Raw genomic sequence first — 57,671 nt, 5'->3', positions numbered from 1 at the left:
CAGCAAGGCCAGGTACAGGCGCCCCAGGCGCAGGCCGATTTGCTCAACACCCTGGGTAGCCAGTTGAACATTACCCCCGAACAGGCCGTCGGCGGGGCGGGGGCGATGTTGGGGTTGGCACGCAACAGTCTGAGCAGCGAGGACTATGGCCAGCTAACCAAGGCGGTACCGGGTCTGGACCTGTTGTCGGGTGCCAATGCCCTGGGCGGGCTAAGTGGCTTGGGGGATTTGCTGGGCAGCAACAAGGGTAGCCAGTCGGCCTTGGACAAGGCATTGGGTAACGACGTGCAGAACCGCAGCGACCTGGACAATGCCTTCAAGGCGCTGGGGATGGATATAGGGATGATCGGCCAATTTGCGCCGTTGATTCTGCAGTATCTGGGGCAGCAGGGGATTGCCGGGTCGTTGTTGCAGAATCTGGGGAGTTTGTGGACTGCACCGGCGCCGTTGGCCCATCCTTCGGTCTGATCGTTTTGTAGCGCCAGTGTCGGCCTATCGCCGGCAAGTCGGCTTCCCACTGGGATATCACTGGCTTCAGGCGTGGCGCTACACCTGCGGGAGCGGCCTTGCCGGGGCACCGAACCAATCGGAAAGGACCGCTTACTTACAGATAACTATGCAGCGTGTAGGATTTCATCAAGTCGACTTTCATTAGATTAATCCAATTCATTAGTAATGCATATAAGTTTTCAGCGCGTTATTAAGTCTTCGGATTCGATATTGTGCATCCTTCAGCCATACGGCGAGTTTGAGTTTTTCTATGTTGTAACGGTTTTCATCGAAACCTTGGCTTAGGGCGAAGTGCAATGTAGAAGGACCATTGAGTTCGTTGAGCATGCGCTTCTTTCGCTTAATGCGCTTGCGGAACGCTTCAATATAAATAGATAAAGACTGAATTTCTTTCTCGCGAAATTTTATGTCGGCGATTGGTTCTGCGGGGTATCTATGGGTCTGTGGCTGCAGATTAAAACTAACAGTCTTCTTTCTCGTCTTAAGGGCTAAGGCTGGGGCGCTGGCTTTCAACGGACGGTTTGCGATTGCCTGCACCGCAGGCTTGATTGTACGCGGCGCTACCTGCTGAATTGGCTGGCGTGACTGACTCTCCCAAAAATGCTGTAAACGAGCGAAGGTTCGATGTTGGCCTGTATCATCCCGGAAATTGAGAGGGTCACAGGCACAGTATGCGTAGGCGTTATAGCCGCCTTTCCCGAATGGGCTGAGATGATCGGGGCTATAGAAACGCATCGGGGCGGGGCTGTAATACCGGTAGCCTTGCCCCAATGCATAGGTGCCCGCGGGCGGATCGTACCAATTTCCATTGAAACCAATCAGGGCTGCTCGAGGTGTTTGTTCGCCGGTGTAGCCATAGGGGCTGTAGATAAAAGCTGACAATTTCAATGAAAGAACCTCGCTATGAGAAGTTGTGTAAGTGCTCGTCTTTGCAAGGCCAAGTACGACTGGTGAAATTATCTTAACAATGGCTTCAGATGAAGATCGGGTACGGGCAGTCTGCACCGTTGATTTGTGATACCTGGGGCAGTAGCGGATTGCTGGGTCACTGCTGCAGAGCTTGGGCAGCCTCGGACTTAACCGGCACCAGTGAATGCGCGATCGGTACGGTTTAACTGGACATGGGAGGAGTCAGGAATGGAACCAACTGGCCATCGCCCTGTTCACTCGGTCTTCTTGTTTTGGCACTTCACGACGGATTCTAGCGAGACTAGCAAGGTACTCCGAACGCATTTCCGGGTTATGCAGTTGCTTCAGATACTCTGGGGCACGCGCAAGTGCCAGATTCGCCTCGTGCAGCTCCCTGGCCAGAGTTACGACTTCACCCAATGTCACGCTTGGATTTCTCCGATCTTCAAACGGCATCCGACCACCGTTTGCCAATGGATTTCTATTGGCACGTGGCTGCTGATTGTTCGGTGTTGGCGGTGATGGATCGGTGTGCGAATTGTTTCCGGTCTGCAAGCGCTGCCTGTTGAGGGAGCGATTGAGGTGCTGGGCCGTTTGTGGGGGAGGAGCATCGGCTGTCAGTATTGTGGGATGGCGGCGTATTCGATTGAAACCGGCATGCCCGTCTGGATCTACGTTGTTTATGGAGTCTCCCGCGCAATAGCTATAGGCATTCACTCCCCCTTTGCCGAACGGGCTCCAGCTATCAGGTGCAAGAAATCGCCTCAGGCCTGGGCTGTAGGCGCGATAACCATTGCCTAGCAGGTAGTTGCCGGTAAGGCTGTCTTCTCGCTCGCCATTGAAGCCAAGCATGGACACCTTGCTTACTTGATTCCGGTGGTGCCCGTAAGGGCAATAAGCACGCAGAGCTGCTGACATAGAGCCTGGCCTTGCAAGACGGTGATCCCTAGTCTTGGTCTTTCCGAAGCCTGGCACAACTAGCAGAATTATCAGTACATACCGCTGGCAGCAATCTACTTTGAAGCGCCAGCACGCCTAACGTGCTCCGGTGCCGGTAGTACAATCACGAATGTGAAAATTTGGAGGGGTCAGTGCTGTTATCGCAGCCCTGAAGCTTGGTGCAGTACCTGTAGAAGCGCCCCAGCAAGGCCGCTCCTACACGAGATCGCGCAAGCCCGAGTAAGCGGAGTTAGGCTGTTTCTGTGAAGTCCACCAGGCGCACCGGGCGGCGGAAGCCGGCGGTCAGTACCGCCAGGTAAGCCAGGCCCAAGGCAAACCAGCACAGCCCGATCACCAACGTCAGTGCCGACAGGCTGGTCCACAGCCACAGGGTCAGCGCCAGGCCCACCAGCGGCACCAGACCGTAGCACAGCAGCCCCTTGAGGTTGCGCTGCGCCCCGTCATCCATCAGGTGGGTCTTCACCACCGCCAGGTTCACCGCCGAGAACGCCACCAGTGCCCCAAAGCTGATCAGCGAGGCCAGGGTAGCCAGGTCGATCACCAACGCCAGCAGCGAAAACGCCGACACCAGCAAAATGGCGAACACCGGGGTACCGAACCGTGGCGACAGGTAACCGAAGCTGCGCCGCGGCAGCACGTTGTCACGGCCCATGGTGAACAGGATGCGCGACACTGCCGCCTGCGAGGCCAGCGCCGAGCCCAGGCTGCCGGCAACAAAAGCTGCGGTGAAGAAGTTGGCCAGGAACTGCCCACCCGCCTTGAACATCACCTCGTGGGCCGCCGCATCGGCATTGGCGAAGGTGGTGCCCGGCATGACCAGCTGGCTGACATAGGCCAGTACGGTGAACAGTACGCCAGCGAACAGGGTGGTGAGGATGATCGCCCGTGGCACGTCGCGGCGGGCATCGCGGCATTCTTCAGCCAGGGTCGAAACGGCATCGAAGCCGAGGAACGACAGGCACAACACCGCCGCACCGGCCATCAGCGCGCCAAAGCCTGGTCGTGAGCCGTCACCCAGCAGCGGCGACAGCAGGTCGATCGGCTGGCCGGCCAGCGTTTGGCATGACAGCGCCACGAATACCATGATGAAGACGATCTGCGCGCCGACGATCAGGTTGCTGGTTTTGGCCACCGAATGGATGCCGACCACGTTGAGCACGGTGACCAGGGCGATCGAGGCCAGCGCGATGGACCACGCCGGGATGGCCGGGAAGGCGATATTGAGGAACAAGCCGATCAACAGGTAGTTGATCATCGGCAGGAACAGATAGTCGAGCAGCAACGACCAGCCCGCGAGAAAGCCGATGTTGGGGCCGAAAGCCATGTTGGTGTAGGAGTACGCCGAGCCTGCCACTGGGAAACGCTTGACCATGAAACTGTAGGACGCTGCGGTGAACAGCATGGCCACCAAGGTGACCATGTAGGCGCTGGCGGTGCGGCCGCCGGTCAGCTCTGTCACGATGCCATAGGTGGTGAAGATGGTCAGCGGGACCATGTACACCAGGCCGAAGAACACCAGGGCCGGAAGGCCGAGAACACGGCGAAGCTGAGCGGAGTTGGAGCTGGGTGGGTTGGCCATCGATCGATCCAGAGCGTTTTTTTAGTTGTGCTTTGGTCGATTTTTATCCACTTGCGTGGGGGATGACAAAAAAGTAATCCTTATGTTGATTATTAGCCTGGGTTTTAATCGGATTGTTGGGCTGCCTGAGCGGGCCGCGGGTGGCAGCCCAAGCCCGAAGATAGCACCACCCTGCGTAGGAGCGGGTTCACCCGCGAAGAGGCCCCACCAGGCGGTAAAGACCTCAGCCCATCTCCCCCCGCAGTTGCTCGATCCGCTGGTCCTTGTCCCACCACAACTGGTTCACCCAGGCCTGCACGGTCTGGCGGAATTCAGGATCGTTCTCGTAATCCCCCGCCCACAATCCAGGGTCCAGCTCACGCACCTGAATGTCGATAATCACCCGGCTAATGCTGCCATTGAGCAAATCCCAGAACCCCGGCGCCTTGTTGCCTGGGTACACGATGGTCACGTCCAGCAGCGCATCGAGCTGATCACCCAGCGCCGCCAGCACGAACGCCACGCCACCGGCCTTGGGCTTGAGCAGGTAACGGTATGGCGACTGTTGCGCCTGGCGCTTGGCGTCGCTGAAGCGCGTGCCTTCGAGGTAGTTGACCACGGTCACCGGCTGGCGCTTGAACAGCTCGCAGGCGGCCTTGGTGATCTCCAGGTCCTTGCCCTTCAGCTCGGGGTGCTTGGCCAGAAAGGCCTTGCTGTAGCGCTTCATGAACGGGTAATCCAGCCCCCACCAGGCCAGCCCCAGCAGCGGTACCCAGATCAGCTCTTTTTTCAGGAAGAACTTGAAGAACGGCGTGCGCCGGTTGAGGCTTTCGATCAGGGCCGGAATGTCCACCCAGGACTGGTGGTTGCTCACCGCCAGGTAGGAAGTGTCCTTGCGCAGGTTCTCGACGCCGCGGATATCCCACTGGGTGGGGATGCACAGGGCAAAGATGGCCTTGTCGATTTCCGACCAGGTTTCGGCCACCCACATCACCGCCCACGAGGCATAGTCACGGCCACGGCCCGGCAACACCAGTTTGAGCAGGGCGAAGACCAGCAGCGGGCAGATCAGCACCAAGGTGTTGAGCAGCAGCAGGGTGGTCGTAAGAATGCCGGTAAGCAGGCGACGCATAAGGAAACTCTTGTTGTATGAAGTTGGCAGGGCGCAATGATAAGCAGCGCCGTGGCCTACGCCAAATGTCCGATGCCCGGCGGCAGGAACAAATGTTTCACAACATGTTGGATAACCTTGTGACAACGAACCTATCCTGCCAGTGCAGTCTAAGCACTGACCTCTTTGAAGGAAGCCTGCCTGTGAAACCTTTGCTTGCCCTGTTGTCGTTGTTGTCACTGCCGGTAATGGCCGCCGACCCTACCCTCTACGGCCGCTACGAGAACATCGCCCTGCCCGAGCTGGGCGAAACGTTGAAAGCCAAGATGGATACCGGCGCCTTTACCGCGTCGCTGTCGGCCAAGGATATCGAGTTGTTCACCCGCGATGGCGATGAGTGGGTGCGCTTTCGCCTGGCGACCAAGGACGCCGATGGCAAAGTTTACGAGCACAAGGTCTCGCGTATCAGCAAGATCAAAGGGCGGGCCGATGAGGAAGACGAAGGGGATACGCCGGAAGTTTCCAAGCGCCCGGTGGTCGACCTGCAGTTGTGCCTGGGTGACGTGAAACGCACTGTCGAAGTGAACCTGGTGGACCGCAGCAACTTCAACTACCCGCTGTTGATTGGCTCCAAGGCGCTGCGCGAGTTCAAGGCGGCGGTCAACCCGGCGAAGAAATTTACTGCTGGCAAGCCAGACTGCTGATAGGTAGCTTGAGGGAGGGCAAACAGGTCGGGCGCTGATTGGATCAGGATTGGGCAGTTGTTTCCTGTGGGATTCCGGTGAGGCCTTCGCGGGCATGCCCGCTCCCACAGGTACTGCACAGCTCTCGAATACTGTGATGTCCCTGTGGGAGCGGGCGTGCCCGCGAAGAGGCCCTTCAGGCCTGCGGAGAAGTGGCGACCATCGACGGCCGCTTGCTCACCTCGGCATACCACGCGGCCAGCCCGGGCTGGTGCTCGCGCCAGCCGAACTCGGGCTGACGCAGGTCCAGATACCCCAGCGCACAGGCCACGCCTATCGCCGCCAGGTCGAACCCGGACATCAGCTCAGGCAAATGCTCCTGCTCCAGGTTGGCCAGGCTACGGCGAATCTTGTCGCCCTGCGCCTGCAGCCAACCGTCCCAGCGCTTGTCTTCAGGCCGCAGGAAGCTTTCATAACGGCACGATACCGCTGCATCCAGGACCGCATCGGCCTGCGACACCAGCGTCAGGCGCCGCCAGCGCGCCGAGCCTTCGCGTGGCAGCAGCGGCAGGCCGACGTGCTGCTGGTCCAGGTACTCACAGATCACCCGGCTGTCGTGCAGCACGGTGCCGTCTTCCAGGCGCAGCGCCGGGATCTTGCCGATCGGGTTGCCCTGGTTCAGCTGCGGGTCGCCGCTCACCGGGCTGATGTTGACCGGCTGCAGCTGCACCCGCTGCAACTGGCCGGTTTCGTGCAGCACAACCATCACTTTGCGCACGAACGGTGACAAGGGCGAGTGGAACAGCGTCATCGTGCTCATGCTTCAGTTACCTTGCAGGCTGGGTGGCAGGCACACGCCGGTACCGCCGATGCCGCAATAGCCGTCCGGGTTCTTGGCAAGGTACTGCTGGTGGTAGGCCTCGGCGAAATACACCGTCGGTGCCTGATCGATTTCGGTGGTGATTTCGCCGAACCCGGCCTTGCTCAGCTCGGCCTGGAAGGCGTCACGGCTGGCCTTGGCCTGTTCCAGCTGTTCCGGGCTGGTACAGTAGATGGCCGAGCGGTATTGGGTACCGACATCGTTACCCTGGCGCATGCCCTGGGTCGGGTTGTGCAGCTCCCAGAACATCGCCAGCAGTTCGCGGTAGCTGACCTTGTCCTTGTCGAACACCACCAGCACCACTTCGGTGTGGCCGGTCAGGCCCGAGCAGACCTCTTCGTAGGTTGGGTTCGGGGTAAAACCGCCGGCGTAGCCCACCACGGTGCTGACCACCCCTTCGCGCTGCCAGAAACGGCGCTCGGCACCCCAGAAGCAGCCCAGGCCGAAGATGGCGAAGTCGATGCTGCCTTCGAAGAACGGGCCGAGCAATGGGGTGTCCTTGAAGACGTAGTGGAACTCGGGCAGGCTCATTGGCGTTTCGCGGCCAGGCAGGGCCTGTTCCGCGGTAGGCATGACGTTTTTGTTCACCAGGATTTCCGAACGCAGGACCATGGCCGTTCCTCTGTGTTTAATCAGTTGGATAGGTTTTGGGGCTTTCGCGGGCATGCCCGCTCCCACAGGATGAACGTTGTGGGGAACCTGTGGGAGTGGGCGTGCCCGCGAAGAGGCCCGAATGGCTTCTATAGTGCCCGAGGTTTACGCCGCTGTCAGGCCACCGGTCCACGCGGATAGCGCTTCAACCGCTCGGCCAGCTCGCGCCCCGGGATCGGCCGGTCGAACAGGTAGCCCTGGCCCACATCACACCGGTGCCTGCGCAAGAATGCCAACTGCTCCGGGGTTTCGATGCCCTCGGCCACCACCTTCAGCTTCAGGTTGTGGGCCATGGCGATCACTGCCGAGGTGATTTCCATGTCGTCCTGGTTGTCGGGGATCTCGTTGATGAAGCTACGGTCGATCTTGAGGATGTCGATCGGAAACTTCTTGAGGTAGCTCAGCGACGAGTAGCCGGTGCCGAAGTCGTCCATGGCCAGGGTCAGCCCCAGGGCCTTGAGTTCCTCCAGCTGGCGGTGGGTGTCTTCGCTGGCTTCCAGCAGCAAGCCTTCGGTCAGCTCCAGCTCCAGCAGGTGCGGGGGCAGGGCTTCTTCCTTGAGGATGCTGCTGATCGACGCCACCAGGTCCGGGTCGGAAAACTGCTTGGGCGACAGGTTGATGGCCACATGCAGGTTACCCATGCCAGCGGCGCTCAATTCCTGGCTCATGCGGCAGGACTGGCGCACGACCCACTTGCCAATGGGGATGATCAGGCCAGTTTCCTCGGCCACGCTGATGAACTGGTCCGGGCGGATCATGCCGCGCTCGGGGTGGTTCCAGCGCAGCAGCGCCTCCAGGCCCAGCAGGCGACCGCTGCGCAGGCACAGCTTGGGCTGGTAGAACACCTCCAGCTCGTTCTGGGTCAGTGCGCGCCGCAGGTTGTTCTCGACGAACAGCTTGTAGCTGGCCTCGGCATTGAGCACTTCGGTGAACACCTGCACCTGGTGCTTGCCGTTGGCCTTGGCCTTGTGCAGCGCCAGGCCGGCGTTCTTCATCAGGCTGGCCGGGTCACTGCCGTGCAAGGGTGCATAGGCCAGGCCGACCGAGGCGGTAACGTTGATCAACTGGTTGTCGACGAACATCGGCTTGTCGAGGGTGCGCAGCAACTGCAAGGCCACGCCCTGGCCATCTTCCAGGATGGTGTTGTCCAGCAGCACGGCGAACTCGTTGCTGGCAAAGCGTGCCAGGATACCGCCGCTGTGCAGGCTGTTGCGCAGGCGCCGGGCCAGGCTGATGAGCAGCTTGTCGCCGGTCTGATGCCCAAGGCTGTCGTTGATGCGCTTGAAGTTGTCGATGTCTACCAGCAGCAGGCACATCGAGTGTTCGCCGTCGCGGGCAAAGCGCTCATCCAGGCTGCGAATGAACGCCGGGCGGTTGCCCAGGTTGGTCAGGTTGTCGGTGTACGCCAGGCGTTCGATGCGCTGCTGCGCCAGTTTGGTCTGGGTGATGTCTTCATAGATGCCGATGTAGTGGGTCAGCTCACGGTTGTCGCCGTACACCTTGGAAATCGACAGCTGCCCCCAGTAGGGCTCGAGGTTCTTGCGCCGGCTCTTGAATTCGCCTTGCCAGCTGTTGCCCATGGCCAGGCTCGACGGTGAGTCGAACAACAACTCATTGAGGTTTTCCAGCGCCGGCAGCTCGCCGAGGTGGTGGCCTTGTACTTCGTCGGTGCTGTACTGGGTAATGGCGGTAAAGCTTGGGTTGACGTACTCCACCCGGCCATCGCGGTTGACCAGCAGGAACGCGCTGGCGCTTTGTTCGACCGCACGCTGGAACAGGTGCAGGGCGTTGGCTGCAGCGCGGCGGTTATGGTTGGTGATGACCTGGGCGAACTGGTCGGCCAGTTCGCCGGCGAAGGCGATTTCATCCGACTGCCAGGCCCGCGGCTGGCCGGTCTGTTCCAGGCACAGCACACCCACCACCTGGCCGTCGACACGAATGCTGGCGTCGAGCATGGCCTTGTTTTCCGGGCACAGACTTCGTGCCAGCTCACGGGTGCGCGGGTCATGGCCGGCGTTATGGGCATCGATGGCGCGGCTGGCGTGCAGCGCGTCGAGGTAGTCCGGGAATCGGCTGGCGTCGATGGCTTCGGGGCGGCGGTGTTCCTGGGTGTCGCGTTTCCACGCGGTGATCGGCTCCAGGCGCTGGTCTTCCAGGTGCCAGATGCTGGCGCTGTCGACGTTGTAGATTTCGCAAGCGCTCTGGGTGATCAGCTGGGCGGCTTCCAGCAGCGAGTTTTCGGCACTGTAACGTTGGCGGGCCAGGCGCAGGATCAGGTCTTGCTGGCCGCGCACGCGCTCCAGGTGCTCGAGTTGCTCCTGCTGGGCGCGCTGGTTCAGTTGCAGGGCCAGCTGCAGGCGGTTGTTGCGCGACTCCAGGTCGTTGGCATCCTGCTCGGCGGCGTCGTGCGGCTGGTCGTCGAGTACGCTCAGGTAGCCACGCAGCAGCAGGCGGTTGTGCTGCTTGTAGGCTTCACCCGCCTCCAGCAGGCGCAGTGCGGTATTGGGCGTATGCAGGGTATAGCGCACCCGGTAGTAACCGCGCTGGGCCAGTTGCTGCTGGATCTCGTCGTGCAGGCGGTAGCGTGCCTCGGGCTCCATCAGGCTGGCGTAGGGCGCATCGAACTGTGCGCACAAGGTGCCGGCATGCAGGCCGAACTGCCGCTCGCAGGCTGGGTCCAGGTAAAGCATGGCCCAGCTGGCTTCGTTGAGCCGTTCGAAACGCAGCATGCCCAGCCGCGAGGGCACGGGTAACGGCGTGACGACCTCGGCCGCCACACGGCTGGCGGCATCGGGTTGGCTTTTCATCGAAGACTCGCTTGAAGAGGGAATGCTGCGTAGGGCCGCTGCGGGTCTGGCAAGGTTGCATCATGTGCCGAGGGCTGGCAAGCAGCCATGTGTGATGCTGTGTAGGGGTTATCGGCGGCCTGGCCGGAATCTGTAGTTTGGCCTGGTTTTCCGGCGGGCAAAAAAAGCCCCGCCAATCGACGGGGTTGAGGTACGAGCGTGGCAGCTCGAAAAAGGAACTGCCCCTGCATGCAGGGGCAGTGGGCCGCCTTACAGCAGCATGGTGCGGATGTCGCCCAGCACGTCGCCCAGGCGCTTGGTGAAGCGCGCGGCGGCAGCGCCGTTGATCACACGGTGATCGTAGGACAGCGACAGTGGCAGCATCAGCTTGGGCTGGAAGGCCTTGCCATCCCAGACCGGCTGCATGGTTGCCTTGGACACGCCAAGGATCGCCACTTCCGGCGCGTTGACGATCGGCGTGAAGCCGGTGCCGCCAATGTGGCCGAGGCTGGAGATGGTGAAGCAGGCACCTTGCATCTCGTCCGCCGAGAGCTTCTTGGTACGGGCTTTTTCAGCCAGCGCCGCAGCTTCGGCAGCCAGTTGCAGCAGGCTCTTCTGGTCGACGTTCTTGATCACAGGGACCAGCAGGCCGTCCGGGGTGTCCACGGCGAAGCCGATGTGCACGTACTTCTTGCGGATGATGGCCTTGCCGCTTGGCGCCAGCGAGCTGTTGAAGTCTGGCAGTTCCTTGAGCAGGAATGCGCAGGCCTTGAGCAGCAGTGGCAGCACGGTCAGCTTCACGCCAGCCTTTTCGGCCACGGCCTTCTGCGCCACGCGGAAGGCTTCCAGCTCGGTGATGTCGGCGGAGTCGAACTGGGTCACGTGCGGCACGTTCAGCCAGCTGCGGTGCAGGTTGGCGGCACCGACCTGCATCAGGCGGGTCAGGGCCACTTCTTCCACTTCACCGAACTTGCTGAAGTCCACGGCAGGGATCGGCGGGATGCCGGCGCCACCGGTCGCGCCGGCAGCTGCCGGGGCGCTCGATGCCTTTTGCATCATCGCTTTGACGTAGACCTGCACGTCTTCCTTCAGGATGCGGCCGTGCGGGCCGGTGGCCGCGACTGCGCCCAGGTCGACACCGAATTCACGGGCCAGCTGGCGCACCGCCGGGCCTGCGTGGACCTTGGCGTTGCTACCGGCAGCCGGCGCGGTGGTGGCCGGCGCAGGGGCTGCCGCCGGGGCGGCCGCAGCAGGTGCGGCAGCCGGGGCAGCCTCAGCCTTGGCCGCAGCAGGTGCGGCAGCCGGGGCAGCCTCAGCCTTGGCCGGGGCAGCGGCGGCAGGTGCCGGGGCAGCAGCAGGTGCTGCGCCAGCGACCTTCAGCTTGAAGATCAGGTCGCCAGTGCCGACTTCGTCTTCCAGCTTGCACAGGACTTCTTCGACCACGCCGGCAGCCGGCGACGGGATTTCCATGGAGGCCTTGTCGGACTCCAGGGTAATCAGCGACTGGTCGGCTTCGACGGTGTCGCCGACCTTGACCAGTACTTCGATGATCTTGGCTTTGCCCGACGAACCGATGTCTGGCACGTGGATGTCCTGCACGGCGGCGGCAGCCGGTGCAGCCGCTGCCGCTGGGGCAGGGGCGGCTTCAGCGGCCGGGGCCGGGGCTGCAGCCTCGGCCGGTGCAGCGGCTGGCGCCTCAGGGGCCGCAGCAGCGGCGCCCTCGGCTTCCAGCACCAGCAGTTCGTCGCCTTCCTTCAGGCGGTCGCCCAGCTTGACCTTCAGCTCCTTGATGACACCGGCCTTGGGCGCCGGGATCTCCATGGAGGCCTTGTCGGACTCCAGGGTCAGCAGGCTCTGGTCAGCCTCGATACGGTCACCGACCTTGACGAACAGCTCGATGATTTCACCTTCACCGCTGCCGATGTCAGGTACGCGAATGAGTTCGCTCACTTAAAAATACTCCTCAGCAGTCCAGTGGGTTGCGCTTGTCCGGGTCGATGCCGAACTTGACGATAGCGTCTGCAACAACCTTGGGTTCGATCTCGCCACGGTCAGCCAGGGCTTCCAGGGCAGCCAGCACCACGAAGTGGCGGTCAACTTCGAAGAAGTGACGCAGCTTCTTGCGGCTGTCGCTGCGACCGTAACCGTCGGTACCCAGGACCTTGAACTCTTTGCTCGGTACCCACTGGCGAATCTGCTCGGCGAACAGCTTCATGTAGTCGGTAGAGGCAATGACCGGGCCTTTGCGACCGGCCAGGCACTGCTCGACGTAGGTCTCTTGTGGCTTCTGGCCAGGCTTCAGGCGGTTGGCGCGCTCTACGGCCAGGCCGTCGCGACGCAGTTCGTTGAAGCTGGTGACGCTCCACACGTCGGCGCCGACGTTGAACTCTTCACGCAGGATCTTCGCCGCCTCGCGCACTTCGCGCAGGATGGTGCCGGAGCCCATCAGCTGTACGTGGTGTGCCGCTTCGCGGGTGTCTTCTTCGAGCAGGTACATGCCCTTGATGATGCCTTCCTCGACACCGGCCGGCATGGCTGGCTGCTGGTAGGATTCGTTCATCACGGTGATGTAGTAGAAGATGTCCTGTTGCTCTTCGGTCATCTTCTTCATGCCGTCCTGGATGATCACCGCCAGCTCGTAGCCGTAGGTTGGATCGTAGGTGCGGCAGTTCGGAATGGTGCCCGCCATCATGTGGCTGTGACCGTCTTCGTGCTGCAGGCCTTCACCGTTGAGGGTGGTACGGCCGGCAGTACCGCCGATCAGGAAGCCACGGGTGCGGCTGTCGCCAGCGGCCCAGGCCAGGTCGCCGATACGCTGGAAGCCGAACATCGAGTAGAAGATGTAGAACGGCAGCATCGGCTGGTTGTGGCAGCTGTACGAGGTACCGGCAGCGATGAACGACGACATGGCGCCGGCTTCGTTGATGCCTTCTTCCAGGATCTGGCCCTTCTTGTCCTCGCGGTAGAACATCACCTGGTCTTTGTCGACTGGCTCGTAGAGCTGGCCGACCGACGAGTAGATACCCAGCTGGCGGAACATGCCTTCCATACCGAAGGTACGGGCTTCGTCCGGGATGATCGGCACGATGCGCTGGCCGATGTCCTTGTCCTTGACCAGCTGCGCCAGAATACGCACGAAGGCCATGGTGGTGGAGATTTCGCGGTCGCCCGAGCCGTCCAGGATCGCTTTCAGCGTTTCCAGTGGCGGGGTTGGCACGCTGAAGCTCTTGGCCCGGCGCTGAGGCACGAAACCGCCCAGGGCAGCACGGCGCTCGGCCAGGTACTTGGCTTCGGCAGAACCTTCTTCGGGCTTGTAGAACGGCAGGTTCTCGAGGTCGGCATCCTTGACCGGGATGTCGAAGCGGTCACGGAAGTGACGCAGGCTGTCGACGTCGACCTTCTTGGTGTTGTGCGCGGTGTTCTTGGCTTCGCCGGCACCGGTACCGTAACCCTTGATGGTCTTGGCCAGGATGACGGTCGGCTGCTCTTTGTGGTTCACCGCCTGGTGGTAAGCCGCGTAGACCTTGTACGGGTCGTGGCCGCCACGGTTGAGCTTCCAGATCTCGTCGTCGGACAGGTCTTCGACCATGGCCTTGAGTTCCGGGGTGTTGAAGAAGTTCTCACGAACGTACGCGCCGTCTTTGGCTTTGTAGTTCTGGTACTCGCCGTCGATGACTTCGTCCATGCGGCGCTGCAGGGCACCGTTGGTGTCCTTGGCCAGCAGTGGGTCCCAGAAGCGGCCCCAGACGACTTTGTTGACGTTCCAGCCACCGCCACGGAACACACCTTCGAGTTCCTGGATGATCTTGCCGTTGCCGCGAACCGGGCCGTCGAGGCGCTGCAGGTTGCAGTTGATGACGAAGATCAGGTTGTCCAGCTTCTCGCGGCCGGCCAGGGCGATTGCACCCAGCGATTCCGGCTCGTCGCACTCGCCGTCGCCCATGAAGCACCAGACTTTCTGCTTGCCGGCAGGGATGAAGCCGCGCGCTTCCAGGTACTTCATGAAGCGGGCCTGGTAGATGGCCTGGATCGGGCCCAGACCCATCGAAACGGTCGGGAACTGCCAGAAGTCAGGCATCAGCCATGGGTGAGGGTACGAAGACAGGCCGTTGCCGTCCACTTCCTGGCGGAAGTTGTTCATCTGATCTTCGCTGATGCGGCCTTCCATGAAGGCGCGGGCATAGATGCCTGGGGAGGCGTGGCCCTGGAAGAAGATCAGGTCGCCGCCATGTTCTTCGGTCGGGGCCTGGAAGAAGTAGTTGAAGCCGATGTCGTACAGGGTGGCGCTGGAGGCGAAGCTGGAGATGTGTCCGCCCAGGTCCGAGTCTTTCAGGTTGGTACGCATGACCATGGCCAGGGCGTTCCAACGCACCATCGAGCGAATGCGGCGTTCCATGAACAGGTCGCCAGGCATGCGTGCTTCGTGGGTGACAGGGATGGTGTTGCGGTATGGCGTGGTGATCGCATACGGCAGCTGGGAACCACTACGGGTGGCCAGCTCGCCCATACGGGTCATCAGGTAATGAGCGCGGTCTTCGCCTTCTTTGTCGAGGACCGACTCCAGGGCATCCAGCCATTCCTGGGTTTCGATTGGATCGAGGTCTTGCATGGCTTGCTCCAGGGCGGAAAGGCAACCAGAATCGATTGCCTGAGATTGCGACTGGCCTTATGGGCAGACGTCGTGAATTCTTGGATTACCGGGGTGTCGTCCGGCGCGTTGTAGTTTTACTACATTTGCTTGCGCATTTCATGCTTTTACACGACACGAGTAGTAGTAAAACTACAATTGTGCGACGTTTGGTCGCACGTTGGCTTGTGAGGAAAAACGTTCATGTTGGTTGGCATTGTGTCGCGAACGGGTGTTTCTTGATGTTTGTTGCCAATTTTGCATTTTTTTCAGCTATTTCCAACTTTTGTACGACAGTCCAACCGTGGTCCGGCTTCCCTTTGGCCGCTTTTTTCTCTCTATTTCACGCCGATCAAGGATAGACCATGCGCCTACCTTTGCCCTCCGATCTGCCTGCCAGCTTGCAGCCGCTGGTTTCTCGCAACCAGCAGTTCCTGCGCGATGCCGTGGCGGCTCACCCCGAACTGGACCTGAACGATTGCAGTGCAGCCCAGCGGCACCAGTTCGACCAGGTGGCCGCGGCCAGCGACTTCGTGCTGGGCGTGGCCCAGCGCGACCCGGCCATGCTGTTTGCCCTGCTGGCCAGCGGTGAGCTGGAACGGCGCTATGCCCCGGGGGAGCTGCGCGGGCAAATTGCCGCGGCGGCGCAGGCGGCGCAAAGCGAAGAGGAACTGGCGCGCAACCTGCGCCGCGCGCGCAATCGGCAGCAAGTGCGCATCATCTGGCGTGACATTACCCGCCAGGCGGAACTTGGCGAAACCTGCCGCGACCTGTCGGACCTGGCCGATGCCTGCATCGACGAAGCCTACCAATGGCTTTACCCGCGCCACTGCCAGCAATTCGGGACGCCCATCGGCAACCGCAGTGGCCAGCCGCAGCACATGGTTGTGCTGGGCATGGGCAAGCTGGGCGCGGTCGAACTCAACCTGTCCTCGGACATCGACCTGATCTTCGGTTTCCCCGAGGGCGGTGAAACCGAAGGGGTCAAGCGCTCGCTGGACAACCAGGAGTTCTTTACCCGCCTGGGCCAGCGCCTGATCAAGGCATTGGACCCGGTGACCGTCGACGGCTTCGTGTTCCGCGTCGACATGCGGTTGCGCCCTTACGGCTCTGCCGGGGCCCTGGTGCTCAGCTTCAATGCCCTGGAGCAGTATTACCAGGACCAGGGGCGCGACTGGGAACGCTACGCCATGATCAAGGCTCGGGTGGTGGCCGGCGATCAGGCTGCTGGCGCGCAGTTGCAGGAAATGCTGCGCCCGTTCGTGTACCGCCGCTACCTGGACTTTTCCGCCATCGAAGCGCTGCGCACCATGAAGCAGTTGATCCAGCAGGAAGTCCGGCGCAAGGGCATGGCCGAAAACATCAAGCTCGGTGCTGGCGGCATTCGTGAGGTCGAGTTCATCGCCCAGGCGTTCCAGCTGATCCACGGTGGGCGTGACCTCAGCCTGCAGCAGCGGCCGTTGCTCAAGGTGCTGGCCACCCTCGAAGGCCAGGGCTACCTGCCGCCGGCAGTGGTGGCTGAGCTGCGCGAAGGCTATGAGTTCCTGCGTTATACCGAGCACGCCATCCAGGCCATCGCCGACCGCCAGACTCAGATGCTGCCCGAGGGCGAGACCGATCAGGCGCGGGTCGCCTTCATGCTTGGCTTTGCCGACTGGCAGAGCTTCCACGACCAGCTGACGTACTGGCGTGGCCGCATCGACTGGCATTTCCGCCAGGTCATTGCCGACCCGGACGATGAAGACGGTGAAGGCGAGTTGGTGGTGGGCGGTGAGTGGTCGCCGCTGTGGGAGCAGGCCCAGGACGAGGAAGCGGCTGGTCGCCAACTGGAGGAGGCCGGCTTCAAGGCGCCTGTGGACGCTTTGCGGCGCCTGGCCGCGTTGCGCTCAAGCCCGCAGCTGCGCTCCATGCAACGCATCGGGCGTGAGCGCCTGGATGCCTTTATTCCACGCTTGCTGGCGCAAGCGGTGGAGCACGACAACCCCGACCTGGTACTCGAGCGGGTATTGCCGCTGGTAGAGGCGGTGGCGCGGCGTTCGGCCTACCTGGTGCTGCTGACGGAAAACCCGGGTGCATTGCGCCAACTGTTGACCCTGTGCGCCGCCAGCCCCTGGATCGCCGAGCAGATGGCCCGCTACCCGCTGCTGCTCGATGAGTTGCTCAATGAGGGCCGCCTGTTCAGCCCCCCACTGGCGCCAGAGCTGGCCAGCGAGCTGCGCGAGCGCCTGACGCGCATCCCCGAAGACGACCTTGAGCAGCAGATGGAGGCGCTGCGCCATTTCAAGCTGGCCCACAGCCTGCGCGTGGCGGCCTCGGAAATCAGCGGCAACCTGCCCTTGATGAAGGTCAGCGACTACCTGACCTGGCTGGCCGAGGCCATTCTCGACCAGGTGCTGGCGCTGGCCTGGCGCCAGACCGTGGCCCGCCACGGTCAGCCCAAGCGCAGTGACGGCAGCCTGTGCGACCCAGGGTTCATCATCATCGGCTACGGCAAGATGGGTGGGCTGGAACTGGGCCACGGCTCGGACCTGGACCTGGTGTTCATCCACGATGGTGACCCGCAGGCGGAAACCGACGGGGCCAAGCCGATCGACAGTGCGCAGTTCTTTACCCGCCTTGGCCAACGCATCATTCACCTGCTGACCACCCAGACCAACTCGGGCCAGCTGTATGACGTGGACATGCGCTTGCGCCCGTCAGGGGCTTCGGGCCTGCTGGTCAGTTCGCTGGGGGCCTTCGAGCGCTACCAGCAGAACGAAGCCTGGACCTGGGAGCACCAGGCCCTGGTGCGGGCCCGTGTGCTGGTCGGTTGCAAGCAGGTGGGGGCTGCGTTCGAGGGCGTGCGCGCCAAGGTGCTGGGCCAGGCCCGTGACTTTGGGAAGCTGCGCAGCGAAGTGAGCGAAATGCGCGCCAAGATGCGTGACAACCTGGGCACCAAGGCCACCGCCGCCGGGACTGCAGCCAATGCCTTCGAGGCTGGCATGCCGTTCGATATCAAGCAGGATGCCGGCGGTATCGTCGATATTGAATTTATGGTGCAATACGCCGCTTTGGCCTGGGGCCACGAGCACCCGGCCATACTCCGATGGACCGATAACATCCGCATTCTGGAAGAGCTGGAGCAGGCAGGTTTGCTGCCAGCCAGTGACGCGGTGCTGTTGCGTGAAGTGTACAAGGCGTTCCGCTCGGCCTCGCACCGCCAGGCCCTGCAGAAACAGGCCGGGGTGATCGATGCGGCGCAGTTTGCCGATGAACGCCGTGAGGTGCGGCGGATCTGGGGTGAGCTGGGTTTGACTTGAGAATGTTGGGGCCGCGTTGCGGCCCATCGCGACACAAGGCCGCTCCTACAGGAGAACGCATTCCCTTGTAGGAGCGGCCTTGTGTCGCGATGGGCTGCAAAGCAGCCCCAAAGGCTCATGCTTCACCACCGGTGGTACACTGTCCGCCACATAGCCTGAATATAAAGAGGGGAGGCCAGGCTGAACCGCAGCCTGTAGCCTCCCCGAGCGTTTCTGGACTAAGCATGAGAATACTGATCATTGGCCCCAGCTGGGTCGGCGACATGGTGATGGCGCAGACCCTGTTCCAGTGCCTGAAACAGCAGCACCCCGACTGCGTGATCGACGTGCTGGCCCCCGAGTGGAGCCGGCCGATCCTCGAACGCATGCCCGAAGTGCGCCAGGCCTTGAGCTTTCCGCTCGGCCACGGCGCACTGGAGCTGGCCACGCGGCGGCGTATCGGCAAGTCCCTGGCCGGCCAGTACGACCAGGCCATCCTGCTGCCCAACTCGTTGAAGTCGGCGCTGGTCCCCTTCTTCGCCGGCATTCCCAAACGCACCGGCTGGCGCGGCGAAATGCGTTTCGGCCTGCTCAATGACGTGCGCAAGCTGGACAAGGCCCGCTACCCGCTGATGATCGAGCGTTTCATGGCCCTGGCCTACGCCCCTGGTGCCGAATTGCCGCAACCGTACCCGCGCCCGCACCTGCAAATCGAAGCCCAGAGCCGCGAGGCCGCCTTGGCCAAGTTCGGCCTGGAGCTCGACCGCCCGGTACTGGCGCTGTGCCCCGGTGCCGAGTTTGGCGAGGCCAAGCGCTGGCCGGCCGAACACTATGCCGCCGTGGCGGATGCGATGATCCGCCAGGGCTGGCAGGTATGGCTGTTCGGCTCGAAAAACGACCACCCGGTGGGCGAGCAGATCCGCGACCGGCTGATCCCGGGGTTGCGCGAAGAGTCGGCCAACCTGGCTGGTGAAACCTCGCTGGCCGAGGCTATTGACCTGATGTCGTGCGCGCAGGCCGTGGTGTCCAACGACTCGGGGCTGATGCACGTGGCGGCTGCGCTCAACCGCCCGCTGGTGGCCGTATATGGCTCCACCTCGCCCGGCTTCACCCCACCGCTGGCCGAACAGGTGGAAGTGGTGCGCACCGGTATCGAGTGCAGCCCCTGCTTTGACCGCACCTGCCGCTTCGGCCACTACAACTGCCTGCGCCTGCTGGAGCCCGGTAAAGTCATCGCCGCCCTGCATAGCCTGAGCGGGCCGGACCTGATCGATGCCGTGGCCGAGGTCGACTAAGTGCGGGTACTGATCATCAAGACCTCATCCCTGGGTGACGTGATCCATACCCTGCCGGCACTGACCGATGCCGCCCATGCGCTCCCGGGCATCCGGTTCGACTGGGTGGTGGAAGAAGGCTTCGCCGAAATCCCCAGCTGGCACCCGGCGGTCGACCAGGTCATCCCGGTGGCCATCCGCCGCTGGCGCAAGAACCTTTGGCAAACCCTCAAGAGCGGCGAATGGAAGGCCTTCAAGCAGCGCTTACGCGCGCGCAAGTACGACCTGGTGATCGACGCCCAGGGCCTGGTCAAGTCGGCCTGGCTCACCCGCTACGTGAAGGCCCCGGTGGCTGGCCTGGACCGCTATTCGGCCCGTGAAGGCTGGGCCAGCCGCTTTTATGACCGGCGCCTGTCGGTTGCTACCGGCCAGCATGCGGTCGAGCGGGTGCGCCAGCTGTTCGCCATGGCCCTGGCCTACGACCTGCCCGAAGGCATCGGCAACTACGGCCTGGACCTCGAGCGCCTGCAACTGCCGCCAGCGGCGCCCTATGTCGTGTTCCTGCATGGCACCACCTGGGCGACCAAGCACTGGCCGGAAGCCTATTGGCGCGAACTGGCCGAGCGCATGGGCCGGCGCAAGCTGGAGGTGCGCCTGCCGTGGGGCAACCCGGCGGAGAAGGCGCGGGCCGAGCGCATTGCCCAAGGCTTGAACAATTGCCAGGTGCTCCCCAAATTGAACCTTGCCGGTGTGGCCCGCGTGCTGGCAGCGGCAAAGGCCTGCGTGGCGGTCGATACCGGCCTGGGCCACCTGGCCGCGGCACTCGATGTGCCGACCATTTCGTTATTCGGCCCGACCAACCCGGGCCTGACCGGCGCCTACGGACGGACCCAGATTCACCAGGCCAGTGACTGGCCCTGCGCGCCCTGCCTGCAGAAGAAGTGCACCTACAAACCGAGCGCCGATGACCTGGCCCGGTTCGATCTCAAACGCGAGTGGCCACTGTGCTTCACTCGCCTGAATCCCGAGCATGTGGCGAGCCGCTTGAGCGCGTTGCTGCTGGCTGAGGATGTCCGTTGATGCAACTGGCTTTCGTACTTTACAAATATTTCCCCTTTGGCGGGCTGCAACGCGACTTCATGCGCATTGCCCTGGAGTGCCAGAAGCGCGGCCACCAGATCCGTGTGTACACGTTGATCTGGGAGGGCGACATTCCTCCAGGCTTCGAGGTGCTGGTGGCGCCGGTCAAGGCGGTCTTCAACCACCGGCGCAACGAGAAGCTCAGTGCCTGGATGGCCGCCGACCTGGCCAAGCGCCCGGTCGACCGCCTGATCGGCTTCAACAAGATGCCGGGGCTGGACGTGTACTACGCCGCCGACGGCTGCTTCGAGGACAAGGCGCAAACCCTGCGTGGCGGCCTGTACCGCCGTTGGGGCCGCTACCGGCACTTTGCCGAGTACGAGCGTGCGGTGTTCGCCAAGGACGCGCATACCGAAGTGCTGATGATTTCCGAAGTGCAGCAGCCGCTGTTCATCAAGCATTACGGCACTCCGCTGGAGCGCTTCCACCTGTTGCCGCCGGGCATTTCCCAGGACCGCCGCGCGCCGGCCAATGCCGCCGAGATTCGCGCCGAGTTCCGCAAGGAGTTCAACCTGGGCGAGGGTGACCTGCTGCTGGTGCAGATCGGCTCGGGCTTCAAGACCAAGGGCGTGGACCGCAGCCTCAAGGCGCTGGCGGCACTGCCGTCGGCGCTGCGCAAGCGCACCCGGTTGATGGTCATCGGCCAGGACGACCCCAAGGTATTCCAGCTGCAAAGCGCTACCCTGGGCCTGGGCGACCAGGTGCAGTTCCTCAAGGGCCGTAGCGACATCCCGCGCTTTCTGCTGGGTGCCGACGTGCTGATTCACCCGGCGTACAACGAAAACACCGGTACAGTGCTGCTCGAAGCGCTGGTGGCCGGTTTGCCGGTGCTGGTGTCCAGGGTGTGCGGCTATGCCCATTACATTGCCGAGGCCGACAGTGGCCTGGTGCTGGACGAGCCGTTCGAGCAGGACCAGCTCAACAGCTACCTGCAGCGCATGCTGGAAGACCCGCAGGCCCGCGCCAGCTGGTCGCGCAACGGACTGGCATTCGCCGAAACCGCCGATCTGTACAGCATGCCGCAGCATGCTGCCGACGTGATCCTGGGGCAGAAAACCGCATGAAGCTGATACTGGCCGAACCCTTCAAACACCTGTGGGCCGGGCGCGATGCCTTCGACGCCGTGGAGGCGCTGCAAGGTGAGGTCTACCGCGAACTCGAAGGCCGCCGCACGCTGCGTACCGAGGTGGCTGGCGAGGGCTTTTTCGTCAAGATCCACCGCGGTATCGGCTGGGGCGAGATCTTCAAGAACCTGCTGACCGCCAAGCTGCCGGTGCTCGGTGCCGGCCAGGAGTGGCAGGCGATCCAGCGTTTGCATGAAGCGGGCGTGCCAACCATGACCGCGGTCGCCTACGGTGAGCGCGGCAGCAACCCCGCCGCGCAACATTCGTTCATCATCACCGAAGAGCTGGCGCCGACCATCAGCCTGGAAGACTTCAGCATCGACTGGGCCAGGCAGCCGCCCGAGCCGCGCCTGAAGCATGCGCTGATCGCCGAGGTGGCGAAAATGACCGGCGGCATGCACCGCGCCGGGGTCAACCACCGCGACTGCTACATCTGCCACTTCCTGCTGCACACTGACCGCGCGGTGACGGCGGATGATTTCAAACTGTCGGTGATCGACCTGCACCGCGCGCAAACCCGGGCGACAATCAGCCGGCGTTGGCGTGACAAGGACCTGGCGGCGCTGTACTTCTCGGCGCTGGACATCGGCCTTACCCAACGCGACAAATTGCGCTTCCTGCGCGCTTACTTCCAGCGCCCGCTGCGGCAAGTCCTCAAGGACGAAGCCGCGCTACTGGCCTGGCTGGAGCGCAAGGCGCAGAAACTCTACGATCGCAAGCAACGCTATGGGGATGCACTCTAATGGCGAGTTGGACACTGGCGCCGGGTTACCAACACCTGGCGGCGGACTTCGGCAGCCTCGATGCGGTATTTGCCATTCAAGGCGAACGCCTGACCCGCGACCCGCTCAGCGAGGTGGTGCGCATCGAGCGTGATGGGGTCAACTATTACGTCAAGCGGTACACCGGTGCCGGCAAGCACATGCGCCGCTACCTGGGCCGGCCGCGCATCAAGGCCGAATGGCAGAACCTCAAGCAGTTCGCCAAGTGGGGCATTCCCACCGCCGAAGTGGTGGCCTGGGGCCTTGAGCGCAATGGCCTGGCCTTTGGCCGCGGGGCGATGATCACCCGCGAGCTGCCCAACACCGAAGACCTGTCGGCACTGGCCGAGCGCAACGATGCGCGGCTGGCCGATCGCACCTGGGTCGACCATATCAGCCGCCAGTTGGCCCGCCATACCCGGGTGATGCACGAACACCGTTTCGCCCACAACGACCTGAAGTGGCGCAACCTGCTGGTCGATGACCAAGGCACGCTGTTCTTCATCGACTGCCCCACCGGCGATTTCTGGCGCGGGTTCATGTGGCGGCACCGGCTGATCAAAGACCTGGCCTGCCTCGACAAGGTGGCCAAGTACCACCTCTCGGCTACCCAGCGCCTGCGTTTCTACCTGCAGTACCGTGACCGTAAACGGCTTGATGCGCGCGACAAGAAACGCATTCGCCAGGTGCTGGGCTTTTTCGAGGGAAGGGAATGACCGACTACCTGGCCAGCGCAGAACTCGCGCTGCTCAAACGCCATGGGCTGGATGACTTCGAGGCGCTGTGGGCGCTGCAACTGGACGCCGTGGACGAGCCCAACACCGGCCGTGGCGGCTGGAGCAGCGTGTTCCGCCTGGAGCTCGAAGGCAAGGGGTACTACCTCAAGCGCCAGTGCGACTACCTGACCCGCACCCTGCACCGGCCGTTTGGCGAGCCAACCTTCGCCCGCGAATTCCGCAATATCAGCCGTTATCAGAAGTTGCACATTCCGGCCTTGCAGGCGGTGTTCTACGGTGAGCGCAAGCAGGGCGGCCAGCACCGGGCGATTCTGATGACTCGTGCCCTGGACGCGTGGGCCGACCTCGACAGCCTGCTGGGCCAATGGCCGCAGTTGGGCGAGGCCGAACGCAACGGCATCCTGCAGGCGTGCGGCCAGCTGGCGCGTACCCTGCACGGCGCCGGCCAGGTGCACGGCTGCTTCTACCCCAAGCACATCTTTCTGCGCCAGCGCCGCGAGGGGTGGGACGCCCAACTGATCGACCTGGAAAAGACCCGGCCGTTGCTGTTCGGCATGCGTGACCGCCTCAAAGACCTGGAGCCGCTGCTACGCCGCGCCCGGGCCTGGAGCGAGGCGGATGTCCGCACCTTGCTGGCCAGCTACCTGGCGCAGCCCGCCGAAGGCACGCTGGTCGACACCTGGCGGCAACGCCTGACGCAACGCCGTCGTGAAAAAGAGGCCCGCTGATGCGTTTGTCTGAACTCAAGGCTGCCGGGCGTAGCCCGTCACTGCCGCTGACCCTGACCTTGGCCGATGCCGCCGGCAGCGCTGACCTGCAGCTGCTCAGCCTGTTGCGTGTGCTACCGGGCCAGCGCTATGTCGGCGCCGGTGTGTGGCGCGGGACGCCAGTACTGGCCAAGTTGTTGGTGGGTGCTAACGCGGCGCGGCATTTCCAGCGCGAATTGCAGGGCGTGAAGCTGTTGGCCGGGCAGGGGCTGACCACGCCCAGGCTGCTGGCCGACGGGCTCAGGGAAGGCGAAGGTGGCTGGCTGCTGTTTGAATTCCTCGACGGTGCCCAAAGCCTGGCCGATGCCTGGGGCGCGGTGGAAAACCTGCCGGTGCTGGCCGACGCGCAGCAGCAGGTGCTGGGTGAGGCGCTGACGGCCGTGGCGCACATGCACGCCAAAGGCCTGTGGCAGGAAGACCTGCACCTGGACAACCTGCTGCGCCACGCCGGCAAGCTGTACCTGATCGATGGCGCCGGCATCAAGGCCGAAACCCCTGGCCAGCAACTCTCGCGCCCGCGGGTGCTGGAAAACCTCGGGGTATTCTTCGCCCAGTTGCCCAAGCGCCTGGAACCGTTCATCGAAGAGTTGCTGGTGCATTACCTGCTGGCCAATGCCGAGCACGCGCTGCCACTGGAAGCCTTGCAGAAGCAGGTGGACAAGGTGCGCAGCTGGCGGCAGAAGGACTACCTGGAAAAGGCCGGGCGCGAATGCAGCCTGTTCAGCGTACAGCGCAGCTTGTCGGGCTTGCGTGCGGTTCGCCGCAGCGAGGTGGCCGCCATGCTGCCGGTGCTGGAACAGGCCGATGCCTTGATCGACCAAGGCCACCTGTACAAGACCGGTGGCGCCGCCAGTGTGGCGCGTATCGAGGTGAATGGCCGGCAGTTGGTGCTCAAACGCTACAACATCAAGAACACCGCGCACTGGCTCAAGCGCTTCTGGCGCCCGAGCCGGGCCTGGCATTCATGGATCGAAGGGCACCGCCTGGAGTTTCTCGACATCGCCACGCCACGCCCCTTGGCGGTGCTGGAGCAGCGGGTGCTGGGCCTGCGCAGCCGTGCCTACCTGGTCACCGAGTATGTCGATGGCCCAGACCTGACCGCGTGCTTTGCGCCCTACGTGGAAAGTGGCGAGGCCCCGCAAGAACAGCTCGATGCGTTGGTGCAGGTGATGCAGCAGCTGATCCGCGAGCGCATCAGCCACGGCGACTTCAAGGGGCACAACCTGTTCTGGGACAACGGGCGCTGGTCGCTGATCGACCTGGACGCCATGTGCCAGCATGCCACCCAGCTCAGCTTCGCCCCCGCCTATGCCCGCGACCGGGCACGGCTGCTGCGCAACTGGCCAAGTGGCAGTGCCTTGCATCAGCGGTTGGACGGGCTGTTGCCGCGGCTTACCGAATAACAGTCTGGAAACGCCAGCCAGTCACTGCTTCGGCCGGGCTGGCGAACCCGGATGCGCCACTGGTCCCCCTGCCAACGCACAATGGCCCAGGCAATGGGCCTGCTGTGCGGTTGCCCGGGCATCAGCAAATGGTAATGGTTGTCCAGCAAGTGCGCGCGCAGCGGCAACGCCTGGCTGCCTGCCACCAGAAAGTACTCCCGGCCCAGGCGGTACAGCCCAGCGGTGTCGGTTGGCTCGGCGCCAGCGGGGTACGTGGGCAGTTGGCACGCTTTGAACAGCGCCTGCAAGTCGGGTAGCCCGTCATGCCACAGCACCACAGAGTCCACTACCCATTCGCCGTCTTCGCGGCGTTTGACCGGTACCTTGGTATAGGCGTCTGGCATGCGCGGGTCTACTACCCGCCAGCGGTAGCCGTCGAAAGCGACCTGGTATGTAGCCCCGCTGGCATCCCGGATGTAGTAGAAGCTCATGCCGGGGTACGGCGAGGGTTGCTCGTAGATACCTTCTTTGTGAATGCCATCCACGCGGTAGCGCAGTTTTTCACGGTTGATGTTCACGCTTGCCGAAGGCGGCAACTTCAGCGGTGGAGGCGAGGGTATTCCCCGCAACGCGCGGCGCATCACGGTTGTTCCACCCAGGTTGTTGACGGCGTCGTTGGCGTAGGTGAAGGCGTCGACGATGTGCTTCAGTACCTCGGTACGTTGCGCTTGCTTGAAGGCCTTGTGCGCATCGATCACCGACAGGATCGAACGCCCCAACGATACCGCCACCAGTGCCCGGTTGGGCAACACGAAGCTGATCAAGTCCAGAATGAGCGTCAGCCCGCGCAGGCCGAGCTCGGTCAGCAGTTCCCGCCGGGTGTTGGTGCTGGCATCGACCGCGGCCAGCATGGCATTCACTTCCGCGAGGTAGCGGGCCTGCTGGAAATCGCCGGTGATCGTCGGGCGTTGTACATGGGGCCCCATGCCGCCTTTGGTCAGCCATAGCTCGATTTGCTCACGGTCGGCCAGCGGCAGGCGGTCTTTCAGGTAATCGCGCAGGGCAGGTTGTTTGCGCAGGGTCTTGAGCATGTGCCGGGTATTGCGAAACTCACGCCAGGCACGGCGGTCCGGGGCGTCCGGGGTGTAGACGATGAAGCGGGCGAAGCCTGGGCTGTCTGGGGTGACCAGCATGATGCCTTGCAGCGTATGCCCACCGATCAGCAACTGGCGCACGCTCAGTTGCGCTACGTCTGCCTGTTGGCGGGCATGGCTTTGCGGGTATTCGAGCAAGGTGGTGATCCAGGCGAACCCGCGCTCGAACGGGTCTTCGAGAAGGTGGCCGGCATAGTGCGCCTTGGCCGCTTCAGCGCGCATGCGCGCATGGCTGATGGCGACATAACTGTCCTGCCGCCACTGTGCCTGCGGCGATGTCAGCAAATGGGTGCGCAGGTATTGGCTGTAGCTTTCACCCACATCCAGCTCACGCACCAGCTGCTTGACCTGGCTTGGGCTGACGCCAGCGATGGTCACGCCCTGCTTGTCGTGCACCCTCGCCGTCAACCAGTAGTCGATATCGAGCAAGCTGACGTTGATCAGCGCCAGCTCGTCGATGCGGTAGGTCTGCTGGACCAGCTCGATGCTGTCGCCAACCTGCGGGCGGCTGGCGACGGGTATCCAGGGGCCGGTAATGCTGGGCGGCAACACAGGGCCTATGGGCCTGGCCAGGGTAACGCTGACATACACGCCGAGCGGGTCGATATCCAGCTGGTGACGTTGGCGCAGATGCGTGCGCAGGCGTTCACGTGTCCAGGCGAGCAGGCCATTGCGGTCGACGAATTGCTCAAGGCTCAGGATACCGGGTGCCGCCGCCTTGTCGATGGCGATCACCAGCTCTTGCAGGGTTTGCATGATGTGCGTGAGGCCCTGTGCCGAGGCGTTTTTCAGCCAGGCTGGCGAGTTGCGCTCCAGCAGCAGGCCGTAGCGTGTCTGTAGCGCAGAGCGGCTGTCGGCCCATGGCAGCAGATCGGCGGCCTCGGCCAGGTCCGCTGTCAGCTTGGGCCAGTCCACCGCCGCCTGCTGCGCAGCTTCCTGCCAGGCCTGGGTCAGCGCGGCGTGCTGGCCGTCGATCAAGGCCTGAGCCTGTGCCTGAATCATGTCCTCGTTGAACCATTCATAGCGCAGGCGCTCGGCGTTGCGGGCGTTGTCGCGATCGTGTTCGTTGCTCATGTGCCGCAGCAGTGGCCGGCTTTGCTGCACGTCGTCCAGGCGTTCGCAAAGCTCGGTGTGCAGCTCGGCAAGGCTATCGAATGCTTCGATGCCATGGGACAGGCTGCACAGCAGCGCGTAGTCGGTGGTGTTGCGGGTGTCTGGCATGCGGCCCTCGGGCCGGCCTTCGACGATCACGAAAGTGCCGGGCAGGTAGCTACGCCAATTGGGTGTGGTGATGTCCAGTACGGGGCGGTAGATCTGCGGCCGTTGCGCGGCTGGTAAATGCTGGCGCTGCGAGGGCAGCGGCCTGTTGGCGCAGCAGGTGACCAGCTCGGCATGGCTCGAACCCAGCGTATGGTCATCGCTGCGCAACGCGATTTGCGCCAGCAGTTGCTGGCGCAGCAGCGCAGCCAGGCGTGCCCGCCGGCTTTCGCCGCTTGCGGTGCCAAGCCAGTACTGCGCAAGGTCGGCGAAGTAGCGCTGCCGTGCGTTCAGCAGCGGCAGCGACGGGTCGGGCGTTGGGGGTGGGGTGAGCAGGGCGCTCAATTGCGCATCGAAGGACTTGAAGTGTGTCAGGCTCATGGCGGGCTCCACGGTGAACAGGCCGTGCAGCTTGGTCCCAGCTGTTGATCCAGGCGTGTTAGCTGTTTACCTCATTTGCCGCTCAGCCCACGGAACCCGAGCCATGCCGGAATGCCCAGCCCCAGCCAGGCCAGGGCGTCCCAGGCGCCGTCCCCGAGCAGCGCGGCGAACAGGCCGGCTGCACCCAGCGCGGCGATGAGCCCAGGCCAGGCGAAGATCTGCCTGGTGCTGCGTGACGTGTGGCTCACGGGCGCGCCCCCCTGCTGCTGCGCAGCTTGGTCCACCACAGGTAGAGGCCGCTGCCGAGTACGATGATCGTCAGCACGTCCAGTGCTGCCCACAGCACCTGCATGGGCCGCCCGCCGTAGTCGCCAAAATGCAGGGGTTGCGACAGGCCCATGGCATCCATGTACCAGGGGCGTTCGCCGACGGCGGTCACTTGCAGCGTGCGTGCATCGATCAGGACCGGGGTCAGCAGGTGCGAAGTGAGGTGCGTGGCACCTTTCATGAACACCGCGTAGTGGTGCTCACTGGAGAAGCGTGTACCGGGGAAGGCGATGAAGTCTGGGCGCATGCCGGGGGCGGCCTGTTCGGCGATGGCCAGCAGGTCGCTGGCCGCAGCGCGTTCGCCCAGCGGTGGGGCGTTGCGGTAGGGCGCCACCATGGCCGCCAGGCTGTCGTTGCGCCAGGCAGCGATCACCAGGTCGGACAGGGCGCTGATCACGCCGGTTACACCGACAGTCAGTGCCCAGGCCAAGGTGACGATGCCGATCAGGTTGTGCAGGTCGAGCCAGCGCAGGCGCCGGGATTTGTCGTGGCGCACGCTGGCGAAGCCCAGCCGGCGCATGAACGGGGCATACAGCACGGTGCCGGACACGATCGCGACGACGAACAGCACGCCCATGAAGGCCAGCAGCAACTTGCCCGGCAGGCCGGCGAACATGTCCACGTGCAGGCGCAGCATCAGCATCATGAAGCCACCGTTGGCGGCGGGCATGGCTACCGCTTCGCCTGTGCGGGCGTCGAGCATGAAGGTGTGCGACAGGTTGGGCTCGGTACCGGCGGTGGCGGCGGTGATGGCCACCACGCCGTCGGGTTGGTCTTCTTCATAACCAAAGTACTGCATGACCTCGCCGGGGCGGTGCTGCTCGGCCTTGAGCACCAGCTGTTGCAGGTCGAGGTGCGGGGTGCCGGGCGGCATTTCGCGCAGTTCGGCGGCGTCGCCCAGCAGGTGTTCGAGTTCGTGGTGGAAGATCAGCGGCAGGCCGGTGAGGGCGAGCAACAGCAGGAACAGGGTACAGACCAGGCTGCTCCAGGTGTGGACCGCTGACCAGCGGCGGATGGTTGGGCTTTTCATCACGGTACCGTTTTTTGCCTGAGGAATTGGAGGGGCCTGCTGCGCAGCCCAATCGCCGGCAAGCCAGCTCCCACAGGTCAGCGCAGGTCCTCGGGGTCCTGATTTACCTGTGGGGGCTGGCTTGCCGGCGATTGGGCCGCAACGCGGCCCCGGCTCACTCAGAACTTGTAGGTGGCGCTGGCCACGACACTCCGCTCGTCGCCGTAGTAGCAGTAGTACGAGTCACAGGTGGAGAGGTAGTCCTTGTCCAGCAGGTTGTTCGCATTGAGCGCGACCGACGCCCCTTTCAGGCTGTTGTCCAGGCGGCCCAGGTCGTAATGCACCGAGGCATCGAACACCGTGTAGGCATTGGCCTTGCCCAGCCAGGTGTTGCCTTGGTCACCATAGGTATTGCCGGTGTAGCGTGCCCCCAGGCCGATGCCGAAGCCGTCCAGTACGCCCGAGTGGAAGGTGTAGTCGCCCCACACCGAGGCCTGCTGGTTAGGCATCAGTTGCAGGCGGTTGCCCTTGAACTGGCCATCCTGCACTTCGGATTTGGCCAGGGTATAGGCGGCAATTACCTTCAGGTTGTCGGTAACGTCGGAAACCGCTTCAAGCTCCAGGCCGCGGACTTTCACTTCGCCGGTTTGGCTGGTGACACTGGTATTGCCGTCGTTGCTGGTGACCAGCACATTCTTTTGAGTCAGGTCATACACCGCGGCCGAGAGCAACGTATTTGAACCGGGGGGCTGGTATTTGACACCCAGTTCCCACTGCTTGCCTTCGGTTGGTTTGAACGACTTCAGTGGGTCCGCATCGGCCTTGCTGGCGGGCTGGAAAGATTCTGCATAGGACAGGTAAGGCACAAACCCCGAATCGAAGACGTAACTGATCGCCGCGTTGCCGCTGAAGTTACTGTCGCGCTGGGTGTTGGTAGCGTCGCCTTTGTTGAAGAACGTTGTACCGGTGTGTACCCAGTCCTCCCGACCACCCAAGGTCAGCCGCCAGTTGCCCAGCGCCATTTGGTCCTGCACGTACAGGCCGGTCTGAATGGTTTTCTGGTCGTAGTCGTAGTAGGCAGTGGAACGGTCGGGTCTGCTGATCGGCAAACCGTAGACTGGGTCGTTGACATTGATGGGTGGCGCAGCGCCATAGATCGTCAGGAAATTGTTGTTGGTACGTTGGTGGTCCAGGCCGAGCAGCAAGGTGTGGCTGATGGCGCCTGTGCTGAAATCACCCTGGAAGTTGTTGTCGACGGCGAACTGGCTGATGTCCTCGTCAACGTTGGTGGTACTACGCCCCACGTTGCCTTGGTCGTCCACGACCATACCGAACTCCGGCAAGTAGCTGTTGACGGTGATCGTCTGGAACGACAGCTCGGACTTGGTATAGCGCAAGTTTTGCCGGAACTGCCACACGTCGTTGAAACGGTGCTCGAACGCGTAGCCCAGCGCGTAGTAGGTACGGTCGTAGAATTCGTAATTCGGGTCACCCAGGTTCTTGTGGTGCGAGATCTTGCCGAACGGCATGTCGATCTTGGTGCCCTGGATCGGTCGGAACTGGCTGGTGACCCCGGTATCGTCGCGGGTGAATTGGGAAAGGAAGGTCAGCGAGGTATCTTCGTCCACGTTCCAGGTCAGGCTCGGGGCGATGTTGTAGCGCTTGTTGTCGATGTGATCGACCTGCGTACCGCTGTCACGGATCACACCGCTCACGCCATACAGCAAGCGGCCGTCGTCATCGATCTTGCCGGTGCTGGCGAAGTTGATCTGGCGGTGGTTGTCACTGCCATATTGCAGTTCGATTTCATGCGCGCTTTCGGCTTGCGGGCGGCGGCTGACCATGTCCAGCAGACCGCCGGGTGGGGTCTGGCCATAGACCGAAGAGGCCGGGCCGCGCAGCAGCGCCAGGCGGTCGAGGTTCCAGGTTTCGGCTTTCGGGTTGGCGTACACGCCACGTGGCAACGGCAGGCCATCCAGGAACTGGGTGGGCTCGAAGCCGCGCACCCGCATCCAGTCATAGCGGGTGTCGCTGCCGAAGCTGGCAGAGACGATGCCTGGCATATAGCGCACGGCGTCGTCGAGGCTATGCACGCCGCGGTCTTTCATCTGCTCGCGGGTCGCCACGGAAATGGACCGTGGGACTTCGACCAGGGCGGTGTCGGTCTTGGTGCCGGCGGCCGTGCGCTGGGCCAGGTAGCCGTCGACCGGGCCCCACGCGCTTTCACTGGCGCTGTTGGCGTTCACGGTGATTTCCGGCAAGGCCAGGCTGCCCTCCGGCACCGCGACCAGGCTGTAGCTGCCCGCGCTGCTCTGCTGCAATTGCAGGCCGCTACCCAGCAGCGCTGCCTGCAAGGCGCCGAGCCCGTCATAGCGGCCGTTGACCGGCGCCGACGTGCGGCCACTGACCAGCGCCGGGTCCAGGGCCAGGGCGATGCCGGCCTGGCTGGCGATCTGGTTCAGGGCAGTGGCCAGCGGTGCGCTGGGCAGGTTGTAGGCGCGCAGCGCGGACTGCTCGGCGGCGAACAAGGCAGGGCTGATCAGCGGCGCGGCCATGCCGATGGCCAGGGCCATCAGGCTGGGGCGCAGGATACGATCTACGGCACGGGACATGCGGCGGTTCCTCGACGGGTAAGTGCTTGCTGCATCCTTGCCGAGCGAGAATCGAAAAGTGACAGGGCGAATCTGAAAAAAAGTGAGAATTGTTTGTAAAAGCAGGGGCGCCTGCGATCAGGCTGCTACAGCGCTACCTGGGCGTGACCTTCACCCACCACTGGGTATGCCGCTCGACCTTCACCGGCAGCACCGGCTCCAGTGAGGCCAATGCCAGGTCGGTATCGGTCAGCGGGAAGCTGCCGCTTACCCGCAGGTCGGCGACCGCTGCATCCACGCCCAGGTAGCCGCTGCGGTACTTGCCCAGCACCGCCAGCAAGTCACCAAGGCGTACGTCGTCGACCACCAGCATGCCGCGCGTCCAGGCATCGGCACCGGCCGGCACTGCGCTGACCTGGCCCAGGCCATCGGCATGCATCAGCACCTGCTGGCCTTCGCGCAACACCTGCTCGTCACCGCTGTTATGCGGCATGGCCGCGACCGACGCTTGCAACACTTCAAGGCGCGTGCCTGCGGCTTCACGACGTACCAGGAAGCGCGTGCCCAGTGGGCGCAAGCGGCCATCGTCGGTGCGCACCAGCAGCGGGCGGGGGTCCTGGTGGCCGGTATCGACCGAGATTTCACCCTGGTGCAGCACGATCACCCGTTGCGCACCGGCGTAGTCGATGTCTACCGCGGTGTGGGTATTGAGGCTCAACAGGGTGCCGTCGGCCAGGCGCAAGGTGCGCAACTCGCCGGTGGCGGTACGCTGGTCGGCAAGCCAGTAGCTGGGCGCCAGCGACGGTGCGCCAACCCACGCCAGCAGCGAGCCGAGCAGGAACATGCCGGCCAGGCCGCCGCCGACCTTGCCGATGCGCCGGCGCAGGCTGGCGCGCGACTGCAGCAACGCCTGGCGCGCCGGGCCGGCGGCTGCGCTGAGCCGCTGGTCCATGGCGCCGAGCTGTCGCCAGGCGCGCGCGTGTTCTTCGCTGGCGGCATGCCAGCGCATGAACTCACCACGTTCGGCAGGGCTGTCGCTGCCGCCGTCGAGGTTGAGTTTCCAGGCAATGGCAGCTTCCAGTACACGCGACGAGACCGGTGCGTTGCTCACGTCGGCTCCCCGTACAGGGCCACGTAGCACTGGCGCATACCCTGGGCGAGGTACTGGCGCACCCGCGACACCGAAACGCCCAGGCGCTCGGCGATTTCGGCATGGCCCATGCCATCCAGGCGGTTGTGCAGGAACGCCGCGCGGGCTTTGCTCGACAGCTTGCCAAGCAGGCGGTCGATGGCTTTGAGGTCTTCCAGAATCAGGTGCTGTACTTCGGGGGAGGGGTGTTCGGCTTCCGGCACCAGTGCCAGTTCCGCGAGGTAGGCCTGTTCCAGTGCGGCGCGCCGGAAGTGGTCGAACATCAGCCCCTTGGCCACGGCCGCAAGAAAGGCACGCGGTTCGCGGGGCGAGGCCAGCTGCTCGCGGCCAAGCAGGCGCACGAAGGTGTCCTGGCTCAGGTCTTCGGCACGTTGGCGGCAGGCCATGTTGCGTTGCAACCAGGCGAGCAGCCAGCCGCGGTGATCGCGGTACAGCGTACCAACCAGATCGGCGTGTGGGCTCTGTGCAGAAGGCAAGCAGCGTCCCCCCGGAACGTATGCATTAACTAACGATAATTATTCGCGATTGTTGCAGAGGGGAGGGGGTGGGTGCAATGGACGCTTATCGGTTCGCCTGCATGGGGTTGGCCAAGGGCCTGCGGTTTCACCGGCGCTGCGTAGCCCTGGCTTTACATGCCATGGCTCTGCACCTTGCGTCGCCGCCAGCCGCGCAGGCGCTGTTCCAGTTGCAGCGGGCTGTCCAGTTGTTGGCGCCGGGCCTGGCTGAACAGGATCAGCACAAGTTCTGCGGTGACCTGGGCATCAGCGCTGGCGTGGTGGCGTTCTTCCACCTGTAGCCCAAAGCGCGCCACCCAGTCATCCAGGCCCGCCTCGCGCAGAACCGTGTCGGGGTTGAGCATCGGCGCCAGCTCGGCCACATCCAGAAACGGCGACTGCAAGCGGTAACCCAGGCTTTCTTTCAGTGCCCGCGCCAGCATGCGCTGGTCGAACGGTGCATGGAATGCCAGTACCGGGCTGTCGCCAATGAAGTCGAGCAGGTCCAGCAAGGCTTCGGCGGGCTCGCAACCGGCCGCCAGGGCGCTTGGCCCGAGCCCGTGAATCAGCACGCTGGCGTTGGTTTTCAACAGTGGCCGCTGCAGGGTGCGTTCAAATTGCTGGGCAAAGTCGATGGCCCCGTCCTCAATGGCCACTGCGCCGATCGACAGTACCTGGTCACGGTTGGGGTTGAGCCCGCTGGTTTCCAGGTCCAGCACCACCCAGCGCTGCTCACGCAACGTGCACACACCCAGGGGCGCGGGTTTAGGTTGCCGGGCCAGGCGCTGGCGCGTGGCAGGGTCCAGCTCGGGTGTGCCGGGGCGCAGCCAGGCGAACAGGCTCATAACTGGTACCGCAGGGCCAGGCTGCTTTGCAGGCGCTGGGCCTGGCGCAGGGACTCGCGCAGGATACGCCGGTCCAGGTGGTTGAGGCTGTCCGGGTCAAGCCGGTTGGAATACGGCAGGTTGGCGCGGGCCTGGCGTTGATGCTGTTGCATGCGGGTCTGCTGGATGAAGTGATACGCCTCTTCATAGGCCGCGCCGTCCAGTGCTTCGATTACCCCTTTGGCGACCAGCTGGCGCAAGCGCTCCAGGGTATTGCAGGCGCCGATGCCATTGGCCAGCGCCAGCAGCCGGGCACCATCGACGAAGGGCGTCAGGCCCTGGACCTTCAGGTCGAGTGTGGCCGCCTTGTCGTTGCCTTGGCGGGTCAGCACGAACTCGCGCAGGCGGCCCACTGGCGGGCGCTGGCGCAGGGCGTTTTCCGCCATCATGCGCTGGAATATACGGTTGTCGGCCACCTGCGCCAGCACGCCTTGGCGCAGTTGCTCGCAGCCCTGATCGTCGCCCCACACCACCCGCAGGTCGAAGTAGATGCTTGAGCCCAGCAGGTTTTCCGGGCTGGCTTCGCGGACAAAACCGGCAAAGCGCCGCGCCCACTCGGCACGCGACAGGCACAGCGCAGGGTTGCCGGCCATGATGTTGCCCGTACACAAGGTGAAGCCACACTGGGCCAGGCATTGGTTGATGTACTGTGCCAGCGGCAGCAGGCGGGCACGGATGGCGTCGGCCTCGGCACTGTCCAGCGTCTCGAAAAGGATGCCGTTGTCCTGGTCGGTGTGCAGGGTCTGTTCGCGACGCCCTTCGCTGCCAAAGCACAGCCAGCTGAAAGGCACCCCAGGGTCGCCCCGTTCAGCCAGGGCCAGTTCGATGACCCGGCATACCGTGTGGTCGTTGAGCAGGGTGATGATCTGGGTGATCTGGGTGGACGAGGCGCCGTGGGCGAGCATCCGTTCGACCAGTTGGCTGATCTCGCCGCGCAGCGAGACCAGGCTGTCCAGCCGCGGTGCATGGCGAATGGTGCGCGCCAGGTGCACCAGGTCGACCCGTTGCAGCGAGAACAGGTCGCGCTCCGAGACCACGCCACACAGCCGGCCGTTTTCCACCAGGCACACGTGGGCAATGTGCCGCTCGGTCATTGCCATGGCTGCATCGAAGGCACTGGCCTGTGGGCTGAGGTAGAACGGCTTGGCGGTCATGTGCCGGGCAATCGGCGCACCCAGCTCGGCGTCCGCCGCGGCCACCACCTGGCGCAGGTCGCGCAGGGTGAAGATGCCGGTGGGGTAGCGCTGCGCGTCAACCACGACGATGCTGCCCACCTGCTGCTCGTGCATCAGCCGCACGGCTTCGCGCAGCGGCGTATCCGCGCTGCACACCACCGGGTGCCGCATGGCCAGTTCGCCCAGCGGCGTGTTCAGCGAGTACTGGGTACCCAGGGTTTCCACCGCACGCTGGCGAACCTGCTGGTTGACCTGGTCGAGCAGGCTGCTGACCCCGCGCAGGGCAAAATCCCGAAACACTTCAGACATCGAGAACACGCGGATGAACGCTGCCTTGTTCAGTTGCAGGCAGAAGGTGTCTTCGCCGGCCAGGTGCTCGGTGCGGGTGGCCCGTTCGCCGAGCAGGGCGGCCAGCGGGAAGCACTCGCCGCTGGTGATTTCGAAGGTGGTTTCGACACCCGGTTTCACCAAGTGCTGACGCTCGCCCACCACCCGCCCCTGCTTGACGATGTAGAAATGCTCGACCGGCCCGTCTGCCGGCTTGACGATGCTTTCGCCGCTGGCATAGAAGCGCAGCTGGCACTGCTCGACCAGGTAGGCCAGGTGGCTGTGCTCCATCTGGTTGAACGGCGGAAAGCGCTGCAGAAACTGCAGCGTGCCCTGAATGTTCTGCAGCACTGCGGTCCTGCCCGCCTGGCTGTAGGCGTCCTTTTTGCTCATGAAACCGACCGTATCGCTATGCCGAACTATATATATCTATATATAGGTGCCGGCCATGTTGTTCTCTGCCTCCATGGTCGGCTTGCGGCGGGGTGGTGCCCATTGGACGTAAGTCTATGAGCCCCCCTGTCAAAGACCCGACGAAAGGTGAATCGGGTCACGCAAGTTCTGCGGTCCTATGGCTGAAGCGGAATTTTCTTGACGAGATGGCCATGCCTGAGCAAATCGATATTCTAAGCGACGAAGAGCGCGAGGCATTGGGTGTGGCCAGTGCGCCGGTGGCCGTAAAGCCGTTGGTGTTGGTGGTGGATGACAACGCGGTGAACCGTGAAGCGTTGATCCTGTATCTGAAAAGCCGGGGCATTGAGTGTGTGGGCGCGGACGGGGCCGAGGAGGCCAGGTTGTACCTGCATTTCGAGCCGCGCATCGGCTTGATGATTACCGATTTGCGCATGCAGCCAGAGGATGGGCTGGAGCTGATCCGCAAGATTCGCGGGTCGGAGCGGGCGGCGTTGTCGATCATCGTCGTGTCGGGCGACACCGATGTGGCAGAGGCGGTGGACGTGATGCACCTGGGGGTGGTGGACTTCCTGCTCAAGCCGGTGGACCTGGGCAAGTTGCTGGAGCTGGTGAAGAAAGAGCTGAAAATTGATTGAGGCAGAGAGGGGCTGCTTTGCAGCCCTATCGCGACACAAGGCCGCTCCTACAGGTGCAGCGCAAGTTTTGATATTTGCGATATCCCTGTAGGAGCGGCCTTGTGTCGCGATTGGGCCGCAAAGCGGCCCCCGTACGCAGGTGTAACTTACAACCCGTTACGCGCCTTGTACTCGCGGCGACGGCGGTGCAGCACTGGCTCGGTATAGCCATTGGGCTGCTTGCCACCTTCGACCACTAGCTCCACTGCCGCCTGGAACGCAATGTTGTCGTCGAAGTTCGGCGCCATCGGGCGGTACAGAGGGTCAGCGGCGTTCTGCTGGTCGACCACCACCGCCATACGCTTGAGGCTTTCCAGCACCTGCGCCTGGCTGACCACGCCGTGGCGCAGCCAGTTGGCCAGCAGTTGCGCGGAGATGCGCAGGGTGGCGCGGTCTTCCATCAGGCCGACGTTGTTGATGTCTGGCACCTTCGAGCAACCGACACCCTGGTCGATCCAGCGCACGACATAGCCGAGGATGCCCTGGGCATTGTTGTCCAGCTCGTTGCGGATCTCTTCGGCCGACCAGTTGGTGTCGGCGGCCAGCGGGATGGCCAGGATATCGTCCACCGATGCCGGGGTGCGCGAGGCCAGCTCACGCTGGCGTGCCTGTACGTCCACCTTGTGGTAGTGCAGGGCATGCAGGGTGGCGGCAGTGGGCGACGGCACCCAGGCGGTGTTGGCACCGGCCAGCGGGTGGGCGATCTTCTGCTCGAGCATGGCGGCCATCAGGTCGGGCATGGCCCACATGCCTTTGCCGATCTGCGCACGGCCTTGCAGGCCGGTCGCCAGGCCGACATCGACGTTGTTGTTCTCGTAGGCACCGATCCACTTCTCGTTCTTCATGGCACCTTTGCGCACCACGGCGCCGGCTTCCATCGAGGTGTGAATTTCATCGCCCGTGCGGTCGAGGAAGCCGGTGTTGATGAACGCGACGCGCTCGGCAGCGGCCTTGATGCAGGACTTGAGGTTGACCGTGGTCCGGCGCTCCTCGTCCATGATGCCGACCTTCACGGTGTTGCGCGGCATGCCCAGTAGGTCTTCGACCTGGCTGAAAATCTCGGCGGCAAACGCCACTTCCTCAGGGCCATGCATCTTCGGCTTGACGATGTACACGCTGCCACTGCGGGTATTCTTGCGGCTGGTGTTGCCGTTGAGGTTGTGCAGGGCGATCAGGTTGGTGAACAGGCCATCCTGGATGCCTTCCGGAATTTCGTTGCCCTGGGCGTCGAGAATTGCCGGGTTGGTCATCAGGTGGCCAACGTTACGCACGAACAGCAGCGAACGGCCGTGCAGGGTCACGCTGCCACCGTTGGGCGCAGCGTACTCGCGGTCGGGGTTCATGGTGCGGGTGAAGGTCTTGCCACCTTTGCTCACGCTTTCGGCCAGGTCGCCCTTCATCAGGCCCAGCCAGTTGCGGTAGACGATGACCTTGTCGTCGGCATCGACGGCGGCGACCGAGTCTTCGCAGTCCATGATGGTGGTCAGTGCCGACTCCATCAGGATGTCTTTGACGCCAGCGTCGTCGGTGCTGCCGACCGGGGTGCTGGCATCGACCTGGATTTCGAAATGCAGGTCGTTGTGTTTCAGCAGCACGGCAGTCGGTGCCGCGGCATCACCCTGGAACCCGATCAGTTGGGCGTCGTCACGCAGGCCGGTGTTGGTGCCGCCCTTCAGGGTGACCACCAGCTTGCCGGCTTCGATGCGGTAGGCGGTGGAGTCGACGTGCGACCCAGCCGCCAGCGGCGCGGCTTCGTCAAGGAAGGCGCGGGCGAAGGCAATCACCTTGTCGCCACGCACTTTGTTGTAACCCTGGCCTTTTTCGGCGCCGCCTTCATCGCTGATGGCATCGGTGCCATACAGCGCGTCGTACAGCGAACCCCAACGGGCGTTGGCGGCGTTGAGGGCAAAACGGGCGTTCATCACCGGCACGACCAGCTGCGGGCCGGCCATATGGGCGATTTCTTCGTCCACGTTCTGAGTGGTGGCCTGGAAATCGTCGGCTTGTGGCAGCAGGTAGCCGATTTCCTGGAGGAATGCTTTGTAGGCTGCGGCGTCATGGGCCTGGCCTTTGCGTGCCTGGTGGTAGGCGTCGATCTTGGCTTGCAGCTCGTCGCGCTTGGCGAGCAGGGCTTTGTTCTTTGGAGCGAGGTCATTGATGATCTTCTCTGCACCCGCCCAGAACTGCTCGGCGACGATGCCGGTCCCGGGGATGGCTTCGTTGTTCACGAAGTCGTACAGGACCTTGGCGACCTGAAGGCCACCGACTTGAACGTATCCAGTCATTGCTTGCCTCACTCTGCTCAGCTATTTCGCTCTTCTGTATTAAGCCTGTAGCGCTTCTCTAAACACGTACCAGTACTTGCCCCCGGGGAAGACCCCGAGCGCGGCTGGGTGCAGCCCGCCAGACTGGCTGGCAGACAGTGTGCGTATTTTCACAGGCGCCTTGGCAGACATCCAAACGACGTTTTGTAGTCCGCGCCACGGGATACTACATGAAGCAGTAGACGGGGCAAAATCAGACTAAAAGCGCCGTTGTGCGACCCATTGGTCGCGTATGGTCACGCTGGGAGCAGGTATGTTCGCAAAAAAAGGGTGGATTGTTCCAGATAAATCTTGAAACAGTACACGATTCGCTGTGCGGATTGCCCTGCGGCAGGTTGCCGCGCCTTGCCTATACTGAGCCGACCCCCCGATTTTCTGCGCCTGGCGCGGCTCGACACGAGGAACGGCTTGTGGATCATCTTGTACTGACTGTTATCGCCCCTGACAAGGCCGGCCAGGTGGAACGTGTTGCGCAGTGCATCGCCGACCACAGCGGCAACTGGCTGGAAAGCCGCATGTCGCGCATGGCCGGGCAGTTTGCCGGGATCCTGCGGGTGGCGGTGCCGGCTGAACATCACGATGGGCTGGTGGCGGCGTTGCAGGGGCTGGCCCAGTACGACATTCGTGTGCTGGTTGCAGAGAGCGGGGTGGAACCCTCGTGTACCTGGAAGCCGATTGCCATGGAACTGGTCGGCAATGACCGGCCGGGGATCGTGCGGGACATCACTCGTTTGCTGGCGGAGTTGCAGGTGAACGTGGAACGGTTCACGACAGATGTGCGGCCGGCACCGATGAGCAGTGAGCCGTTGTTCCATGCCGATGCCTTGTTGGCCTTGCCTCTGGCCTTGCCGCTGGACGAGCTGCAGCAGCGGCTGGAGAGTCTGGCGGATGACTTGATGGTGGAGTTGCGGTTGCGGGCGGAGGATTGAGTGGATTGGCCGGGGGCCGCTTTGCGGCCCATCGCGACGCAAGGCCGCTCCTACAGGGGATTTGGTAAAGACATCCCTTGGGGTTATCCCAGTATCACGGGGAAGGCCCTGTGGATAACCTGGGGGTTCACCTCCCCAGCCCAGGCAATGCGCCCGCTGCAGAGGTTTGCTCAAAAAACACCCAAAATTCAGCAGCTTGTGCACAAAGCACGGGGACGAGGGTGTGGATAACCTTTGGAGATGTCTCTGCAGGCCAGGTATTACATGGCCTGCAGAGTTTTGATCGTTTTTTGATCAGGCGCGCTTGCGCAAACTTAGCCAGGCATCCACGCTGTAAATGGCCAGGCCAGCCCAGATGAACATGAAGGCTACCAGGGTGCTGGAGGACAAATGCTCATCGAACAGCAGCACCGCCTGCAGCAGTACCAGGGTTGGCGCCAGGTATTGCAGGAAGCCGAGGGTGGTGTAGGGCAGGTGCCGCGCTGCGGCGTTGAAGCACACCAGCGGTACCAGGGTCACCGGCCCCGCAGCCATCAGCCAGAGCGCTTCGCTGCTGGTGTAGAACGCGCCTTGTGCACTCATGGCCGTTGGGTGCAGCAGCAACCAGCCCAGGGCCAGCGGTACCAGCATCCAGGTTTCCACGACCAACCCCGGCAGCGCCGCAACCGGGGCCTGTTTGCGGATCAGCCCGTAGAAGCCAAAGCTCAGCGCCAGCGCCAGCGACACCCAGGGCAGGCTGCCCACCTGCCATACCTGCTGGGCCACGCCAACTGCAGCCATGCCCACTGCCAGCCATTGCAGGCGGCGCAGCCGCTCGCCCAGCAGCAGCATACCCAGCAGCACGTTGATCAGCGGGTTGATGTAGTAACCCAGGCTGGCCTCGAGCATGCGCCCGTTGTTGACCGACCACACATAGGTCAGCCAGTTGAAGGCGATCAGCGCCCCGCTCAGGGCCAGGACCCCCAGCCGGCGCGGGTTGTCGCGCAGCTCGCGCCACCAGCCGGGGTGTTTCCACAGCAGTAGCAGCAGCGAGCCGAACAGTGCCGACCAAAGCACCCGGTGGACGATGATCTCCACCGCCGGGACGCTCTGGATTGCCTTGAAGTAAATCGGGAACAGGCCCCAGATGATGTAGGCGCTCAGGCCCAGGATATACCCGCGACGCGGGTTTGCGGCGTGCATGCAGAATCCTTGCTTAGGTAGCTAAATAAAGCGACCCCTATTGTAGACAGAGGCGTGCACCGTTTTAGAACAATTTCAGCGGGGCTTCATCCAGCGCCGCCATTTGTTCACGCAGGGCGAGGATCTGATCGCCCCAATAGCGCGGCTGGCCGAACCAGGGGAAGCTGGGCGGGAATGCCGGGTCATCCCAGCGCCGCGCCAGCCACGCGCTGTAATGCAACTGGCGCAGCGCTCGCAGCGGTTCGATCAGGGCCAGCTCACGCGGGTCGAAATCGTGGAACTCGTTGTAGCCGTCGATCAGTTCGGCCAACTGCCCCAGGCGCTCCTGGCGGTCGCCGGCCAGCATCATCCACAGGTCTTGTACGGCGGGGCCCATGCGGCAGTCGTCGAGGTCGACCACGTGGTACACGTCTTCGCGGTGCATCAGGTTGCCGGGGTGCAGGTCGCCATGCAGGCGGATGAGCTGGTGCGGGGTGCGGGCGTAGATGTCCTCGACCCGCTTTAGCAGGTCGCGGGCCACTGACGCGTACGCCGGCAGCAGCTCGCGGGGTACAAAGCCCCCATCGAGCACAGTGTTCAGCGAGGCATGGCCGAAACTGTCCACAGTCAGCGCTTCACGGTGAGCGAACGGTTTGCAGGCGCCGACGGCATGCAGGCGGCCAAGCAGTTGCCCCAGGCGGTAGAGCTGGTCGAGGTTGCCAGGCTCCGGGGCATGGCCGCCACGGCGCGGGAACAATGTGAAGCGAAAGCCCTGGTGCTCGAACAAGGTACGGCCGGCGTGCTGCATGGGCGCTACGACCGGCACTTCGCAATCGGCCAGTTCAGCGGTAAAGCTGTGTTCTTCGAGGATGGCCGCATCGCTCCAGCGGCCAGGCCGGTAGAACTTGGCGATCAGCGGCTGCGCCCCCTCGATGCCCACCTGGTAGACGCGGTTCTCGTAGCTGTTCAGTGCCAGCACCCGGGCATCGCTGAGAAAGCCGAGGCTTTCCACGGCGTCCAGGACCAGGTCAGGGGTGAGGGTATCGAACGGATGGGACATGGGAGCTCCGGGGGTATACGGCATGGGCTCCATGGTACAGGGTTATCCCTGTAGCGTACCCGTAGGGTTTACCCGCGAACCGCCTGTGCCACGGCCGGCCTAGGCAGGCACCCCGAGCAACACATAGGCAGGATGGAACTGAACCCGTACCTGCTGGCCGGCCAACCAACCCGCCTCTGCCATGGCACACAGCGTTTGCCCGTTGCCCAGCGCCAACCGGACTTCATTGGGCCCGTCGGCCTCCACCAGCACGTCTTCTACCGTGGCCCGCAGGCAATTGCTCCCCGCTTCAGGCTTGTCCCCCTCGGCCAGCAACTGCACCCAGCCTGCCTTGAGCAGCGCCACCACCCTGCTGCCCAAGGTCAGCTCCAACCGCGCGGTGCTGTCGTGGGTGATCAGCGCGTCGATCTCCAGCCCGCCACCCAGCGCCAGGCTGACCCGGTCATAGCGGCCCTCACGGCGCAGGCCGCTGACCTGGCCCTGCAGCTGGTTGCGCGCGCTGGTGCGTAGCATCAGGCGCCCAAGCAAGTCGAGGTCGCTGGACTCTTCCGCGGCCTCGAGAATTTGCGCCTGCAGGGCCTGCAGCCTTTGGTACAGGCGCAATACGCGCTGACCCTCCACCGACAGCCGGGCGCCCCCACCCCCACGCCCGCCAGTGCTGCGCTCGACCAACGGCTGACTGGCCAGGTTGTTGAGCTCATCGATGGCGTCCCAGGCTGCCTTGTAGCTGATGCCCGCCGCCTTGGCCGCACGGGTGATCGAGCCTTGCTCGGCAATGTGCTGCAGCAGTGCGATGCGCTGCGGGCGCCGGGTTATGTGCTGGGTCAGTAGAGTGGGCAAGGGCATGGGCATCCGGTCGCTGTAAGGGCCTGGGGCCAATAGTGTGGCCTAGCGGCAGGGTTATACATACCCCGGCTTAGGGGTACGCGCCAGGCAATACACATCCACCCGCTGTGCCCCGGCTTTGCGCAACACCTGGGCAATGGCCTGGGCGGTAGCGCCAGTGGTCAACACGTCATCGACGATGGCGACGTGCTTGCCAGGCAGGTCACCGGCGACCGCAAAGGCCTGGCGCAGATTGCGCCGCCTGCCTTTGGCACTCAACCGCTGCTGCGCGGGGGTTTCCCGAGTGCGCAGCAGTACCCGCTCATCGCACGGTATGCCCACGTGCGCCGCCAGCCAGCGGGCCAGCAGCCCGGCCTGGTTGAACCCACGCTCGCGCAGTCGACGCCTGGCCATGGGCACAGGCAACAGCAGGTCAGGGCGTGGCAGCCCCTCGGCATAGCGGTAGCGCAGCCCTTGCCCAAGCAACTCGGCCATCAAACGCCCCAACGGCCACTGCCGGTTGTGCTTGAAGCGGCTGATCAACGTGTCGACCGGAAAGCCGAAATGCCACAGGGCTAAGACCTGTTCGAACGCCGGCAAGCGGCGGCTGCATTGGGCGCAGGCCAGGCCGGCCATGGGCAGTGGCAGGGCGCAGTAGCGGCAATGGTCGCCCAGCCAGGGCAGCTCTTGCTCGCAACCGACGCACAGCGGGTAGTGTTGCCCGGCAGGCGCGTCGCACAATAAACAGATCTGGTTAATAAGTGAGCACTTGTAAACCAGTCGTTTCCAGTTGAGTTGACAGTTCATAGGCCATCCGTGACTATGCGAGTTATCCGTGATGCGCTGGCGGGCTTTCCTGTCCCCGCGCCAGCTTAAGCCTAAACAAGGAAACGCCGATGAGCGCCAGCACAACTGCAACAACACGTCACGACTGGTCCCTGGCCGAGGTCAAGGCCCTGTTCCAGCAGCCTTTCAATGACTTGCTGTTCCAGGCGCAGACGGTGCACCGCGCGCATTTCGACCCCAACCGCGTGCAGGTTTCGACGTTGCTGTCGATCAAGACTGGAGCCTGCCCGGAAGATTGCAAATATTGTCCACAGTCCGGCCACTACAACACTGGGCTGGAAAAACAGAAGTTGATGGAAGTGCAGAAGGTGCTGGAAGAAGCAGCACGCGCCAAAGCCATTGGCTCGACCCGCTTCTGCATGGGCGCGGCGTGGAAGCACCCGTCGGCCAAAGACATGCCTTATGTGCTGGAGATGGTCAAAGGGGTGAAGGCCTTGGGCCTGGAAACCTGCATGACCCTGGGCAAGCTCGACCAGGAGCAGACCCAGGCCCTGGCCCAGGCCGGCCTCGACTACTACAACCACAACCTCGACACCTCGCCGGAGTTCTACGGCAGCATCATCACTACGCGCACCTACAGCGAGCGCCTGCAGACCCTGGCCTACGTGCGCGATGCGGGCATGAAGATCTGCTCGGGCGGCATCCTGGGCATGGGCGAGTCGCTGGACGACCGCGCCGGGCTGCTGATCCAGCTGGCCAACCTGCCCGAACACCCCGAGTCGGTGCCGATCAACATGCTGGTCAAGGTGGCCGGTACGCCGCTGGCCGAGGAGGAAGATGTCGACCCGTTCGACTTCATTCGCATGCTGGCCGTAGCCCGCCTGTTGATGCCCAAGTCGCATGTGCGCCTGTCTGCCGGCCGTGAGCAGATGAACGAGCAGATGCAGGCCCTGGCCTTCATGGCCGGTGCCAACTCGATTTTCTACGGTGAAAAACTGCTGACCACTGCCAACCCGCAGGCTGACAAGGACATGCAGCTGTTCGCGCGCCTGGGCATCAAGCCTGAAGCACGTGAGGAACACGCCGACGAAGTGCACCAGGCCGCCATCGAGCAGGCGCTGGTCGAGCAGCGTAGCAGCGAGATGTTCTACAACGCCGCGACCGCCTGAGATGGCTTTCGACCTGGCCGCGCGCCTGGCCGAACGGCGCGCTGCAGACCTGTACCGGCAACGGCCACTGCTGGAAAGCCCGCAGGGCCCGGAGGTGGTGGTCGACGGCCAGCGCTTGCTGGCCTTCTGCAGCAACGATTACCTGGGCCTGGCCAACCACCCCGAGGTGGTTGGCGCCTGGCAGGCCGGTGCCGAGCGCTGGGGTGTCGGTGGCGGTGCGTCGCACCTGGTGATCGGCCATAGCACCCCACACCACCAGGTCGAAGAGGCGCTGGCCGAGCTGACGGGGCGCCCTCGTGCGCTGCTGTTTTCCACCGGCTACATGGCCAACCTGGGCGCCATCACCGCCCTGGTGGGGCAGGGCGACACGGTGCTGCAGGACCGCCTGAACCATGCCTCGCTGCTTGATGGCGGGCTGCTCAGCGGTGCACGGTTCAACCGCTACCTGCACAACGACCCGGCCAGCCTGGCCAGCCGCCTGGACAAGGCCGTTGGCAATACCCTGGTGGTCACTGACGGTGTGTTCAGCATGGACGGCGACCTGGCCGACCTGCCGGCCCTGGCCGAGGTCGCCCGGGCACGGGGTGCCTGGCTGATGGTGGACGATGCCCATGGCCTGGGCACCCTTGGCGCTCAGGGCGGTGGTATCGTCGAGCACTTCGGCCTGGGCGTGGACGATGTACCGGTGCTGATCGGTACGCTGGGCAAGGCCTGCGGTACTTCCGGTGCCTTTGTTGCCGGGAGCGAGGAACTGATCGAGGCGCTGGTGCAATTCGCCCGCCCCTACATCTACACCACCAGCCAGCCACCGGCACTGGCCTGCGCCACGCTGAAGAGCCTGGAGCTGCTGCGCCGCGAAAGCTGGCGCCGCGAGCACCTGGCCGCATTGATTCGCCAGTTCCGTGAAGGCGCACAGCAGATCGGCCTGGAACTGATGGACAGCCCCACACCGATCCAGCCGATCGTGATTGGCGACAGCGCGCAGGCCTTGCGCCTGTCGCGCATGTTGCGCGAGCGCGGCTTGCTGGTCACCGCCATCCGCCCACCGACCGTACCGGCGGGCAGTGCCCGTTTGCGCGTAACACTGAGCGCTGCCCACAGCCAGGCGCAGGTGCAGCTATTGTTGAATGCATTGGCCGAGTGTTATCCACAATTGGAGAACGCCGATGCGTAATCGCCTTGTACTGCTGCCCGGCTGGGGCCTGGGCACAGCCGCACTGGAACCGCTGGCCGCCAGCCTGCGCGCCCAGGACCCCCGTCTGCAGGTCGAGCTGATGCCCCTGCCGGAATTGCCCCACAGCGATGTTGAGGGCTGGCTTGAGCACCTCGACCGTAAATTGCCGGGCGATGTCTGGCTAGGTGGCTGGTCGTTGGGCGGCATGCTCGCCAGCGCCCTGGCACACAAGCGTGGCGACCACTGCTGCGGCTTGCTCACCCTGGCCAGCAACCCCAGTTTCGTTGCCCGTGGTGACTGGCCGCATGGCATGGCCGAAGACACCTTCGGCACCTTCCTCGACGGCTGCCGCAGCCATACCCAAGTCACCCTGAAGCGCTTTCGCAGCTTGTGCAGCGATGGCGCCCAGCAGCAGCGTACCCTGCTGCGCCAGCTGGGTGTCGGCGTACCAGACACCGACCCTCTGTACCTCTCCACCGGCCTTGAAGTGCTGGCCAAGCTGGATACCCGCGACGCCCTGCAGGCCTACGGCGGCCCGCAACTGCACCTGTTCGCCGGCAGCGATGCGCTGGTGCCTGGCGAGGCAGCCAAGGCCTTGAGCGAGCTGCTGCCCGATGTGGAGGTGGGCCTGGTAGAAGACAGTTCCCACGCCTTCTTGCTGGAGTACCCGCAAGAGCTGGCGGCGGGCATCAAGAGTTTCCTGCATGAGAGTGGCGATGACTGACCTTTCCTGTCCGACCCTGCCCGGCGCATTGCCCGACAAACGCCAGGTAGCAGCTTCGTTCTCCCGCGCTGCAGCCAGCTACGACAGCGTAGCCGCGTTGCAGCGCGCCGTGGGCTTGAGCCTGTTGGGGCAAGTGCCGGCAGGCTGGCAGCCATTGCGCTGGCTGGACCTGGGCAGCGGTACCGGCCATTTCAGCCGTATCCTGGCCGAGCGGTTCGCCCAGTCCAGTGGTGTGGCGGTGGATATCGCCGAAGGCATGCTGCGCCATGCCCGCAATGAACAACGCGGGGCGCACTACCACGTGGCCGGCGACGCCGAGCGTTTGCCATTGCGCGATGCCAGCGTCGACCTGGTGTTCACCAGCCTGGCCGTGCAATGGTGCGACCAGTTCGCCAGTGTGCTGGCCGAGGCGCTGCGGGTACTGAGCCCTGGCGGCGTGCTGGCCTTCAGCAGCTTGTGCGTAGGTACCCTCGACGAACTGCGTGCCAGCTGGCAGGCGGTGGACGGCCTGGTGCATGTAAACCGCTTCCGCCGTTTCGAGGACTACCAGCGCCTGTGTGCCGCCAGCGGTTTTGAGCAGCTTGAGCTGCATCGCTGTGCGCATGTGCTGCATTACCCGGACGTACGCAGCCTGACCCACGAACTGAAGGCGTTGGGCGCGCACAATCTCAACCCTGGGCGACCGTCCGGGTTGACTGGCCGGGCACGCATGCAGGGCCTGTTGCAGGCGTACGAGGCATTTCGCCAGCCTGCCGGGCTGCCAGCCACCTATCAGGTGGTCTATGGTGTGTTGCGCAAGCCACAGGCGTAAGGGGAGCAAGATGAGCAGGGCCTATTTCATCGCCGGTACCGATACCGATGTCGGCAAGACCACCGTCGCGGCCGGTTTGCTGCATGCGGCGCGGTTGCAAGGCTTGAGCACCCTGGGTGTCAAGCCGGTGGCCTCGGGGTGCACGATGACCCCCAACGGCTTACGCAACAGCGACGCCCAGGCGCTGATTGATGAAAGCACCATCAAGTTGCCCTATGGGCAGGTCAACCCGTTTGCCTTCGAGCCTGCAATTGCGCCGCATGTGGCCGCCCGCGAGGCGGGGGTGACTTTGGAGGTGGCAGCGTTGCTGGCGGCCATGCGCAATGTGTTGCAACAAAATGCCGATTTCACGTTGGTAGAGGGGGCTGGGGGCTGGCGTGTGCCGCTTTCGGGGCTGGAGAACCTTTCAGATCTGGCGGTGGCCCTGCAGTTGCCGGTGATTCTGGTGGTGGGGGTGCGGCTGGGGTGTATCAGCCATGCCTTGCTCAGCGCCGAGGCGATCGAGCGCGACGAGCTGCAGTTGGCAGGCTGGGTGGCGAACATCATCGAGCCGCGCACTTCACGGCTGGAAGAGAACCTGGCCAGCCTGGCCGAGCGCTTGCCAGCGCCTTGCCTGGGGCGGGTGCCCAAGCTGAAGCAGGCCAGTGCAGACAAGGTGGCTGAGCATTTGCAGCTGGATTTGCTGGATTAGGTGCTGGAATACTCAGGGCCTATCAACTGGCACCGGGCCATTAGCGATTTAAACGGGCCTTTTTACCGACGGCCTGTTTTAATGGGCTGTGTTCCTATCCAGCGTCAATGGAGTCCTGACATGGAAATCACCGGTAGCTCCGCCTATTACGCGGGCCTGAGCGCTATACAAGCCGGCCAGAACCGCGTCGATCAGGCGGCCAGCCAGATCGCCAACACCACCGCCGAACGTACCGCCACCAGCCAGTCCAGCGACTTCCAGGCCGAACGCCTGCGTGCGGTCGACCGCAGCCAGCAGATGGACCTGGCCACCAGCCTGGTGCAACAGGCGGTCGGCAAGACCGAAGTCGAGCTTGGCGCAAAGGTCGTCAAGGCATCCGACGAAATGCTCGGCCGGATCATCGATACCTGCGCCTGACAGAGTGCCGATTTCGAATAACACATAGCCCCTGTAGGAGCGGGCGTGCCCGCGAAAGCGTCAGCTCAGGCAACCCCATTGCCTGGCCGAGCCCTTTCGCGGCCATGCCCGCTCCCACAGGGTATTGTTTTTATTGAGCTTGGCATAAACGCCATTTTTCGTGGCGTAAATGGCACTATCGTCCCTCCTTGACAGAAGCCGGAGCTAAACGTAAGTTTCAAACAACTGTTTGACAGACGCCGCGGCGCACGCGGGTCACCCCACAGAACTCACCTAGAGGTTCATCGCAATGCCTGACTACAAAGCCCCCTTGCGTGATATCCGCTTCGTTCGTGACGAGCTGCTCGGCTACGAGGCGCACTATCAGAGCCTGCCGGGTTGCCAGGACGCAACGCCCGACATGGTCGACGCGATTCTTGAAGAAGGTGCGAAGTTCTGTGAGCAGGTGCTGGCGCCGCTGAACCGTGTGGGTGACCAGGAAGGCTGCACCTGGAGCGAGTCGGGCGTGAAAACCCCAACCGGCTTCAAGGCGGCTTACGAACAATTCGTCGAAGGCGGCTGGCCCAGCCTGGCACATGACGTGGAGCACGGTGGCCAGGGCCTGCCAGAGTCGCTGGGCCTGGCCCTGAGCGAGATGGTCGGTGGTGCGAACTGGTCGTGGGGCATGTACCCGGGCCTGTCCCACGGCGCCATGAACACCATTTCTGCGCACGGCACCGCCGAGCAGCAGCACACCTACCTGACCAAGCTGGTGTCGGGTGAATGGACCGGCACCATGTGCCTGACCGAGCCACACTGCGGTACCGACCTGGGCATGCTGCGCACCAAGGCCGAACCGCAGGCTGACGGCAGCTACAAGGTGTCGGGCACCAAGATCTTCATTTCCGCCGGTGAGCACGACATGGCCGAGAACATCGTGCATATCGTTCTCGCGCGCCTGCCGGATGCACCGGCCGGTACCAAGGGCATTTCGCTGTTCATCGTGCCGAAGTTCCTGCCCAATGCCGAAGGCGGTGTGGGTGAGCGCAATGGCGTGAGCTGCGGCTCGATCGAACACAAGATGGGCATCCACGGCAACGCCACCTGCGTGATGAACTTCGATGGCGCCACCGGCTACCTGATCGGCCCGGCCAACAAAGGCCTGAACTGCATGTTCACCTTCATGAACACCGCGCGCCTGGGTACCGCGCTGCAGGGCCTGGCCCACGCCGAAGTCGCGTTCCAGGGTGGCCTGAAGTACGCCCGCGAGCGTTTGCAGATGCGCTCCCTGACCGGCCCCAAGGCACCGGACAAGGCCGCCGACCCGATCATCGTCCACCCGGACGTGCGCCGCATGCTGCTGACCATGAAAGCGTTCGCCGAGGGCAATCGCGCGATGGTCTACTTCACCGCCAAGCAGGTGGACATCGTCAAGTACAGCCAGGATGAAGAAGAGCGCAAGAAGGCCGATGCCCTGCTGGCCTTCCTCACCCCGATCGCCAAGGCGTTCATGACCGAAGTCGGTTTCGAAGCGGCCAACCATGGCGTGCAGATCTATGGCGGTCACGGCTTCATCGCCGAGTGGGGCATGGAGCAGAACGTGCGTGATAGCCGTATCTCGATGCTGTACGAGGGCACCACGGGCATCCAGGCCCTCGACCTGCTCGGCCGCAAAGTGCTGATGACCCAGGGCGAAGCGCTGAAGGGCTTCACCAAGATCGTGCACAAGTTCTGCCAGGCGCAGGAAGGTGTCGAGGCGGTCAAGGAGTTCGTCGAGCCGCTGGCAGCCATCAACAAGGAATGGGGCGAGCTGACCATGAAAGTGGGCATGGCTGCCATGAAAGACCGCGAAGAAGTGGGTGCAGCCTCGGTCGATTACGTGATGTATTCCGGCTACGCCTGCCTGGCCTACTTCTGGGCCGACATCGCCCGCCTGGCCGCTGAAAAGCTGGCCGCCGGCACCAGCGAAGCGGCGTTCTACACCGCCAAGCTGCAGACCGCGCGCTTCTACTTCCAGCGCATCCTGCCGCGTACCCGCACGCATGTGGCGGCCATGCTGTCGGGCGCCAACAACCTGATGGACATGGACGAAGAGAGCTTCGGCTTGGCGTACTGATTCAACCGCTGTTGCCAGAACCCGCCTGCCCTCACCGGCAGGCGGGTTTTTTTTGTTCAGGCCCAGGCCACTCGACAACCCTGGCCGAGTTGAAATTCAACTGTTCGGGTACGCTGCCGATGAAATAAGGGCACAATGCCACTATTGATCTGCCGGGTCGGAGATTACCCTTGTTTCGTTTTAACGCTGTACGTGCCAGCCACTTCCTGCCCTCGCTGCTGCTGCTGGTGGCAGGGCTCGCCGCAGCTTATGTGAGAGACCTCAGTGTGTTTTTCACATCGCTGTTCAATGTTCTGCCCACCTTGGTGCTGCTGCTGGGTGGCGCTTACTGCGCGGTGTACCGTCGCCAACGTGAGCTGTTTCTGATGCTTACGGTATACATCGCCTACTTTCTGCTCGACACCCAGACCGACTTCTACCGCGACCACGGCCGTGTGCGCGAGGATGCAGCGGTGGTCTTCCACCTGGTATGCCTGCTGTTGCCGGCATTGTTCGGCCTGTATGGTGCCTGGCAGGAGCGCACCCACCTGCTGCAGGACCTGGTGGCCCGTGGCGCCGTGCTGTTTGCCGTGGGCAGCGTGGCAGTGGCCCTGGAGCAAAGCTACCCCGAGGCGCTGTTGACCTGGTTGGCGGAGATTCGCTGGCCGACCTTGCATGGCCAGTGGATGAGCCTGATCCAGTTGGCCTACCCGCTGGTCGCGGGGGTGTTCATCCTGCTGGTGGTGCAGTACCTGCGCGCACCGAGGCCGTTGCACGCGGCCCAGATCATCGGCCTGCTGGGCATTTTCTGGATGCTGCCGCAAACGTTCATCCTGCCGTTCACGCTGAACATCATGTGCAGCCAGGTGATGTTGATGATCGCCGCAGCGGTTGCGCACGAGGCCTACCAGATGGCCTTCCGCGACGAGCTGACCGGTTTGCCCGACCGGCGTGCGTTGAACGAGCGCATGCAGCGGCTGGGTCGCAACTATGTCATCGCCATGACCGACGTTGACCACTTCAAGAAATTCAACGACACACACGGTCACGATGTCGGCGATCAGGTGTTGCGCCTGGTGGCCAGCCGTTTGGCCAAGGTCACCGGTGGTGGGCGTGCCTACCGCTATGGGGGAGAGGAGTTCGCCTTGGTGTTCGCGGGCAAGACCGCCGAGGAATGCGTGCCCCATGTGGAAGCGGTGCGCGAGGTGATCGCCAACTATGTGATGCACCTGCGCGACAAGTACAACCGCCCGCAAGACGATACCGCCGGGCGCCAACGCCGCGCCGGCAGCAGCGGCGGCACGGTTTCGGTGACCATCAGCATTGGCGTTGCCGAGCGCCAGGCCGATCACCGCAACCCCGAAGCCGTGCTCAAGTCGGCCGACCAGGCGCTCTACAACGCCAAAGGCGCAGGGCGCAATTGTGTGGTGGTGCATGGCCAGCAATCGCGGCGTGGGGCTGTACGCACTTAGTGACCAAAATAGACTAATTGGTCTATTGATGACCCTATGTCTCGTAAATGTTGTTCGGTTACACTGGTATCAACCCCAGTGTCGCGGTACCCCGAGACCGCCCAGACCCCACTTGCGAGAGGTTGTCATGGCTGACTATAAAGCGCCCGTGCGCGACATGCGCTTCGTACTGAATGAAGTGTTCAACGTGGCTGAGCAGTGGGCCCAGTTGCCCGGGCTGGCCGAAGTCGTCGATGCCGATACGGCCATGGCCGTACTGGAGGAGGCTGGCAAGGTGACCGCCAAGAGCATCGCACCGCTCAGCCGCGCCGCCGATGAAGAGGGCTGCCACTGGGACAACGGCGCGGTGCGCACGCCGGCCGGTTTCATCGAGGCCTACAACACCTACGCCGAAGGTGGTTGGGTGGGCGTGGGTGGCGACCCGCTGTTTGACGGCATGGGCATGCCCAAGGCCATTTCGGCGCAGGTCGAGGAAATGGTCAATGCCTCGAGCCTGGCCTTTGGCCTGTACCCGATGCTGACCGCCGGCGCCTGCCTGTCGATCAACGCCCACGCCAGCGAGGCGCTGAAGGAAAAGTACCTGCCCAACATGTACGCCGGTGTATGGGCTGGCTCCATGTGCCTGACCGAACCGCATGCGGGTACCGACCTCGGCATCATCCGCACCAAGGCCGAGCCACAGGCGGACGGCAGCTACAAGGTCAGCGGCACCAAGATCTTCATCACCGGCGGCGAGCACGACCTGACCGAGAACATCATCCACCTGGTGCTGGCCAAGTTGCCGGATGCGCCGGCGGGGCCGAAGGGCATCTCGCTGTTCCTGGTGCCCAAGTTCATGGTGAACGAGGATGGCAGCCTCGGTGCGCGCAACCCGGCCACCTGTGGCTCCATCGAGCACAAGATGGGCATTCAGGCGTCGGCTACCTGCGTCATGAACTTCGACGAGGCTGTGGGCTATATCGTCGGTGAGCCGAACAAAGGCCTGGCAGCCATGTTCACCATGATGAACTACGAGCGCCTGGGGGTGGGTATACAGGGGCTCGCGACGGCCGAGCGTTCCTACCAGAATGCCGTGGAGTACGCGCGCGACCGTTTGCAAAGCCGTGCCCCCACCGGCCCGCAAGCCAAGGACAAAGCCGCCGACCCGATCATCGTCCACCCGGATGTGCGGCGCATGCTGTTGACCATGAAGGCACTCATCGAGGGTGGCCGCGCGTTTTCCACCTATGTGGCCATGCAATTGGACAGTGCCAAGTACAGCGAAGACCCTGGCGTGCGCAAACGCAGCGAAGAACTGGTGGCATTGCTTACGCCGGTGGCCAAGGCCTTCCTGACCGACCTGGGCCTGGAGTGCGCGGTGCACGGCCAGCAAGTGTTCGGCGGGCATGGCTACATCCGTGAATGGGGCCAGGAGCAACTGGTGCGTGATGTGCGCATCACCCAGATCTACGAGGGCACCAACGGTATTCAGGCCCTCGACCTGATGGGCCGCAAGGTGGTGGCCAGCGGCGGCGCCTACTACACGCTGTTCTCCGACGAAATTCGCCAGTTCATTGCCAGTGCGGGTAGCGAGCTGGATGAGTTCACCCGCCCCCTGGGTGCTGCGCTCGGCCAGCTGGATGGGCTGACTGAATGGGTACTGCAGCAGGCCAAGGGCAACCCGAATGAAATTGGCGCAGCATCGGTCGAGTACCTGCATGCCTTTGGTTATGTCGCCTATGGCTACATGTGGGCATTGATGGCGCGGGCGGCGAAGGCGGGGGAGGGCGACGAGGCGTTCTATTCGGGCAAGCTGGGCACGGCGCGGTTCTACTTCGCGCGCTTGCTGCCACGGGTGGATTCGCTGGTGGCCTCGGTGAAGGCGGGCAGTGAGTCGCTTTACCTGCTGGATGCCGAGCAGTTCTAGCTGATTCAGGGGCCGCACAGCGGCCCCTGTGCTTCATGTATCTGCGAATGCCTCTCTTGTGTAAGCCTTTTCCTACACAACGTGGTGACTTTTCACCACTGTTCTCAGATTGGATCCACGGCTAATCTCTACCACATGGACGTTGCGCAGGAAGCGCAAAGGACAGATCAAGGATGGCGACGAAGGACCACCTGCCAGGATGGCGGGGCGATACGGATGTCACAGGGAAACAGTCTGGAAAACCCCGCTTCGGCGGGGTTTTCTTTGCGCGCGTGTTTTATCAGGCCAGCACATCCAGCGGTGATGCGCCCAGCTGTCGCGCGTCCGTCTCTTCTTCCAGCAGCGTACGCAGCAGTTCGACCGATGCCTGCTGGCGCTGGGCATCGCGGAACACCAGCCCTACCTTCAACGGTACTCGCGGCTCGCTCAGCGGCTTCCACAACAGCCCTGGGTCGTCCTCGGCGGCGTCTTTGGCCCGGCCTGGCAGAATGGTTGCCAGCGCGGTGTGCGCCAGGCTGTCGAGAATACCCGCCATATTGTTCATCTCGGCCTGCACCTGCGGCCGCCGGCCCTGGCTGGCTAACTGGGCCTGCCAGATCTGGCGGATTTGAAACTCCTCGCCCAGCATCAGCATGGGCAACTCGGCCGCCTGGCGGATGGACACCTTCTTGAAATCCTTCAGTGGGTGGGTGGCGGGTATCACCAATTGCAGCTCGTCCTCGTACAGCAACAGGCCATGCAGGCCGGGCTGGCGTGGCGGCAGGTAGCTGATGCCGATGTCCAGGTTACCGCTGAGCAGGCGCCGCTCGATCTCCAGCCCCGATAACTCGTAGATCTGCACCACCAGGTGGGGTTGGGCCTTGCGCAGCCGTTCGAGCAATTGCGGCACCAGGCTGGGGCGTACCGTTTGCAGCACACCGATGGCCAGGGTGCGCAAAGACTGGCCCTTGAAGTTGCGCATGGCCTCGTGGGCACGCTGCAGGCCATCGAGCAGCGGCAGGGCATGGTTGTACAGGGTATGGGCCGCCAGGGTCGGCAGCAGGCGCTTGTTGCTGCGCTCGAACAGGCTCAGGTCCAGGCTGTGTTCCAGTTGGCGGATCTGTTGTGAAAGCGCTGGCTGTGACAGCGACAGGCGCTCGGCGGCGCGGCCGACGTGGCCCTCTTCGTACACCGCGACGAAATAACGCAGTTGGCGAAAATCCATAAGTGATGCTTATCAAAAGTGCTGGAAAATCGAAATGGCCGTAACCCCTCGTGGCGCCTAGTCTATCGCCGTATTCCAACGGGTTACAGCGCTGAATCAGTCGATTGTTACCGTGGATGAGAAACACTTTTGATAGGCAAGACAAAATAATGAGCGGCGGCGTCAAGACCGCCCTGTGCTCGCCCCTTACCGTGCATTGGCTGGAGCCCCGATGAACCTGTTCAACCTGCGCCGCTCGGCCCCGACCGCCGCGGCCGAGCCCAAGCCTGTGCCGGTGCGTGTGCCACCTGCTGCCGAGTTGTCGCGTGACTGCCTGATGCCCGGGACCGAACGGCCTGCGCAGGTGTTCGTGCGCGGGCAGGGCTCCTGGTTGTGGGACGATGCCGGGCATGCCTACCTGGACTTCACCCAGGGCGGCGCAGTGAACAGCCTGGGCCATAGCCCCAGCGTGCTGGTCAAGGCGTTGGGCAGCCAGGCCCAGGCGCTGATCAACCCAGGCGCGGGGTTTCATAGCCGTGGCCTGCTGGCGCTGGCCAACCGCCTGTGCCAGAGCACCGGTAGCGACCAGGCCTACCTGCTCAACAGCGGTGCCGAAGCCTGTGAAGGGGCGATCAAGCTGGCGCGCAAGTGGGGCCAACTGCACCGCAGTGGCGCCTATCACATCATCACCGCCAGCCAGGCCTGCCATGGCCGCAGCCTGGGCGCGCTGTCGGCGTCCGACCCATTGCCCTGCAACCGCTGTGAACCGGGCCTGCCCGGGTTCAGCAAGGTGCCGTTCAATGACCTGGCGGCGCTGCACGCCGAAGTGGATTCGCGCACTGTGGCCATCATGCTGGAGCCGGTGCAGGGCGAGGCCGGGGTAATTCCGGCGAGCCGCGAATACCTCAAGGGCGTGGAAACCCTTTGTCGTGAGCTGGGCATCCTGCTGATCCTCGATGAGGTACAGACCGGCATCGGGCGCTGTGGCGCATTGTTGGCCGAGGAGACCTATGGCGTGCGTGCCGACATCATCACCCTGGGTAAAGGCCTGGGCGGTGGTGTGCCACTGGCCGCGTTGCTGGCCCGCGGTACGGCGTGCTGCGCCGAACCGGGCGAGCTGGAGGGCAGCCACCATGGCAATGCGCTGATGTGCGCTGCGGGCCTGGCCGTGCTGGATACCGTACTGGAGCCCGGCTTCTTCGGCCAGGTGCAGGACCACGGCCGCCACCTGCGCGACGGCCTGAGCCGCCTGGCGGGGCGTTATGGCCAGGGCGAAGTACGCGGGCAAGGGCTGCTGTGGGCGCTGCAGCTGAAGGAAAACCAGGCGCGTGAACTGGTGGCCGCGGCCCTGCACGAAGGCTTGCTGCTCAATGCCCCACAAGCGGATGTGGTGCGTTTCTCTCCGGCGCTGACCGTGAGCAAGGGCAATATCGACGAAATGCTGCTGCGCCTGGCACGCGCCTTTGCCCGCCTGCATGCGCAGCAGCATGCGCGCCGCGAAGTGTCGGCCTAAGTGTCGGGGTAAGTGGCACGTTAACCAATTCTACGAACCGTCTGGCGTTCCTGCGCATCGCCCCTGGCCTGTTCCATTCGGCCCGGGGCGTTTTTTTTGCCTGTGGAACCTCCAGGACCAGCGGCTAGTCTGTGTTGTAACCCCTTCAGGAGAGACTCACATGGACTTTATCCGCATTATCATCGCCATTATCTTGCCGCCGCTCGGGGTGTTTCTCCAGGTTGGGTTTGGCGGGGCGTTCTGGCTGAACATTCTGCTGACCCTGCTGGGGTACATTCCAGGGATCGTGCATGCGGTGTACATCATCGCCAAGCGTTAGCCTGCCCAGGCTTCATTACCGGTAGCCGGAGCATCTTCAGCGCCTATGAGATCGAGCGCCGCCCGCGCGGCGCAATCGCGAGCTGCGCTCGCTCCTACGTTTGTTTCGGGCCAGTAACGCCTGTGACAGGCGCGCGCGGCCGCCTTGTTTGTACGGCG

45 protein-coding genes and 1 pseudogene (1 of these 46 running past the window's edge) are annotated in these 57,671 nt (G+C 63.4%); 23 read left to right on the top strand and 23 right to left on the bottom strand.

Translation table 11 applies throughout. The features are described from left to right. Positions 1-468, top strand: partial view of a DUF2780 domain-containing protein gene (locus tag QME24_RS16895; RefSeq protein WP_054904290.1) — the 3' portion only. Its footprint begins 108 nt before the window's first position; only the last 468 of its 576 coding nucleotides appear in the window; its start codon lies off the left edge, out of view; the stop codon is at positions 466-468. Positions 469-669: 201 nt separating this feature from the next. Here the strand turns inward: QME24_RS16895 and QME24_RS16890 are convergent, their stop codons facing one another. The 4 genes and pseudogenes from QME24_RS16890 to QME24_RS16875 form a co-directional block, all read right to left on the bottom strand. Continuing rightward, positions 670-1,515, bottom strand: coding sequence for an RHS repeat-associated core domain-containing protein (locus QME24_RS16890; protein WP_281690905.1), 846 nt, complete (start codon positions 1,513-1,515; stop codon positions 670-672). Between the two features lie 561 nt (positions 1,516-2,076). Then, positions 2,077-2,337: pseudogene (locus tag QME24_RS16885) on the bottom strand (RHS repeat-associated core domain-containing protein); the annotation flags it as partial. Positions 2,338-2,608: 271 nt separating this feature from the next. Further along, complete coding sequence (locus QME24_RS16880) at positions 2,609-3,958, bottom strand: APC family permease (RefSeq protein ID WP_192441485.1); 1,350 nt, start codon at positions 3,956-3,958, stop codon at positions 2,609-2,611. Positions 3,959-4,181: 223 nt separating this feature from the next. Then, positions 4,182-5,069 carry an acyltransferase gene (locus QME24_RS16875; RefSeq protein WP_192441488.1) on the bottom strand — a complete coding sequence of 296 codons (888 nt, stop codon included), beginning with the start codon at positions 5,067-5,069 and terminating at the stop codon, positions 4,182-4,184. Positions 5,070-5,251: 182 nt separating this feature from the next. Between QME24_RS16875 and QME24_RS16870 the strand changes: the two genes are divergently transcribed. Then, a complete protein-coding gene (locus tag QME24_RS16870) occupies positions 5,252-5,752 on the top strand; it encodes an ATP-dependent zinc protease (protein WP_009682544.1) in 501 nt (166 codons plus the stop codon). Between the two features lie 175 nt (positions 5,753-5,927). Here the strand turns inward: QME24_RS16870 and QME24_RS16865 are convergent, their stop codons facing one another. The 5 genes from QME24_RS16865 to aceE all read right to left on the bottom strand — a co-directional run bounded on the left by QME24_RS16865 (position 5,928) and on the right by aceE (position 14,657). Beyond that, on the bottom strand, positions 5,928-6,551 hold the full coding sequence (locus tag QME24_RS16865) for a glutathione S-transferase (protein ID WP_054904285.1): 624 nt from the start codon (positions 6,549-6,551) through the stop codon (positions 5,928-5,930). 3 nt (positions 6,552-6,554) lie between these two features. Then, a complete protein-coding gene (gene msrA / locus QME24_RS16860; protein WP_054904284.1) occupies positions 6,555-7,223 on the bottom strand; it encodes a peptide-methionine (S)-S-oxide reductase MsrA in 669 nt (222 codons plus the stop codon). Between the two features lie 155 nt (positions 7,224-7,378). Continuing rightward, positions 7,379-10,069, bottom strand: a complete 2,691-nt coding sequence (locus QME24_RS16855; RefSeq protein ID WP_192441493.1) for an EAL domain-containing protein — start codon at positions 10,067-10,069, stop codon at positions 7,379-7,381. Between the two features lie 249 nt (positions 10,070-10,318). Further along, entirely contained in the window at positions 10,319-11,998 is a 1,680-nt protein-coding gene (gene aceF, locus QME24_RS16850; RefSeq protein ID WP_280091353.1) for a dihydrolipoyllysine-residue acetyltransferase, read from the bottom strand. 13 nt (positions 11,999-12,011) lie between these two features. Then, positions 12,012-14,657: a pyruvate dehydrogenase (acetyl-transferring), homodimeric type gene (gene aceE / locus QME24_RS16845; protein ID WP_280091354.1), complete on the bottom strand. Its 2,646-nt coding sequence runs from the start codon at positions 14,655-14,657 to the stop codon at positions 12,012-12,014. 383 nt (positions 14,658-15,040) lie between these two features. Between aceE and glnE the strand changes: the two genes are divergently transcribed. The 8 genes from glnE (at position 15,041) to QME24_RS16805 (ending at position 25,159) form a co-directional block, all read left to right on the top strand. Next, on the top strand, positions 15,041-17,974 hold the full coding sequence (glnE, locus tag QME24_RS16840) for a bifunctional [glutamate--ammonia ligase]-adenylyl-L-tyrosine phosphorylase/[glutamate--ammonia-ligase] adenylyltransferase (protein WP_280091355.1): 2,934 nt from the start codon (positions 15,041-15,043) through the stop codon (positions 17,972-17,974). A gap of 224 nt (positions 17,975-18,198) precedes the next feature. Beyond that, on the top strand, positions 18,199-19,248 hold the full coding sequence (gene waaF / locus QME24_RS16835) for a lipopolysaccharide heptosyltransferase II (protein WP_009683332.1): 1,050 nt from the start codon (positions 18,199-18,201) through the stop codon (positions 19,246-19,248). Continuing rightward, positions 19,249-20,307, top strand: a complete 1,059-nt coding sequence (gene waaC / locus QME24_RS16830; RefSeq protein ID WP_029885035.1) for a lipopolysaccharide heptosyltransferase I — start codon at positions 19,249-19,251, stop codon at positions 20,305-20,307. Next, positions 20,307-21,431, top strand: coding sequence for a glycosyltransferase family 4 protein (locus QME24_RS16825; protein ID WP_054904279.1), 1,125 nt, complete (start codon positions 20,307-20,309; stop codon positions 21,429-21,431). The genes waaC and QME24_RS16825 overlap by 1 nt, the downstream gene beginning before the upstream one ends. Continuing rightward, a complete protein-coding gene (rfaP, locus tag QME24_RS16820) occupies positions 21,428-22,234 on the top strand; it encodes a lipopolysaccharide core heptose(I) kinase RfaP (RefSeq protein WP_054904278.1) in 807 nt (268 codons plus the stop codon). Before QME24_RS16825 ends, rfaP begins: the two co-directional genes overlap by 4 nt. Further along, the gene (locus QME24_RS16815) at positions 22,234-22,968 is read left to right on the top strand and encodes a lipopolysaccharide kinase InaA family protein (protein ID WP_054904277.1); all 735 of its coding nucleotides are present in this window, start codon (positions 22,234-22,236) and stop codon (positions 22,966-22,968) included. The genes rfaP and QME24_RS16815 overlap by 1 nt, the downstream gene beginning before the upstream one ends. Continuing rightward, complete coding sequence (locus tag QME24_RS16810; RefSeq protein WP_192441497.1) at positions 22,965-23,717, top strand: lipopolysaccharide kinase InaA family protein; 753 nt, start codon at positions 22,965-22,967, stop codon at positions 23,715-23,717. The genes QME24_RS16815 and QME24_RS16810 overlap by 4 nt, the downstream gene beginning before the upstream one ends. Further along, positions 23,717-25,159 (top strand): lipopolysaccharide kinase InaA family protein, encoded by a 1,443-nt coding sequence (locus QME24_RS16805; protein WP_235768362.1) that lies wholly within the window; start codon positions 23,717-23,719, stop codon positions 25,157-25,159. Before QME24_RS16810 ends, QME24_RS16805 begins: the two co-directional genes overlap by 1 nt. Here QME24_RS16805 and QME24_RS16800 read toward each other — a convergent pair. The 8 genes from QME24_RS16800 to QME24_RS16765 form a co-directional block, all read right to left on the bottom strand. Then, on the bottom strand, positions 25,120-27,930 hold the full coding sequence (locus tag QME24_RS16800; RefSeq protein ID WP_192441499.1) for a DUF6543 domain-containing protein: 2,811 nt from the start codon (positions 27,928-27,930) through the stop codon (positions 25,120-25,122). The two genes, QME24_RS16805 and QME24_RS16800, sit on opposite strands and share 40 nt — an antisense overlap. Before the next feature lie 71 nt (positions 27,931-28,001). Next, complete coding sequence (locus QME24_RS16795; RefSeq protein WP_009683340.1) at positions 28,002-28,178, bottom strand: hypothetical protein; 177 nt, start codon at positions 28,176-28,178, stop codon at positions 28,002-28,004. Further along, on the bottom strand, positions 28,175-29,287 hold the full coding sequence (locus QME24_RS16790; RefSeq protein WP_009683341.1) for a PepSY-associated TM helix domain-containing protein: 1,113 nt from the start codon (positions 29,285-29,287) through the stop codon (positions 28,175-28,177). The genes QME24_RS16795 and QME24_RS16790 overlap by 4 nt, the downstream gene beginning before the upstream one ends. A gap of 158 nt (positions 29,288-29,445) precedes the next feature. Next, entirely contained in the window at positions 29,446-31,878 is a 2,433-nt protein-coding gene (locus QME24_RS16785; RefSeq protein ID WP_232892604.1) for a TonB-dependent siderophore receptor, read from the bottom strand. A gap of 133 nt (positions 31,879-32,011) precedes the next feature. Continuing rightward, positions 32,012-32,968 carry a FecR family protein gene (locus QME24_RS16780; RefSeq protein ID WP_054881576.1) on the bottom strand — a complete coding sequence of 319 codons (957 nt, stop codon included), beginning with the start codon at positions 32,966-32,968 and terminating at the stop codon, positions 32,012-32,014. Next, a complete protein-coding gene (locus QME24_RS16775) occupies positions 32,965-33,483 on the bottom strand; it encodes an RNA polymerase sigma factor (RefSeq protein WP_029885025.1) in 519 nt (172 codons plus the stop codon). The genes QME24_RS16780 and QME24_RS16775 overlap by 4 nt, the downstream gene beginning before the upstream one ends. A gap of 152 nt (positions 33,484-33,635) precedes the next feature. Next, positions 33,636-34,346, bottom strand: a complete 711-nt coding sequence (locus QME24_RS16770) for a 3'-5' exonuclease (RefSeq protein ID WP_009681519.1) — start codon at positions 34,344-34,346, stop codon at positions 33,636-33,638. Then, the gene (locus QME24_RS16765; RefSeq protein WP_280091356.1) at positions 34,343-36,280 is read right to left on the bottom strand and encodes a putative nucleotidyltransferase substrate binding domain-containing protein; all 1,938 of its coding nucleotides are present in this window, start codon (positions 36,278-36,280) and stop codon (positions 34,343-34,345) included. Before QME24_RS16765 ends, QME24_RS16770 begins: the two co-directional genes overlap by 4 nt. A 116-nt stretch (positions 36,281-36,396) precedes the next feature. Here QME24_RS16765 and QME24_RS16760 point away from each other — a divergent pair, with 116 nt between their 5' ends. Continuing rightward, positions 36,397-36,936 (top strand): response regulator, encoded by a 540-nt coding sequence (locus QME24_RS16760; RefSeq protein ID WP_054904271.1) that lies wholly within the window; start codon positions 36,397-36,399, stop codon positions 36,934-36,936. Positions 36,937-37,082: 146 nt separating this feature from the next. Here the strand turns inward: QME24_RS16760 and QME24_RS16755 are convergent, their stop codons facing one another. Beyond that, a complete protein-coding gene (locus QME24_RS16755) occupies positions 37,083-39,260 on the bottom strand; it encodes a malate synthase G (RefSeq protein ID WP_280091357.1) in 2,178 nt (725 codons plus the stop codon). 449 nt (positions 39,261-39,709) lie between these two features. On the opposite strand from QME24_RS16755, the gene QME24_RS16750 reads away from it, so the two are divergent. After that, positions 39,710-40,228 carry an ACT domain-containing protein gene (locus QME24_RS16750; protein WP_054904270.1) on the top strand — a complete coding sequence of 173 codons (519 nt, stop codon included), beginning with the start codon at positions 39,710-39,712 and terminating at the stop codon, positions 40,226-40,228. Positions 40,229-40,522: 294 nt separating this feature from the next. Here QME24_RS16750 and rarD read toward each other — a convergent pair whose 3' ends face one another. From rarD to QME24_RS16730, 4 genes are all read right to left on the bottom strand, one after another. Next, positions 40,523-41,410, bottom strand: a complete 888-nt coding sequence (gene rarD, locus QME24_RS16745) for an EamA family transporter RarD (RefSeq protein WP_009681524.1) — start codon at positions 41,408-41,410, stop codon at positions 40,523-40,525. A gap of 64 nt (positions 41,411-41,474) precedes the next feature. Further along, positions 41,475-42,449, bottom strand: a complete 975-nt coding sequence (locus QME24_RS16740) for a serine/threonine protein kinase (protein ID WP_009681525.1) — start codon at positions 42,447-42,449, stop codon at positions 41,475-41,477. A 99-nt stretch (positions 42,450-42,548) separates the two neighbouring features. Beyond that, positions 42,549-43,295 carry a TOBE domain-containing protein gene (locus tag QME24_RS16735; RefSeq protein WP_192441506.1) on the bottom strand — a complete coding sequence of 249 codons (747 nt, stop codon included), beginning with the start codon at positions 43,293-43,295 and terminating at the stop codon, positions 42,549-42,551. 54 nt (positions 43,296-43,349) lie between these two features. Further along, positions 43,350-44,081, bottom strand: a complete 732-nt coding sequence (locus tag QME24_RS16730; RefSeq protein ID WP_192441508.1) for a ComF family protein — start codon at positions 44,079-44,081, stop codon at positions 43,350-43,352. Between the two features lie 89 nt (positions 44,082-44,170). On the opposite strand from QME24_RS16730, the gene bioB reads away from it, so the two are divergent. From bioB to QME24_RS16685, 9 genes are all read left to right on the top strand, one after another. After that, entirely contained in the window at positions 44,171-45,229 is a 1,059-nt protein-coding gene (bioB, locus tag QME24_RS16725; RefSeq protein ID WP_009681528.1) for a biotin synthase BioB, read from the top strand. Between the two features lies 1 nt (position 45,230). Further along, the gene (bioF, locus tag QME24_RS16720) at positions 45,231-46,403 is read left to right on the top strand and encodes an 8-amino-7-oxononanoate synthase (protein WP_029886356.1); all 1,173 of its coding nucleotides are present in this window, start codon (positions 45,231-45,233) and stop codon (positions 46,401-46,403) included. Next, a complete protein-coding gene (locus QME24_RS16715) occupies positions 46,396-47,127 on the top strand; it encodes an alpha/beta fold hydrolase (RefSeq protein ID WP_054904266.1) in 732 nt (243 codons plus the stop codon). The genes bioF and QME24_RS16715 overlap by 8 nt, the downstream gene beginning before the upstream one ends. Further along, positions 47,120-47,938: a malonyl-ACP O-methyltransferase BioC gene (bioC, locus tag QME24_RS16710; protein WP_054904265.1), complete on the top strand. Its 819-nt coding sequence runs from the start codon at positions 47,120-47,122 to the stop codon at positions 47,936-47,938. The genes QME24_RS16715 and bioC overlap by 8 nt, the downstream gene beginning before the upstream one ends. Positions 47,939-47,948: 10 nt before the next feature. Further along, positions 47,949-48,629: a dethiobiotin synthase gene (gene bioD, locus QME24_RS16705; protein WP_054904264.1), complete on the top strand. Its 681-nt coding sequence runs from the start codon at positions 47,949-47,951 to the stop codon at positions 48,627-48,629. Positions 48,630-48,749: 120 nt separating this feature from the next. Then, positions 48,750-49,046 (top strand): pyrroloquinoline quinone biosynthesis protein PqqE, encoded by a 297-nt coding sequence (locus QME24_RS16700; protein ID WP_280091358.1) that lies wholly within the window; start codon positions 48,750-48,752, stop codon positions 49,044-49,046. Between the two features lie 289 nt (positions 49,047-49,335). Beyond that, a complete protein-coding gene (locus tag QME24_RS16695; protein WP_029886352.1) occupies positions 49,336-51,141 on the top strand; it encodes a phenylacyl-CoA dehydrogenase in 1,806 nt (601 codons plus the stop codon). 170 nt (positions 51,142-51,311) lie between these two features. Beyond that, a complete protein-coding gene (locus QME24_RS16690) occupies positions 51,312-52,592 on the top strand; it encodes a GGDEF domain-containing protein (RefSeq protein WP_280091359.1) in 1,281 nt (426 codons plus the stop codon). A gap of 127 nt (positions 52,593-52,719) precedes the next feature. Further along, positions 52,720-54,498, top strand: coding sequence for an acyl-CoA dehydrogenase C-terminal domain-containing protein (locus tag QME24_RS16685; protein ID WP_280091360.1), 1,779 nt, complete (start codon positions 52,720-52,722; stop codon positions 54,496-54,498). 280 nt (positions 54,499-54,778) lie between these two features. On the opposite strand, the gene QME24_RS16680 is transcribed toward QME24_RS16685, so the two are convergent. Next, positions 54,779-55,702 carry a LysR family transcriptional regulator gene (locus QME24_RS16680; RefSeq protein WP_029886350.1) on the bottom strand — a complete coding sequence of 308 codons (924 nt, stop codon included), beginning with the start codon at positions 55,700-55,702 and terminating at the stop codon, positions 54,779-54,781. Between the two features lie 211 nt (positions 55,703-55,913). Between QME24_RS16680 and QME24_RS16675 the strand changes: the two genes are divergently transcribed. Together QME24_RS16675 and QME24_RS16670 are read left to right on the top strand one after the other, a co-directional pair. Continuing rightward, entirely contained in the window at positions 55,914-57,194 is a 1,281-nt protein-coding gene (locus tag QME24_RS16675; RefSeq protein WP_009681538.1) for an aminotransferase class III-fold pyridoxal phosphate-dependent enzyme, read from the top strand. Between the two features lie 160 nt (positions 57,195-57,354). Next, a complete protein-coding gene (locus QME24_RS16670; RefSeq protein WP_009681539.1) occupies positions 57,355-57,513 on the top strand; it encodes a YqaE/Pmp3 family membrane protein in 159 nt (52 codons plus the stop codon). Positions 57,514-57,671: the final 158 nt, after the last annotated feature.

The sequence above is a fragment of the Pseudomonas sp. PARCl1 genome (assembly GCF_947311875.1).
In the GTDB taxonomy this organism is placed as follows: Bacteria; Pseudomonadota; Gammaproteobacteria; order Pseudomonadales; family Pseudomonadaceae; genus Aquipseudomonas; species Aquipseudomonas juntendi.
Note: the sequence above shows the minus strand (reverse complement) of the source record. Positions and strands in the feature narration are given on the sequence as shown.

Bases quoted from the DNA above. Each gene is read 5' to 3' on its own strand.
- QME24_RS16880 (WP_192441485.1), bottom strand. From the start codon at position 3,958: ATGGCCAACCCACCCAGCTCCAACTCCGCTCAGCTTCGCCGTGTTCTC.
- QME24_RS16875 (WP_192441488.1), bottom strand. From the start codon at position 5,069: ATGCGTCGCCTGCTTACCGGCATTCTTACGACCACCCTGCTGCTGCTC.
- QME24_RS16865 (WP_054904285.1), bottom strand. From the start codon at position 6,551: ATGAGCACGATGACGCTGTTCCACTCGCCCTTGTCACCGTTCGTGCGC.
- msrA (WP_054904284.1), bottom strand. From the start codon at position 7,223: ATGGTCCTGCGTTCGGAAATCCTGGTGAACAAAAACGTCATGCCTACC.
- QME24_RS16855 (WP_192441493.1), bottom strand. From the start codon at position 10,069: ATGAAAAGCCAACCCGATGCCGCCAGCCGTGTGGCGGCCGAGGTCGTC.
- aceE (WP_280091354.1), bottom strand. From the start codon at position 14,657: ATGCAAGACCTCGATCCAATCGAAACCCAGGAATGGCTGGATGCCCTG.
- glnE (WP_280091355.1), top strand. From the start codon at position 15,041: ATGCGCCTACCTTTGCCCTCCGATCTGCCTGCCAGCTTGCAGCCGCTG.
- waaF (WP_009683332.1), top strand. From the start codon at position 18,199: ATGAGAATACTGATCATTGGCCCCAGCTGGGTCGGCGACATGGTGATG.
- QME24_RS16825 (WP_054904279.1), top strand. From the start codon at position 20,307: ATGCAACTGGCTTTCGTACTTTACAAATATTTCCCCTTTGGCGGGCTG.
- rfaP (WP_054904278.1), top strand. From the start codon at position 21,428: ATGAAGCTGATACTGGCCGAACCCTTCAAACACCTGTGGGCCGGGCGC.
- QME24_RS16815 (WP_054904277.1), top strand. From the start codon at position 22,234: ATGGCGAGTTGGACACTGGCGCCGGGTTACCAACACCTGGCGGCGGAC.
- QME24_RS16810 (WP_192441497.1), top strand. From the start codon at position 22,965: ATGACCGACTACCTGGCCAGCGCAGAACTCGCGCTGCTCAAACGCCAT.
- QME24_RS16805 (WP_235768362.1), top strand. From the start codon at position 23,717: ATGCGTTTGTCTGAACTCAAGGCTGCCGGGCGTAGCCCGTCACTGCCG.
- QME24_RS16800 (WP_192441499.1), bottom strand. From the start codon at position 27,930: ATGAGCCTGACACACTTCAAGTCCTTCGATGCGCAATTGAGCGCCCTG.
- QME24_RS16790 (WP_009683341.1), bottom strand. From the start codon at position 29,287: ATGAAAAGCCCAACCATCCGCCGCTGGTCAGCGGTCCACACCTGGAGC.
- QME24_RS16785 (WP_232892604.1), bottom strand. From the start codon at position 31,878: ATGTCCCGTGCCGTAGATCGTATCCTGCGCCCCAGCCTGATGGCCCTG.
- QME24_RS16770 (WP_009681519.1), bottom strand. From the start codon at position 34,346: ATGAGCCTGTTCGCCTGGCTGCGCCCCGGCACACCCGAGCTGGACCCT.
- QME24_RS16765 (WP_280091356.1), bottom strand. From the start codon at position 36,280: ATGAGCAAAAAGGACGCCTACAGCCAGGCGGGCAGGACCGCAGTGCTG.
- QME24_RS16760 (WP_054904271.1), top strand. From the start codon at position 36,397: ATGAGCCCCCCTGTCAAAGACCCGACGAAAGGTGAATCGGGTCACGCA.
- QME24_RS16755 (WP_280091357.1), bottom strand. From the start codon at position 39,260: ATGACTGGATACGTTCAAGTCGGTGGCCTTCAGGTCGCCAAGGTCCTG.
- rarD (WP_009681524.1), bottom strand. From the start codon at position 41,410: ATGCACGCCGCAAACCCGCGTCGCGGGTATATCCTGGGCCTGAGCGCC.
- QME24_RS16740 (WP_009681525.1), bottom strand. From the start codon at position 42,449: ATGTCCCATCCGTTCGATACCCTCACCCCTGACCTGGTCCTGGACGCC.
- QME24_RS16735 (WP_192441506.1), bottom strand. From the start codon at position 43,295: ATGCCCTTGCCCACTCTACTGACCCAGCACATAACCCGGCGCCCGCAG.
- QME24_RS16730 (WP_192441508.1), bottom strand. From the start codon at position 44,081: ATGAACTGTCAACTCAACTGGAAACGACTGGTTTACAAGTGCTCACTT.
- bioB (WP_009681528.1), top strand. From the start codon at position 44,171: ATGAGCGCCAGCACAACTGCAACAACACGTCACGACTGGTCCCTGGCC.
- bioF (WP_029886356.1), top strand. From the start codon at position 45,231: ATGGCTTTCGACCTGGCCGCGCGCCTGGCCGAACGGCGCGCTGCAGAC.
- QME24_RS16715 (WP_054904266.1), top strand. From the start codon at position 46,396: ATGCGTAATCGCCTTGTACTGCTGCCCGGCTGGGGCCTGGGCACAGCC.
- bioC (WP_054904265.1), top strand. From the start codon at position 47,120: ATGACTGACCTTTCCTGTCCGACCCTGCCCGGCGCATTGCCCGACAAA.
- bioD (WP_054904264.1), top strand. From the start codon at position 47,949: ATGAGCAGGGCCTATTTCATCGCCGGTACCGATACCGATGTCGGCAAG.
- QME24_RS16700 (WP_280091358.1), top strand. From the start codon at position 48,750: ATGGAAATCACCGGTAGCTCCGCCTATTACGCGGGCCTGAGCGCTATA.
- QME24_RS16695 (WP_029886352.1), top strand. From the start codon at position 49,336: ATGCCTGACTACAAAGCCCCCTTGCGTGATATCCGCTTCGTTCGTGAC.
- QME24_RS16685 (WP_280091360.1), top strand. From the start codon at position 52,720: ATGGCTGACTATAAAGCGCCCGTGCGCGACATGCGCTTCGTACTGAAT.
- QME24_RS16680 (WP_029886350.1), bottom strand. From the start codon at position 55,702: ATGGATTTTCGCCAACTGCGTTATTTCGTCGCGGTGTACGAAGAGGGC.
- QME24_RS16675 (WP_009681538.1), top strand. From the start codon at position 55,914: ATGAACCTGTTCAACCTGCGCCGCTCGGCCCCGACCGCCGCGGCCGAG.
- QME24_RS16670 (WP_009681539.1), top strand. From the start codon at position 57,355: ATGGACTTTATCCGCATTATCATCGCCATTATCTTGCCGCCGCTCGGG.